Genomic DNA, 52194 nt, shown 5'->3' on the forward strand with positions numbered 1-52194 from the left:
TTTTTAAAAATTGTTAAAAAAAAAGAAGCTGCTCTTAACTTCAAAGCAACTTCAAGTCTTTTAAAATAATTTCAACACTATCACGGTTTGATTTATTATTCTTTATCGTCACCGAAAATTTTTTTCTTCAATCTTAAGGCTGTGGGTGAAACTGCAAGTCCACCTTCAGCTGTCTCTTTGAACATTGATGGTAACTGTTGACCGACACGATGCATTGTTTCAACAACTTCATCAACTGGAATTACATTCTTCACCCCAGCCAATGCCATATCAGCTGAGATCATTGCTTGTGAAGATCCCATCGCATTACGTTTAACACAAGGAACTTCTACTAGTCCCGCAACTGGATCGCAGATTAGACCCATTAAGTTTTGGAGCGTCATAGCGATGGCATAGCCAGCTTGTTCAGCCGTTCCACCTTTGGCAATAACTAATGAAGCGGCTGCCATAGCACTAGCAGAACCGACCTCAGCCTGGCATCCACCTTCGGCTCCAGCAATTGAAGAGTTATTAGCAATCGCCAATCCAAAGGCACCAGCTGTGAATAAGAAGTTAACTTGGTCTTCGTGGGACATGTCCAATCTATCTCTAACTGCCATCAATACCCCAGCTAGAACACCGGCACTACCAGCAGTTGGTGTGGCACAGATCAAGCCCATCTTGGCATTGACTTCATTAACCGCTACAGCATTTCTAGCGGCTTCTAGAATTGGTAAGCCACTCAAGAAATCACCCTTCTTGATATATTCATCCATTCGCTTAGCATCTCCACCAGTCAAGCCTGTAACCGACTTAACTCCGGCAATCCCTTCTTTAACAGATCCTTCCATTGCCTCCAGATTACGTTCCATTAAGGCAAAAATCTGCTCACGTGTTCGACCAGTATTTTCCATTTCAGTGGCAATCATTAATTCCGCAACTGATGGATAATCCTGACTCTGTTTGATTAAATCACTAACTGTATAGAACATAAGCTTCTCCTATTCAAAGAAAGTAACATTGTCCATGTATTTCAATGAACGTAATTCTTCTAAAATTTCTTTTTGATCTTGCTTGTCGTCAACTTCAATAATCATAATGGCTTTTTCACCTTTTGATTCACGAGTAACTGTCATCGTACCAATATTAATACCTCGCTTAGTAAATGCTTGAGTTACCTTAGTGATCATCCCGGCGACATCTTGATGAACTGTAATATAAGTAGGTGTTCCCATGCTTAGTGATATCTTAAAACCATTGATCTCAGAAATTTGAATATTTCCGCCACCAATCGAAACACCAGTAACAGTCAGCTTGTGGTCACCCTTGATCATCGTGATTTTAGTAGTATTGGGATGGTCAACTTTGTCACTCTTAGGAACGAATGCTACCTTAATGCCATCCTCATAAGCAAGTTTCAACGAGTCAGCCAAACGTGGGTCATCTGGCGTCATCCCCAACAAACCAGCAACTATCGCAACATCAGTTCCATGACCACGATAAGTTTTTGCGAATGACTCATACAAGTCAATTGTGATTTTTTCTGGCTTCTCACCGAAGATATCATGTACGACCTTACCGATTCTGGCAGCTCCAGCTGTATGTGAACTGCTGGGACCAACCATGACTGGTCCAATTATGTCAAAAACACTGTTAAAACGTAAGTCTCCCATAATGTGTACCCCTTATTAATTATCTAATTTGAATACTACACGACTTCAGTAAACAAATCATTTAATTATCAAAAATAATTTCAATTGTATTTTAGAACAACAGCTCCCACCAAATGGCGAGAGCTGCTTTAACTAATCTAATTGTTTAATAAGTCCAACGTTGCGGCACCAACAGCTTTTGCGGTTAATCCCAACGCCTTTTCGTTAGCAATAAACTTAGGACTATGGTGTGGATAGAAGACACCATCATCTGGCATTTCTCCAACAAACATATATGTTCCAGGAATGTTCTGTGTGAAGTAAGCAAAGTCCTCAGAAGCAGACTCTCTACCTTCAAAATCCAAGTGTTTGATTTCCTTAATACCACTATTTTCCAAACTCTTTTGGATTTTTTCAGTTAGTTCTTTGTCATTATTCAAAACCGGATAATCGTTGTTATAGAAAAGATCGATCTTAACATCAAACATGATCTCCATACCTTTAACAAGATTCTTAAAGTTCTTCTCAACCACTGCACATGTTTCATCCTTCATGAATCTAACGTCACCTTCAAGAAATACAGAATCCTTAATAACGTTGAATGAACCGCGACCGTCGAAGTTACCAATTGTTAAAGTAGCCATGTCGAATGGATTAACACGACGTGAAACGATTGTTTGAGCAGCTGTAACAAAGAATGAAGCTGCCACGTTCGCATCATTAGCTAAGTGTGGAGCTGATCCATGTCCACCCTTACCGTGAATCGTCATCTTGAAGCTTGAACGTCCTGCCATCACTGGTCCAGTTGTACATTCCACGGTACCGTAAGGAATCGGTGCCCACATATGGACGCCAAGAATAGCATCGACACCATCAAGCACACCAGCTTCGATCATTCCTTGAGCACCACCAGGAGGAGTCTCCTCAGCAGGTTGATGGACAATTTTGATTTTTCCCGTTAAGTCTGAACGCATTTCGTATAATGATTCAGCCAATATCAACATGTAAGCTGTATGTCCATCATGTCCACAAGCATGCATTGCACCATCATTAACTGATGCATATGGTAAGCCGGTCTCTTCTTGAACTGGTAAAGCATCAAAGTCAGCACGCAAAGCAATGGTCTTCCCAGGGTTACCAGTATCGATCGTAACTACTACACCATAACCATCGCCGTAATTGTCTTCCACTTTGACATCCATATCTTTGTAGAAGTCAGCAATATACTTACCTGTTTCTTTTTCTTCAAAAGAAACCTCTGGATGTTGATGTAAATAGTGTCTGATCTCGATCATCTTATCGTGTTTTTCATTCAATTAATTTATAAAGTTTATCTTTTACCGCTTGGTCTTCTAATGTGTATTCTGTCATAGATATCTCTCCTTTTTAATCCTTAACTAGTAAGGTTCCAAATCCACCTATCAAAATAGATATTGCTAGAAAAATAAATCCAATCGAAAAACTTCCGCTGGCAGCTTCAACTAGAGCACCGATAATCATTGGCGCTAAGAATCCGCCTAGAGTTCCACCAGTGTTGATAATTCCGACTGATGAACCAATAATTTCCTTAGGAAAAATATACTGTGGCCATGTAAAAGTGGCTGTAAAAGCTGAGATAGTAAACATCCCAATCAAAGCAACTAATACCAATGAGATACTTACACTATTTACATGAACCAAAGTATAGATTGAAGCAGCCGAAACAATCGAACAAATAATAATAAACGCCTTTTGCTTACCAACAAACCACTTCGACAAGATCACCCCAGTCAAGAAGCTACCAATAACTTGTGAAACTGAATTAACTGCCAAAATAGCTCCAGCGGCCCCTAGTGACAGTGAATAAGTTCTAGTCAAATAACTAGGAAGCCAAGACATCGAACCATAGTATGTAATGTTCAGTAACAACATAATTACAAATAACTTCAAAACATTAACGTTCTTAATAACTTCGACAAATGATATCTTCTTAGTTTCTTGCTTTATTAGCTTGGTATCCTTAGGTAATAAGAACAAGATGCAGAAGAATGCCACCAAGAACAGCGTTCCCAACATGAAATAACCATAGCGCCAATTCATTGCAATAATATTGGCTCCAAGTGTAAAAGCTAGGATTCCACCGATCCCTGAAGTTGTCAAAATTCCAGATTGAACCATGACACGTTTTTTCTTATCAAAATTTTCCGCAACTGCTTTAGAACAAGATGACGGATAACCGCCATGCCTAATCCCGCCACCAAACCGAATCATCACAAACAACATCAAACTACTAACGAAGCCAAACATATACGAGAAGAATGAAATAATTGCTAAAGATATCAGTAAAACCTTTTTGGCACCGATTTTATCTGCTAACTAACCTCCAGGAATCTGTAAGCACGAATATGCCAAGAAAAAGGCACTCATGATCAGTCCTGTCTGTGAAGTTGAGAAGTCAAACTGCTTTGCAATTGGAATAATTGCCGTGGATACCATGTTCTTATCCATGTAAACCATGGAGTAACCAGCCATTAGGGCAACTATTACTTTAAAGTCTTTTGCGGAAAAACTATTAGTTTTTTCCTCCATAACATCACCTACACTTATTATTTTTGAAGCGCTTACAAAAATTATGCTATCACAAATATTTTTAAATAAATACAAATAGTTCATCAATTCACAATAAATTGGTAAAATCCCTATATTTTAAAAAGTTTGTTGCCTTATACCTGTTGGTATGATTAGTTTTTTGACACTATCGACTATTTTCTTATTTACCATTTGTCTACTAAAAAATTAAATGTCATATCATATGTTTTTCAATACTCGCATCAGCACTTTTTAATGCTAAAATAAATATATTAATAACTTTGGAAAGTAAGTAAATGTATGGCAAATTTTGTTAAAAATTATTTAACTTCGACTGATCTTGTGGTTATTCTAATAACTGTTGGTCTAATAACAGTCATTACCTTAGTTGCATATACACTAGAGAAGAAAGTCAGCAAGGCTTCACCATTTTTTATTCGTTTAGGTGAACATATTATCGAAAGTGCTCTTTTAGTTGTCAGTATTTTAGTACTGCGGCAGGTTTTTACTACAATTAACAATGGTCATTTTATGACAGATGCTTGGCTGTACGCCAACGCACAAATTGCAGTATCTTTCTTCGGAATATTGATATTAAACAACCGCCTGGTCGAATTATTGACCTTAGCCTTTCCATTTTTATACAATCCAGCCTTCAATGTAACTAGATTTAGCGGCCCATATTTGACATATTTCTTTGCACTTTATATCGTGCTGCTGATAACTGTTGATTATGCCTACAGTCACAAAGATGAAATGCTGATATCTAACTATAAATATACAATTGCGCAGACGGTTTATGCTTTATGCTGGTGGTCAATCCTTTGGATCGATTATCACTTCAATCCCTACAAAATTATAATTTCAATGATTTTCTTCGAAGTATTCATGCTAATAATTCGAATAACTGAGAAAAGGCTTCGTCTATCGTTCGCCGACTTCAAGGATCTGGAGATCAAAGCCAATTACGATGCACTTACCGGTGTCAGAAATCGTTCTTCACTGAATACTACTTCTAAGGAATTATTCGAAGAACATGCTCATACCGACGCAACCATAGCTGTAGCAATGTTTGATATTGACCATTTCAAGAAGTTCAACGATACTTATGGACACGAAATTGGCGATGAAGTACTTCGTCACGTGGCCCATCTGGCTGAACGAGAGTTAATGACCACCTGTAATGAAAAGGGCGCTGGTCAGTTATTCCGTTATGGTGGTGAAGAATTTATCATCATATTCAAGGGTGCAACTGCTCAAGAAGCTGCCGAGGTAGTCTATGACATCCGTAAAACTTTGAAAGACATCCCTCTATTCATCAATGGAGCTAAGCTCAATGTTACCTTGTGCTTCGGAATCACTTCATTAAAAGAATCTGATAAAACTACTAAAGAGATTTTTGAACGTGTTGATAAATACCTTTATCAATCGAAGAATAATGGACGTTAATCGTGTCACTATTGAGGGTGACACTTACACTTATGATAATTTGAAAGTTGCCTTCGAGGCATAGTAAAAGCCACCTGATTGTTTGAATCAGGTGGCTTTTTTTGTTTTGGTTTGCTCTATTTTTTATAGCCGAAACGAGTTCCGGAAAACAACTCCCTCCACTCTCTATCCAAAACGAGCTACGAAAACCAGATGCCTGCGCCTGCTACAGATAACAAATGCACCAACTGCGTTGGTACCTTCGTTATCTTAAGCAGTGCTCAGAATCTACCGGTTTTCTCCGCTCTCTATAAATTTGGATCCATCTTAAATGTCAACTTGGACAATTCTGCACCTTGTGTAACTAACTCGGCGAGTAATGTCTTTGTGGCATCATTATAATGTGCAGCTATTTCATGATTTTGTTCTGTTAAGTAGTCCGTTAATTCTGAACCAGACATTGTGACAGCTTTTTTATCGACTGCTTCAATTTTTCTACGTGCCCAGGCTGATAATTCTTTTTGATAGTCAATATCAGCTTGAATGAAGTCAGCGTAGTGTGATTCCACGATCATTGCTAAGGCTTCATACATCCAATATGCACTCTTTAAGTTCATCTTTTCTGGTAATTCACGATATGATTCATCGGTATCATTGGCATTAGTAAAGAATGGTACGTGTGGACAGAACGTTGGAATCCCAAATCCTAACCATTGAACTCCGGCAGCACCATTTTTATCTGAATCACGCATTTGTAAAATATGGGAATTGGCAGTACGTGATAGCGAGATTGCACGGTAAGTCTTCTTGTCGTGTTCGCTACCGCTGCCTAGTGGATCGTATTTGGTTTCATTATAATGTGACTTCAAAATATATTGAATATCTTCAACTGAAATCTTACGTTCAGCCTTACGAATAAATGGTAACTCTGGCGATTCTGGATCTTGTTCAATGCTTGGGTTCAAATATCTTTGAGCAAACCAGACACGTGGTGTGTTGTAATGGTGATCTTTTTCAGTATCTGTACCGAAGATATGTCTGAAGTCCCAGCGACCTTCATCAGGGTTCAATCCATTTTCTTCGACAAATTCTTGAATTCCATCAGCCCACATGTAATTTTCAGGATCATTGAAATCAATATCCTCAATCGCAATTTGGTTAGCCGCAACAGCATAACAGTCATCTGGAATACGAACGGCTACCCATTGATGTCCAGTAACGATTTCCATATACCAAACTTCATTGTGGTCATTGAATTGAATTCCGTTACCTTCAGCTGAACCGTATTTTTTAACCAACTCACCTAAGTAACGTACACCATCACGAGCTGACTTAATAAATGGCAAAACTAAAGTCGTTAGAGAATCTTCAGCCAAGCCGTTCTCGATATATGGATCATATGCTAGAACACGTTCGTTGGCATAAACACTCTCAGTGGCACTTTCTCCAACGTTCAATTCATTGAAGCCATCCTCTTCATTAGGTCCTTCACTCTGATCAGCGTTAGGTGTTGAAGTATAGCGATATCCACTCTCTGGTAGTGGCACAGTTAATTTGTTATAGGCTGATACGTAAGTTTCTTTGCGACCCGAAACAGCTGGCTGAACAAAGAAGCGCTTTGGATGAATAGCAACTACACGATCTTCATTTCTGGAAATATAAGTTGCTCCATCCATTGAAGCCTTCTTTCCAACCAAAATCGAAGTACATGCTGATAGTTCAATACGATCTGTCATTTTTCTCCCCCTAATTTTTGTTTATTAATATAATTATACTCTTTGATATTTTATATCTGAAACGAGTTGCGAAAACCAGATTTCTCCACTCTCTACAGATTTGGATCCATCTTAAACGTCAACTTAGAAAGTTCAGCACCTTCAGTTACTAACTTACCCAACAATGCTTTGGCCTTGTCATTATAATATGTAGCAATCTCATGGTTTTGTTTTGTTAGGTATCCAATCAATTCAGTCCCAGACAATGACTTTGATTCGTCTTCAACGGTATCGACTTTTTCTCTAGCCCATTGTGATAATTCTTTTTGATAGTCTAAGTCTTCTTCAATGAACTCAGCATAATGTGTTTCAACAACCATTGATAATGCCTCATAGATCCAGTAAGCATCTTTCAAGTTCATCGAATCCGAGATATCACGGTAAGTTTCATCAGTATCATTAGCATTAGTAAAGAATGGAACAAATGGTGTAAAACTAGGAATACCAAAGCATTTCCATTCAACGCTCAACTTATCATTCTTCAATTGTAAGATGTGCGAATTAGCAGTTCTTGATAGTGAGATCGAACGATAGCGCTTCTTGTCATCTTCACTACCACTACCAAGTGGATCAAATTGTGTTTCATTATAGTGTGACTTCAAAACATACTGGATATCTTCAACTGATATCTTGTGTTCAGGCTTACGTAAGAATGGTAACTCAGGTGATTCTGGATCTTGTTTGGTACTTGGATTCAAGTACTTCTGAGCAAACCAAACACGTGGTGTATTGTAATGATGATCTGTCTTAGTATCTGTTCCAAAGATGTGTCTAAAATTAAATTTGCCTTCATCAGGATTCAAATCATGCTCTTCAACAAACTCTCGAATCCCATCAGACCACATATAATTATCTGAATTGCTAAAATCAATTTCTTCAATTCCAATTTGATTAGCTGCAAAAGCGTAGCAATCATCAGGAATTCTAATTGCTACCCATTGATGTCCGGTAGCAATTTCCATATACCAAATTTCATCATGATCACTGAACTGTACACCGTTACTTTCAGCTGATCCGTATTTGGCAATCAACTCTCCCAGGCGTTTGACTCCAGCACGAGCTGAATCAACATATGGCAAAACTAAGGTCGTGATCGAATCCTCAGCTACACCTTCAGGAACTAATGGATCATATCCTAGGACTTTTTCATTCCCATAGACACTCTCAGTTGCACTCATAGCAACGTCTTTTTCGTTAATACCATCTTCCTCATACAAGCCTTCAATTGTATTGGCATCAGGTGAAGTTGTGTATCGATAGCCATTTGCTGGTAATTTCTCAGTCAAATCATTATAAAAAGACTTGTATGTCTTATCCTGTCCAGACACAGCTGGCTCTACATAGAACTTCTTTGGGTAAATTGCGACATAATTATCTTCGTTTCTGGCGATATAAGTGCTGCCATCCATTGCAGCCTTCTTACCTACCATAATTGATGAACATGCTGAATGTTTTTGCATAATCCAATCCCTCCAGATCAATACTTAATACTATCCTCAATATAGATGAATCGCTTACAAAAAGAAACCCCACAAACGTGAGGTTTCAGTCATTTTATACGAAAGTAAGAAATCTTTTATCCCAAATGTTCTCATAAAACTCAATTGTGTTTTCGGCAGACATGTAATTATTGTCATATGTCGACGTCATGTCGTGCCTCATAATGACCTTATATCCTAAGCCATGTGCCATCTTGATCGTCGCATCACAACAAATTTCAGTTTGAACTCCACAGAACTCAATCGTGCTCAAGCTATTTTCTTGTAATAAGTTATTTAAGTTCGTTCTGTAGAAGGCATTAGCGTGCGTCTTTTCAACGACCATATCATCATCTTTGATATCCAAACCCTTAGAGAATTGCCATAGATCGGTACCTCTGACAACATCTTGATCATTATGTTGAATAAATATAATTGGCAAATTGGCAAATCGATAAGTATCGATTCTCTTATTCACAGACTTCAATAGTCCATCGTAATTGTAGCTATATTTCAAGGCATTTTGCATATCAATAACAACTAATACTTGTGCTAATTTTGGCATAATCTCATCCCCTTATTTACCTATATCATAACAAAAATTCGAACAAAAAAACTCCAAAGCAATTGGAGTTTTTTAGGAACTAAACGCTCATCTTTAGAGGTAAGAACTTGATAATATATTTGTTAGGGTCTACTCGTGAATCAGATAGAGCTCTAACTAGGTCTCCCTCTTTATAGTCGTTGAGATGTTTGGCATTTAATGTCAAAGTATTTTTGATCTTATCGTGAGTCCATTTACCCATTTCTTCCAATTGTGGATAGTCAATCGGATTAAAATTAGTTGGTTCAGAAAAGATCACCTTGACCTCCAACGCATCGACGTAGTCCCTAATACTTCTAATTACGTTTTTGTTTGTCAAAAGATCATCTCCCCATAAAATAATTTCTGCAAACGTTTTCACATCTCACCTATATAATATCACTCTTGTGAAATAGAGATAACCCCCATTTGTGACAAAAGTAACAAAATTTCTTAAATTAATTGACTATAATATGGGAATTCTCACTAAAGCTAATGATTTTTTGTTCTATTTGGTTACGAACTTCACGAAATACACGCATAATCCCTTCTTCACTACCAGTTGCTTGAGCAGGATCCGGTAAGCCCCAGTGTAAGTGAGTCACTCCTTGCGGTACCATTGGACATTTGTCTTTGGCATCCCCACAGAGAGTCACAACGAAGTCGCAACTATTGAAATAATCTGTATCGATCAGATTCGAAGTATTATGTGAAATATCAATATCAATTTCCTTCATGCTCTCAACGGCACGTGGATTCAATCCATGGACTTCGACCCCCGCACTACGAACTTCCCAGTTGGGTAAATACTTCTTGGCCAAACCTTCAGCCATCTGTGAACGACAAGAATTACCGGTACAAATAAAATAAATCTTTTTCAAAATCTGCACCTCCTATATTAAATTTAAATCTATCATACCTGACCTTTAAGCAACAGTCATTATATTTGTATTTTACAAATAAAGATGGAATAATTCAGGCGATGGTAAGGCACTGTTTTTATTTCTTCCAGATAATTACTTTACATTATTAAGTACTTATGATTAAAATAGATACATCGCAAATGCATCTTTTGGAGAAAACAATGAAAATTTTTAAACGTATCATAATCGGACTAATTGTAGTTTTAGTAATAATCGGAATTGCCCTTGGTGTCTACGTATATCAAGGTAAAAAAGCTCTAGATTCAATTGATAATAACCAAACTAGCGTCTCCCAAAAAATCAATGAAGGTAAACCTATCTCAGTACTGTTATTAGGTGCCGATACCGGTGCGGATGGCCGAGTTGATCGTGGTAATTCTGATACGATGATGATCGTAACTTTGAATCCCAAGACCAATTCTTCAGTCATGTACTCGATTCCTCGTGATACCATGGCCGAAATGGTTGGTGCTGGCAAGAACAAAAAAGACGTTCAAAAAATCAACGCTGCCTATAACATTGGCAAGGCAAAAATGGCCAAGAATACTGTTGGTGAATTACTCGGTATCAACGTCGATTACAGTGTTGCTATCAACATGGCAGCATTGAAAAAGACCGTTGATTTTGTGGACGGAGTTACGGTAACTACACCAATCAAAGTTAGCTTTGATGGAATCACTATTCCTAAGGGAACTCATCATTTGAATGGTAAGCAGGCTTTGACCTATGTTCGGATGCGTTATGAGGATCCCCGTGGTGATTATGGACGTCAGCTTCGCCAGCAACAAGTTCTCAAAGCTGTGGTCAAAAAGCTGCAACAACCTCAGTACTTAGTTAAGTTACCGAGCTTGATCACTACATTGGGACCAGATATTAATACCGACTTAACTGATAAGCAAATGGAAACTTTCCCAGTTAAATATCACGGTGCTGGTAAAAAGATGACTTCTAAGCAGCTTCAAGGACAAAGCGCATGGATTAACGGTAGTTCATATCAGATTTTATCCAATAGCACTATGCAGCGAGCATCTGATAAGTTAAGAGACAACTTAGGATTGAAACAACAAAAACTCAACAATACCGAAACTCGGCTGAACAAGTTGAATGCCGAATTCTTCAATAATCCTGACAGTACCGATTACGATACCCACGGACTTGATACTACTTACTATACGGACAATACATACTAAAAAAGACAGATGCTTGAATTTGATCAAGTATCTGTCTTTTGATTTACGTTCTATCTACATATATTGCTCTAAAGCAGCACGGAACTTAGCTTCTGGTTGGTAACCGACCATACGACCAACAACATTTCCGTCCTTCTTGATAATAAAGGTTGGAATACCTTGGATACCAAAGTTGTTTGGTGTCTCTGGGTTGTGGTCAACGTTCATCGACGTGAACTTGATCTTGTCGCCTAGTTCATCATTTGATGACAACTTCTCAAGAATTGGATTCATCATCTTACATGGAGGACACCAGTCAGCGTTAAAATCCGTAATTACTAGTCCCGTATTTGTCTCATCATTATAAGTCTTGTCAGAAATTTCTGTGATATTACTCATATTAAATACCCCTTATGATTGATTTACTTTAACTTCAATAAATAATATACCCCCTAGGGTAAAACATATCAATTAATTTGCTCTCACTATTTACAACTTGCCACAGCATATAATTTGAAGTACACTACCCGACTGGGTATAATTACTTTGATATTAAATAACTAGGAGGCCTGATATGTCTCAAACTGATGAAGAACAAATTGCTAGTAAAAAAATCACTAGCCAGATAAAAAGGTCCCGTGGGCAACTCGATGGTATCTTACATATGATGGAAGAAGAAAGACCCTGTGACGACGTCTTAGTTCAATTATCGGCTGTCAAATCCGGTGTCGACAAGGCTATGAAATTGGTCATCGCTCAGAATATTCGTAAGAATGTCAATTGTGTCGATGAACAAGAACTCAAAAATTTACAAGGTTCACTGGACTTAATGCTAAAGACAAAATAAAGCAGCTCTCAAAAAATGAGAACTGCTTTTAGTTTGCTTGTTTTGATTCTGTGTCTTCTTCATCGACTTCTTCTTGTTCAGAATGTTCGATAGTTTTGGTTGGCAAAGCTTGTAAGAAGGTCGTTGACAAGATCAATATTCCACCGATAAGTTGAACGATCGTAAATGGTGTACTGAGTAATGTCACTGACAGAATCGTTGCGGTCAAAGGTTCAAATGAACTCAACATACTAGTTGTGCTTGGTGACAGATCTCGTAAACTGCTGAGATAGAACAGATAAGCGAACATCGTACCGAAGATAATTATGAAGAGAATACATAAGACACCCATCAAATTTAGTTTTGGTAATGGTTTAGTCGTAACTTCACCAATGAACGAGAAGCTACTGATCAACATTGCCCAGCCCACGACCGAACGAGCATCATACTTTCTTAATAACCCTCGTGGCAATAACGTGTATGTCGCTGAAGCAACCCCTGACATAACACCCCAGAACAGTGCCAATGGTGATAAGACCAATCCATTCAAATTACCGTTGGTTACTAATAGGAAGGTTCCTATCAGAGCTAATATCACCGAGATAACATCCGTTCGCCGTGGCAACTCTCGATTAGCAACCGTCAGATACATAATAATAAATAACGGCCCCAAGAACTACAAGACGGTCGCGGTTGGTGCATTACCATAATTGATTGCTAAAAAGTAAGTCCATTGTGAGGGCAGTACTCCTAAGAAAGCAAATAATATCAACGTGATCCAAGAAGATTTTTTCTTCCAAATATCAAATACCGACTTACCGGATGTCACTCCATACCAGACTAACAATAGTAGTCCAGCACTGAATAGACGTATTCCGACTAACCAGTTTGGTGAAACGTGTAATCCTGAGAATAAATATTCTGCACTAGTTCCGGAAGCTCCCCAAAGTATCCCGCCTGAGATGACAAAGAAGAGTCCCCTTTTTCTATTTTTCATTCATAATCCCTCACTAACAACCCTAACTATTATGAACCTTATTAACTGGTTTTTTCAACGTTGTTAGGCTTTGCCGATCAAAATCTTAGAATCAACAGTAATGTTATTAACATCACTCCAATCGATTTTTTCAGTATCGACATTGAACAATAGTGGTGTCATTTGAATGAAAGCATCACGTACTTCTTGGGAAACCTGATAAGTCTTCGTAGCGTTGATCTCATCGACAACGGTGAAATGTCCTTCAAAATAATCAAGCACCTTTTTGTTTGAATAACTATCACTGCGCAAGTACTCACTAGCCTTTTGGCGCAATTCGATAACATGATTCTCACCAGGGATAACTTTGATCAAATAGCCATCCTCAGTTAAGATACGATGAAATTCATTGTAGTTTGCTGGTGAAAAAATATCCAAAATACAATCAATACTGTTATCCTGCATCGGCAGTTGGGCGAGATCACCCACAAACCACTTCACAGCATTGTCAATATCATGACGGGCTGCCTGTTGAACAGAGTCCTTGGAAATATCAAAAGCCAAAACTTGCTTCTGCAATGCTTGATATATTTCACGAGAATAATATCCCTCGCCACAACCTGCATCTAAGACATTATTTACTGGTAAGTTCTTGATGATATCCACTAGGTTATTCAGGATATGGTCATACAAACCATCCTTCAGGATCAAACCGCGATTCTCAAAGTTTGCTTTGTCATAATTTTTTTGTTGCTTCATATTTAATAGGAAGTTAACGTAACCGTACTTGGAAATATCAAAGTTATGATTGTTGTCACAAACTAAGCTAGTACCTTGCAATGACAGTTTTTCTTTACAGATGGGACAGCTGAAAAAGATGTCACTATTTTCAAATCGTTTAATTTTTTCTTTATTCATTATATGTTTACCATTTCTAATCAGTCTTATTTCAGTCTATCACATAGGGGACAACAAAAAGGATTCCGATTTCTCGAAATCCTTTTTGTTCCACTCTCTATTGAAACGAGTTGCACAAAACAACTTCCTCCGCTTACTACGATTAGTGGACTCATCACTCCGTGATAATCCTACTAATCTAGGTAATGCTCAGAAGTAACCCGTTTTGCTTCACTCTCTATAACATTAATCCAACCGAATAGTGAATAATCATCGTAATAATACCAACAATAACATTTCTTATAATAGCGGTCTTAACCAAACCATCACCCAACTTAGCACTTAAGAATCCTGTTAGTGCTACAGATAATGTAACAGCGATAATTGTTCCTGGCCACTGGATTGATACTGGTAATAATGTCATAGCAAACAATGGGAAGATACCACCTGAAGATGCGGCGACTAGTGAAGAAAAGGCCGCATCCCAAGGGTTCATATAGTGTCCCAGATCAAGGTCATATTTAACTTTGACAACTGTTCCCAAAGCATCTTTTTTCATTAGTTCTTCGGCAATTTCCAAAGCAGTTTGAGCAGTAACACCACGTTCTACATAAAAGTCCGCAACCACTTGAACTTCATCTTGATAGTTTGTCTTGATCAATTCACGTTCTTTTTCAATAGCTGCTTTTTCGGTATCCTTTTGGGAGCTGACTGAAGCATATTCGCCAGAAGCCATTGAAAAAGCACATGCGATAAGATCTGACAAACCGGCGATAAAAATTGTAAATTGATTAGTTGTTGCGACAGCGACAGAGAACAAAACTCCGACAACTGTTAAAATTCCATCATTAGATCCAAGAACACCGGCACGAAGTGTATTAGAACGCTCTGCCATGGTCTTCTTTTGCTTTTTTGGTTTTGGAACGTTGATAGCTTTCATCAAATTTGTCACTTCCTTAATGTGCGAATAATGAACCTATGAGATAAGTTACGATCATAGTTAATAATCCTGAAATAACGTTTCTAAAGACCGCTTTGACTCTGTTAGCATTCCCCAAAGCTGCGGCGGTATAGCCGGTAATCGTCAGAGCAATGACAACGGCAATAACGGTGGCAATCAACTTAATATTAGCGGGGAATAAAGTGATTGAAACTAATGGCAAAATCGAACCCGTAGGGAATGAAATCATTGAAGCCATAGCTGCAGCAATGGCACTTGTTTTTTCTTTGGGATTAAATCCAAACCGTTCACGAACCGCTACATCCAATGGATCATCACTCATCATTTCTTTAGTTGCCTTAGCCGCTAATTCTTCAGAAATACCAGTTGAATGATACTTATTTTTGATAAAATCAAATTCTTGATCGTAATGTCCATCAAGTGTGGCTGATTCTCTCTCAATTGCGCGACGTTCACTATCACGTTGCGTACTTACTGACACCCACTCGCCCATCGCCATAGAAATTGTTCCAGCGAGCATTCCAGCAATACCAGCCAAGAAGATCGCATAATTGCTACTCTTCGCACCGGCAACACCGATAACGATACCAGCAACTGAAACGATACCGTCATTGGCACCCATAACACTGGCACGCATGATATTTATCTTCTCAGCTAAGCTTCTATTCTTTTTAATTTTTTGTGCTTTTTGCATGTTCCTCGCCCCTTATTTCGATTACTCTATCTTGTAACCATTTCTAGTTTGGAATGATTCTCATTTACTAACGAATACATCATAATACTTTTTAAAAAAGTAAAATCATAACCTAGTCACCATACAATCCATCCAAGTGGAAAATAATTGATATTTTTATACCATGGGGTTTATAATTAATCTGTAATGATTCCAAGATAGGAACATATACAGAAAGGAAGATTGCTTATGGCTAATAATTCTGTCATGGAGGATACACTGAAAGTTCTCAAAGATCACAAGTTACGTGTTACTCCCCAGCGTCATATTATTTTGGCATACCTTGCCAGTCATCATAACCATCCTACGGTCGAAACAATCCGTGATGGTCTAAGCAAAGAACTTCCAAACATGGGCTCATCTACTATCTACAATACCCTCAACACCTTCGTAGAACATCGTTTGGTTGTGGAACTGCAGAACGGTGATGGCAGTACCCACTACGATTACTTTGGTACACCACATTATCATGCAATTTGTACTAATTGCGGTAAGATCGTAGACGTTACGTACCCTGGGTTTAGTAAAGATGAACAAGCATTAGAAGAAAAAACTGCTGATATTTCTGGATATATGATTTCTGGTAATCATATGGAGGTCTATGGTTTATGTCCTGAATGTCAGGTTAAGCTAGGGATTAAATAGTTTTTTGTGTTTGTTGGTGCCTACGGATGTCAGATGCTTTTCCAAATATGATTTATAAATTAATTTAAAATAAGTTCCTTCTCGGATTGACTGAGAGGGAACTTTTTATTTCCTATTCAAATGATATTTTTAAGGTTTTACCAACCGCATTACCAATTTCATATAGTGTTTTGACCGTCGGATTGGCATTACCATTCTCAATTCTGGCAACGGTGGATTGAGGCTTGTTTATTTTTTCAGCAAACTGTTCTTGAGTTAATCCCAAAGATTCACGGAGTTTCATTATCGAAAATGCATATTCCATCCTTAGTCCTTCTTCTTTAACACCCTTAGAAAGTTCAGCATCATTTTTCAACATTCTATCAATATATTCATCTGTGTTAATCAAATTTACTTTGTTAGTCATTATTATTCTCCTCATACTTTTTCATCAAATCAACTGCATGACGCATTTCTCTTCTTGGCGTTTTATCAGTCTTTTTTGTAAAACCATGGGTTATTACATAAACATTATTTACTTTATGAAAATATAAACATCGCTGAATGTTAGAAGCAAAACGAGATCTAATCTCATATATATTCCAATCTAACTTTTTTACCCATTTCATTTTTGCCGAATTACTAATACCATACTTTTCAACTTTTTTTATTGTGGCTATCAATTTCTTTTTATCATCAGTCGGCAAGTTACTGATAAATTCCATTATTTCACTTTTCCCATCTAATTCTAAAAACACAAATTCAACTTTATTCATCGCATATTATATCATATATGATATAACCTCACTCCTTCAAAGACTTATTTCAAATTCTGTCTTATAGAAGAAAGTACGTAAATAAATTCAAATAGTTTTATATAAATATCTTAATAAAGAATTCATAGCACAAAAGGAGCCTGACAAAATAACTGCCAAGCTCCTTTTATTAGTTTATCTATGATTCCATCCATCTAAAAATCCAGCAACTAACTCATAAATATCCGGTATCATTAAAATCGTTATCCAAATAATTGCTAAAGGAACCGTCCATTTAGAAATCTCCACTTGATACTCCAAACCAGGCCAATAAAAGAAGGAATAAGTGGTAACATAATCCAACTGGATACGGTATCTTCCGATAAATGAAATACCGTTGTCGACATGATATATGCCACAATACCTAACGCAATTCCGATAATAACAGCAAATGCTGCCTTGTTAATTTTTGGTCCTTTTTCCAATTCCTTCATAAGATTCTCGTCTCCCTTGATCAGTTCATCTAAAGAGATATCAAATAGTTCACTGATAGCAACAACATTGGCGAAGCTCGGTAATGAAGTTCCATTCTCCCATTTGGAAATAGATTGGCGTGAGATATGTAATTTATCTGCCAAAGCTTCTTGTGACATATTGTGTTCTTTTCGACGTTGTTGTAACTGTGTTCCTATTTGCATTTTTCTCTCCTCGATTCAATTTCAGGATAAAACTGGGATTGGATATTGCCTAGCACCTATTGGTTGCAGTGTGGTGTATTAAGGTTGCACCGTTATAACGGTGCCGAAAATAACAAAAGCACCCAAGTGCTGGATGCTTTAGATTCTAATTATACTTATACCACGATGTATCATACTTAGATGAATGCAATTCTGTACCATCAAAGCTGTACGACTCAGTAACTGAACCGCCACCGTTTTGATTATATCTGATTTGAACATGATCACCACTTCTATTAACAATATCGTAAGTACCAGACTTATCTCCCAAGTCATAAGTACCATCTGAATAGAGCGATAAATCAGGATCTCCCGTATAATCACCAACTAACGAATCACTCGAATTACTTGAATCATCTGTGTCGTTATCAGTTGATTCATCATGATCATCAGAATCATAAGGTTCATCACTATCTTCATCGGAATCAGTATCTGTATCTTCCTTAACAGTCGTCTTCTTAATCTTCGTAACGTTCATAGTAACCTCACTGTCATCATCATCGATTGCAATCATCACTTGCTTAGACTTCTCCTGATCAGACTTATTGCGACTCTTAACCGTAATGTCATATACACCTGGAGTCATTTCAGATAACTTATATTCATCGCCATCTGCTCTAGCGGCAACATCTTCATCGTCCACGGTGAAAGTCGGATTATCAATATTAGTTTCAATCGATAACTCTTGATTACGAACTTGAACCTTATACTTCTTGAAGATGCCTAATTGCTTGCCAGTTTCTTTGACTACAAAATTACCATCCGAGTGACTACTGTTGATTTGATCTCTAACTTCTTGGATAGCTGAACTATCCTTGACGTAGAGTCTCTTCAGAGCACCAATCTTCTTAGCCGAAAGTGCATTACCATCCTCGTCAACTAACGCCATCTTCATTTCACCAGTTTTACCACTAGTTACTTCATCTTGAAGATTCTGGACCTGACGATTCTCACCATAGTACCAGTTACCAAACAAATAACCGCCTAGTAGAATAACGGCGATTCCAATAATCCACCATACTGTACTATTTTTCTTCTTTGGTGCTGGATTACTGGTATTCTCTGGTTGAGGTTGAGATACATTTTTATTCTCAACTGGTTTTTGAACGGTTTGGACTGGTGCTTTCTTTTCCTCTGTCACTTCATCTTCCGCAACAAACTTCTTGATGTTAAATCCACAATTGGGGCAAAATTCATCGGTTGGTTCAATTTTGTGACCACAATTAGGACAATAATCTAATTTCCCCATAATATCCCCCTATTTAACTTCTTGATTCTTTACAGTTTCATACAATAACTTAGCAATCTTATCGTGACCCAATTGGTTTGGGTGGAAATTATCCTTTTGGATATTATAGACCTTACTGTAACCCAAATCATTCTCCGTAACACTAGGATTATTTCTCCAAATCATCGACAGATCAACTACCGGCACACCATACTTATTCCCGATTCGTTTGATTTCTCGATCATAGACCGCATCATTGGAAATATATTTACCATCACTAGGCGACCAAGTCGTCATCAATAGTATTTTGGCGTTTGTTTGAGACTTAACTTGTCTGACCACACTGTCCATATTAGTAACGAAATCACCGAGATTCTTAGCATCGACCCCATACGCTGAATCGTTAGTCCCGAACTCGATCGTTACGATATCAGGATTTGCCGTAATTAGATTCTGAACGTTTGGTAATCCAAAATTAGTAACAGTCTTACCAACAGATGAATTGTTATCCTCGGTTACTTTTTTTCCTGTACCTTTGCGTAGATCATTCGCAAACAAACTAGTGAATCTGGTTTGTTCAGTATTCGAAAATAATCCGACTGACAGAGAATCTCCTAATGCATAATACGTTAATGACTTTTGGTTAGAATTTTTCAGCTCTGACAAAATTGTCTTACTGGCATTTTTCTTAACAGAAGGTTTTTTATTATTACTTTTACTCTGCTTCTTCTCTATTTTTGTATCTGTATTGTTTGAGTTATTCTTTTGTTGCGTGCAAGCTGCGGCCGACATCGCTAAGAGAATCATCAAGACGGAAAGAAGTACTTTTTTCTTCCACATTATATTAGTCCTTGGACTACACTAGTGCCGATACTTGAATAATTAGCCGCAACAGAGCTGTAGACACCTTTCAAAACAATGAATAGAACAATACCAACAATAATTTGCGCTAATGCCGCTACATATATTTTATCCATCTTAGATTTACCGTCTGAAATCAAAATAGATCCAATAAAAGCAATTGACCAGATTAATGTTAATACTGATAATGCAAAAATAAATATATAAATGAAACCATAATGATTCTCAATTGCCGAAAGGTCCGTTGGCAACGTCACCCATAGAAGAATGATACTTATAATATCAACGATCAACATGGCATTACTATAGCTGCCTAATTGATTCAAATACCCAGATAAACTTATATTGTCGCCTACCAAATATTTTCTTGAGGAAAAACCTACTAGTGCAAAAATAGCGTTATAAATTAGAACTATCAATAATAATCTGATATACAACGAAAATCCTGTTGGAATCGCCGAAACTGAACTGGAACTTCGACCAAATGTATTGATCAATTCATTCGCAGCCTCAACGAAGGTAACTAAGATCTTATTCCCCAAAATATGAAAGATATATGCTACCAACGCCGAATTCAATAGTAAAGTTACTAATCCAAAATACTTATTGTCGTTGACTACCATTGATGGGCCCTTCAAAGACTTAGTAAACCACTGAAAATAGTTCCGTGAATGTTTCTTTAAAACTTGGATTCGTTCACTTGCTTGTTGTGAAGCTTGAGTGGCGTTATTTGTAGTTGTAGCGGACGCATCCCCAGATAATTGCGTACCACATTTCGTACAAAACTTAACCCCTGCCTTGTTCTCTGCCCCACAGTTTGGACATTTAATCATAAAATCCCCTCCTATAACTATGTTTTTAGTATAACAAACATTAAGTTATATCTATGATTTATAGAAGATAATTGCCACATTTATGGCAACGGTGCATTGAGAAAGGTAAATATGAAAAAAATGCATTTCAAATTAATGAAATGCATTTTTATTTTGGTAATATATTAAATTTTTCAAGTTTGAAATCGTCATTAGTTAAATCAGTTACGGTAATACTGCCATTATCTGGGAAGGCTCCACTATCATCGAACTTTTCACCAAAGTACTTCAGAATTAGTGTTTCCAAAAAAGCTCCATGTGAAACGACTAAAATAGTAGAATCAATCTTATTTTCATTAAGTAACTGTTGAATGACTGCCTCAATCCGAACAGATAGATCTTCAACATTCTCTGCCATTCCAGTGGGATCAGATTTTTTCAAAAAGCCCTTAGCACTTATTGACGTAAATGGATCATCAGTTTTACTTTTAGTCACTTTGCCATATTTATTTACAACATACTTCAAGACATCTGAACCCTTATCGCCTTCGAATGCCCCAAAACACATTTCGCGCAAATTCTTCGTCAAATGGATCTCAGTATTACTAACCAAGTTCTCATTCTTAATAATATTCGCCGTATCAACTGCACGTTTTAAGTCAGAACTATAAATAGAATCGAAATGAGTATTCTTCAAGAATTCTCCGGTTTTTTCCAGCACTGACACACCTTCGTCAGTTAATGGCGTATCCGACCATCCCTGCATTTTACCCATCATGTTAAACATAGTTAAACCGTGTCTCACAAAGTATACTTTCACATTTTACCTCCGTAATTAGAACACATTACTTCTATTATATTCCATATAGATAACCAATCGGAACATAAAAAAAGTATTGATGCTTTCCGCCATCAATACTTTAATGTTAGGTATTAAAACATATTACGATTTTTTAGGTGTATTTTTTTTATCATACTTATGCTCGCCTAAGAAGTATAAGAATACAATTGCCATTTCAATGGTTGGTAACAAGAATGAAAATTGCATGTTAGTGAAATCTGATAGTAATCCTTGGAACATTGGTAATATGGCACCACCAACAATTGCCATTACGATAAATGCACTAGCAGTTTCAGTATGACGTTTATCATCAACAATTTCCAAAGTTCTAGCAAAAATTGTAGGCCAACATGGACCAAATACCAAACTTACCCCAACTGCTGCATAAATTGCAGTGATATTAGGTATGAATGTAATGTATAGAATCATTAACGTACCAATAAATGAATATATGGTAAGAACTGTAGTTTCTGAATATCGTGATAATAAATAACTAGCTAAAAAGCGTCCAATGAAGAAACAAATATAACTGTAAAGCATAAAGTTTGCTACAAATCGTTCATTGAAATTGGGAAACATATCCAATGCTAAACGCATTGTAAATGACCAGACACCGGTTTGAACTCCCATGTACAAAAACTGTGCTCCAACACCCTTCCAATAACGTTTGCGATGAAGAAGATATTGAATCGTTTCTCCAAAAGTAGCTGTTTTTTCATTTTCTTTGATCTTAGGTTTACCAGAAGGAAATTTAGTTATTGCAAACAGAACAATCATAACAATAAGAACAATTAATACATACTTATAAGGTGCCAACGTTCTAGACAAAGCTTGTTGTCCATATTGTTCGGCAGCTTGTTTACTCATATGTGCCATTTCTTCTTTTAAATTTCCATCGGTAAAAATTAAATACTTACCAAGTAAAATACCAATAATATCACCAACGGCATTCATTGTTTGACTAATATTCAATCTAACAGTGGCTGATTCTCTTGGTCCTAACAATGAACTATAGGCATTAGCAGATGTTTCCAAGAAACTTAAGCCTATTGCTTCAACAAATATAGCAAATAAAAATATTTGATAAGTGACTAACCGTGATGCGGGGAAAAACAGGAAACATCCCAGGGAGAATGCTGCTAATCCAGCAATAATACCAAGTTTATAACTATTCTTTTTAATGAAAATTGAAGCTGGAATTGCAATTATGAAATACCCTCCATAAAAGGCACTCTGTACAAAAGCTGTAGCAAAATCACTAAGAGAAAACACGGCTTTAAACTGTGTAATAAGAACATCATTTAAACTGGCAGCAACTGCCCAAAGAGCAAATAGTATTGTAACTAAGATAAATTGAATAATTGGGGTCTTATCCAAATATCCATCAGGTTGCTCTACCCACTTTGCTTTATTCATCTTAATGCCTCCTATTCGCTAATTTTTTCTTCAGAGGATAAGAAATCATCAACTTCTTTTTTAGATGGCAACGACGGTTGAGCCCCCATCTTAGTAACTGCAATAGCAGAAACCGCGGATGCATATGATAATGAACTCTTAACGTCCTTATCATTTGCAAGCCCATATGCAAATGCTCCAATAAATGAATCTCCCGCTGCAGTGGTATCAACCGCAGAAACTTTGTATGACGAGATATCAAATTCATCTTTTTCATTCTTGAAATAACTGCCCTTATCACCAAGTGTAATCAAAACATTTTGATAGCCTTGATCCAATAATGCTTGAGCAGCATCTTTAATACCTGATTTATTACTTGTATCTATTCCAGTAAGAAGTTCCGCTTCATGTTCATTCGGGGTCATATATGAAACCATAGAAGCATATTTCAAATCTAGTTTTGCAGCCGGAGCTGGATTCAAAATAACTATCTTATTGTACTTATTTCCCAGTTCAATGGCTTTGTATACCGTTTCCAACGGAATTTCTAGTTGAAGAACAATGATATCTGAACTTTGAATGACATCATCCATATTTTCCAAATCTGATGGTTTTAATTCCATATTAGCCCCAGGTATTACAACTATTCTATTTTTTCCTGAAGCATCTAATTGTGGGTTTCCAATACCAGACTTTGCCTTATCAGTAAATAAAACGTGCTCATGCTGAACATTATTTTTATTAAGAGAATCAATTTGATCATCGCCAAAGGAATCCTTACCCAGCTCACCAATCATTTCGACATTTGCACCCAATCGTGCTGCTGCAACAGCCTGATTAGCACCTTTTCCACCCGTAAATTGATTAAAAGATTGACCAATTATTGTTTCTCCTTCTTTACAAAATCGTTCAGATTGAACAACCAAATCAGTCATAAAGCTACCAATAACTAATATTTTCTTCATTGTCCTTCGCCCTCCATAGCTCCTTCATCCAAAAGTCGTTTGCCTAGAGCACCACCTGGATGAAACATACCAAAATCTCTTTCAGAAAAGCCTTTTAATTCTGATACTGTTATTGCTAAAGAATCTCCAGCAACTAAAACAGCCGTCGAACTTTTTGTAGGAGCCAAATTAAATTTATCAGCTTCGCCATCAACATGAACCTCAAACAAGTAATCCGACTTCTTAGCTAAAGTTGAATGTCTATTACCTGTTAAAGCTACAATTTTCGCACCAATTCTGTGAATAGGTACTATCGGTGCCAAAGATTCCTTAGTTTCACCGGAATTAGAAATATCTATCACTAAATCATCCTTAGTAATCATTCCCAAATCCCCGTGCATGGATTCAGTAGCATGTACAAAAAACGATGGTGTCCCTGTACTTGCAAAGGTAGCAGCAAGTTTTTCGCCGATGTGACCTGATTTACCAACACCAGTAAAAATCAAACGACCTTTTAAATTAACAATTAGATCAATTATTTTGGAATAGTCATTTGAATTGTCATCTACTCTTTTCAAAACATCTTCAACGGCCGTTAACTCATCATTCATTACTCGTTTAAATATAGATAATTTTTCCATTTTTACCCTTTCAAAGACAGACTATCTAACACCAACAGTAAGTAGAATATTTGCAAATACTCTTGTTTCACCAGTATTAATTCCTAATTTAAGATTAGTAGACTTTTTACATGCATCGTAAAATTCTTGACGTCCTAATTTTGATAATTCTTTCATATCTAAAATTTCTTTAAAATCATCGTAAATGGCTGGTTGTTCACCTTCACCTGGAGTCATAACTTCAGCTTTTTCAAAATTGATTTGTGTATTTAACGTTTCAAGGACATCTGTTACTGTAGGTAGATCTGGTTTCAAAGCTAAATAAATTTTTTCGGTAGATTCATTAACATCTGAGTCCAATGGATAATTACCATCAGTGATTAAAATCTTGTCTCCGTGACCACAGTTGGCAATGGCACGTAAAATAGCTGGATGTAATAATTTTGATGTAAGCATATTGAAAATCTCCTTAATTTTTTATAGAAAACGTTTTCTATTACGAAACTAACTATATAACGATAAGTAAGCGCTGTCAACAATATTTTTATAAAATATAGTGGATAAATACTAACTATTTCAAAATTAATATGTTTGATCTGTAATTTTTCTCAATTGGCAGTCAAATTTAACAGATAACGTTTTCTATAAACGATAAAAAATTGGCTAGGTTTTATATTTTCATTTGTGATAACATTTTATATAACTATAACGTTTATATAAAAAGGAATAACCATGCAAAAAGCAACTATAAAAGATGTTTCTGAGAGATCTGGTTTCTCAATAACTACTATTTCCAGAGTATTAAATGGAAACTATCCAGTAAAAAAAGAAACCCGTGAAAAAATAATGAAAGCAATTGATGAACTAAATTTTAGCAGAAACTCATCTGCCAGAAACTTGAGGACAAAAAAATCAAACTTAATTGGATTAGTTGTGGCTGATATAAATAATCCTTACTACTCCAAAATCGCAAAAAAAAATTGATGACGGTTTATTTGAAAAAGGATACAACTTATTGGTGTGTAACACTGATGAATCGGAGGAGAAAGAAAAAAGAATACTATCCACTCTTCAGGATAAAGATGTTGATGCAATAGTCATATCACCTGCTGCTAAAAACATTGAATTATTACGACAATTAACTGATGCAGGGACAAGAATAGTATTGATAGATAGAAATATGGGGATACTGGATATTCCCTTCGTAGGTAGTGATAATTTTTCTGAATCAAAAATTTTAACAGAATATCTTATTCAACAAGGACATCAAAAGATAATGTTTGTATCTGGTACTGATAAAGCAATAACTGCACAGGATAGATTATTCGGATACAAGGCTGCATTAGAAGAAAATAACCTACAGTTTGATGAAAAAAATGTCGTAAAAGGGTATTACAAGCAAGAAGACGCTTATAAAAATACTTACACCTTTTTGACCAATAATTTAAAAAGTGATGAACCATGTACTGCAATTTTTAGCTCAAACAACCTGATGACAATTGGTATTATCCAGGCAATACATGAATTAAATCTACGAATACCTCAGGATATATCCTTAGTGTCTTTTGGACAATTAGATTCTCAAGAAATTATTGAGCCAAAAGTCACTTGTATAAAGCAAAACATAGAGCAATTAGCAAAAAGCACATTAGAAAAAACTATAGAGGCTCTTGATGATAATAAAAGTAATATCGATAGCAATATAATTCGAGATTCATTAGAAATTGGAACATCAGTAAAAAACTTAAATAAATAAAAAAAGTTACCTACTGGTAACTTTTTTTACATTTCAATCAATTTTTTTGCGGTATTCTCATCAATAATTAATACATTTGCGTAATGGCCTAGTAAAGCAGCATGAATAGAATTTAACTTTCTTTCACCACCAGCAACTAAAATGGAATAATCTTTATCTTTCAAACTCTCCAAATCTATACCAATAGTACGACTGTTCAACTCCTGATCCGCTATTTTCCCATCAGCATTTATAAACCTAGAACTTATATCACCAACGGCTTCTTTTTTCAACTCAGCTATCTCATTATCATTTAAATACCCTAAATTGAATAACATCGCATCATCTCTGACAGTCCCAACTGTATACAATGCAATACTTGATTTTTTCCCTTGCTTAATAATATATTCAATATGTCGATCTTCTTGAACCAAACGACAAGTTTCTGGATTATCAAAAATAACTGGTAATGGTAAACTTTCTGAATCAGCATGAAATGCCGTCGAAAAATCATTAATAACTTCATTAGCAAAGTTATTGGTCATTGAATGGGTGACACTACCCTTCAACTGCACAACCTGTACACCCTGCTGATTGTTATCCTCTGGTAATAAATTATTAGCTATTTCTCGCATAGTTTGCCCCCAAGTAACACCAACAATATCATTATCCTTTACTATTCTCTCCAGATATTCGGCTCCAACCTTTCCTATACTTTTAATAATTGTCCTATAATCATTAGACGGAGAATATACAACGATAACCTTTGACAATGAATACTTACTTTCTAATGCATTCTCTATATTTGAAGTATCATCAAACGGATCTTTAATATTTATTTCAACATAACCATTATCGCGAGCATACTGAAGCAATCGAGAAACCGTAGGTCTAGATAACCCCATTTCTTTAGCAATCTTACTCTGATCAAAATTACTTTGGTAATAAAATCGCGCAACTCTAAGTGATTGCTTTATTCGCTTCATCTCTGTGCTTTCCATAATAAAAGCTCCTTAATTACTTATATAACATACATTATCATACATAATATAAAAAATAACATGTTGGGTTTCCAACATGTTATTTTTTATCTAAGCCTTAATCTTTAATATTTCATCTAATTCAGCTTTAGTTGGATATGACTTCTGTGTCCCTTTTCTGGTAACAGTAACAGCAGCATATTGATTAGCATCTCTTAATGCTTCTGGAACACTTTCACCCTCTGTAAAGTAATGTGCAAATGAACCAATAAATGAATCACCTGCACCTGTAGTATCCACCGCAGCGACTTTCTTTCCGGGTACAATTTCACTATGTTCTTTATTAACCCATAAGACACCTTTAGAACCAATCGTCACGATAACATTTCCAACCCCCTTTTCAATAAGGGCATTGGCGGCAACTTTAATTTCATCAAGATTATTAGTTGGTAATCCAGTTAAGGTTGCTAACTCCGTCTCGTTAGGGGAGAAAAATTCAACTTTAGAAACATATTCCATATTTAAATCCTTATTAGCTGGAGCCGGGTTTAACAGCACAGGAACATTATTTTTAACAGCCAAATCAATTGCATGATAATTAGTTTCTAATGGTATTTCTTGTTGCAATACAACTAGCTTAGAGTTCTTAATCTTATCCTCATATTCATCTAAAACTTCAGGAGTTAATTCATTATTAGCACCTTTGATAACAATAATTCTATTATCGGATGAAGGGTCAACGAAAATAGGAGCAACACCACTATTGCAATCTCCAACACCAATTCCAGTCGTATCAATACCTGATTTCTTAAAGTTATCTAATTGTTCCTTACCAAAATTATCATGACCAACCATAGAAATGAAACTTACATCTGATCCTAATCTAGAAGCAGCAACTGCTTGGTTAGCTCCTTTTCCACCGAATCCCATTTCAAACTCTGGTGCAGATACAGTTTCACCTTCAACTGGCATTCTATCCAAATACGTCATTAAATCTATCATGTTTGATCCGATTACAGTAATATCACTCATATTTTTGTATACCTCCTAGTGTTCTAATCCAGTAGTTACACTGAATTTACGTTCTTCCAATGGATTCAAGAAAATCAAAGTACCAGCCTTTTCTGCAGCATGGTATCCTTCTGGACGACTTGTTCCAGGTAATGCAAATGCTGCAACTTGTTGATCCTTATTATATAGAATCCAACGAGTAACAATTGGAAATTGTGCAGTAGTTATCTTAGTCACAAAATTCTTTCCATCTGCCAAATTCATTCTAAATTCAGCTTTATCAGCAAACTTAGTCAAATCACTTGTAAAGAATACAATTTCTGGATCATAACGACTTGAATCATCTAGTTTATTAATAATCTTGCCGCTAGCTTTCAATTCATCATTATATGCAAGCCATTCTTTCGTTGGGTGAACGTGACTTGGAACACTCTCACGTAACTTGAAGGCATTGTCGGGAACTGATTGTGTCATAGTTGCATTTTCTGGATATGCATAGTTCATATGGCACATATATTGTAGAGGCATTTTTTGATCTTTCAATAAGTTTGTAACACTCATCTTAATATCAAACAATCCACTACCACTGTGCATAGTTACACTTGGCTTTGCTAGATAGTGATATCCAAATCCCTTAACATATTCATGACTACTACCAACTTTTAATGAATCTCCATCAAGCTCTATGTAAGCATCAACCATCTTTGATGTTGGAAATTCACCGTGCAATTGATAATTATCTTCTGGACCTGGGGTACCATTGGCTAATAAACCTGATGAGAATTGGAAGCATCCATATGTATCGGCAATTCCCTTACCAGGAAGAGGTTGTGAAAACATATCTTTCATTTTCAATGACTGACCGTCAAAGATTGCATCCCAAATGATCATTCCCATGTATGGAAGCAATGTTAGATGTCCACGCGAATTACTTACTTTTAATCCTTCGACACCGGAAGGATAAACAAATGATTCAACTGTGAAATCATCATTTTCTAAAATTTTAAATGGTTTCTCATTAAATAGACTATGTGTTAAATGAATTGTACTTGTCATTTTAAAGTCTCCTAATTAAATTTTATAATCAAACTACTAATTACCTTGTTTAACTTGATTACGTGAATAGAACAAAACAATAACGAAACATACTAATGAAACAATAAATGAATATGACATTGATTTCGTCCAATCAGCAACTAATCCCTGAACTAAAGGAATAAATGCACCACCAATAATTGACATAACAATAATGGCACCAGCTGTTTCTGTATGACGCTTATCTTTAACTGTACTCAATGTCTTAGCATAGATTGTTGCCCAACAAGGACCAAACAAGCCACTTACTAAGATTGCTGCATATACAGCGGTCATATTATGTACCAAAATAATGTATATCAATGCAATCGATCCAATAATACTGAACCAAAGTAAGATTTTTGATGAACCAAATTTGTTCATTAAGAAGTTAGCTGCAACTTTACCCAAGAAGAACGCAATATAACTAAAAATCATAAATGTAGAAGCATCACGTTCATTAATACTAGTATTTAAACTCATAGCTAAACGAATTGTAAATGACCATACGGCCGTCTGCATTCCGATATACATGAATTGTGTGAAGATACCCTTTTTGAAGGGTTTATTATGTAGCAAATATTTCAAAGTTTCAGTAATTTTAGCACCCTTAGCAGATGCATCACTCTTAACTTTACTTGCTGGAAATTCAGTCAATGCAAAAATAATAATTGCCGCAATTAACACAACGATAATATATTTATATGGCAGTAAAGTCTTTTGTAAAGCCTGTTCACCAAAAGCAATTCTGGCAGAACCAGATAAACCACTCATTTGCTTTTCTAGACTTGCTCCAGATCCAAAAATTAAGTACTTACCAAGTAAAATACCCGTTACAGCACCAACAGGATAGAATGTTTGAGAAATATTCAATCTCAATGTTGATGAACTCTCAGGTCCTAATAGAGAACTATAAGTATTTGCTGATGTTTCCAAAAAACTTAATCCAATCGCAATGGCGAATAAAGCTACTAAAAAGACACTATATGTAGCCATTGTGGATGCTGGAAAGAATAACATACATCCCGCAGTATAGAAAAACAGTCCAATCAAAATTGCAATTTTATAAGATGTCTTCTTAATTACAATAGAAGCCGGAATAGCAATTACAAAGTATCCTCCGTAGAATGCACTTTGAACAAAAGCACTAGCAAAATTACTTAAAGTAAAAATAGTTTTAAACTGTGTGATTAAAATATCATTTAAACTTGCGGCAGCCGCCCACATAGGAAAAAGGCATGATAATAAAATGAATTGGAAAATAGGAATCTTATTTAAATATCCATCGTCCATTTGCTTTGCATGGAGTTTAAAAAGATGAAACCCATGGCCACCTGTTTTATGTACTGATGTATTATCCATTATTTATTCCTTTCTTATCTAGCCGTTAATAATTTTAATACTTGCACTAGTTCCAAGTCTTGTAGCACCAGCATCAATCATTGCTTGAGCTTCTTCTTTAGAGTGGATACCACCTGAAGCTTTAACTTGAGTATGATCTCCGACAGTATCTTTTAATAACTTAACATCTTCAACTTTTGCACCACTAGTTGAGAACCCTGTTGAAGTCTTAACAAACTCTGCCCCAGCATTCATAACTAATTGAGCAGCTTTAACTTTCTCATCGTCCGTTAACAATGCCGTTTCAATAATTACTTTAACTAGCTTCTTATTTGAATGTCCTTCTTCGACAACAGCCTTAATATCTTGTTCAACCTTGTCATAATTCTTTCCTTTTAGTTCACCAATATTAAGAACCATATCTAATTCATCAACACCATCGTCAATTGCTTGTTTTGCTTCAGCAACTTTGATAGCTGTTGTATTTGCTCCTAGAGGAAATCCTATTACAGTAGCAGTATTTACATCTGAACCCTCAAGTGCTTCATGAACATGTTTAACCCAATATGGATTTACCATAACTGAAGCGAAGTCATATTCTTTTGCTTCAGCAATAACTTTATCTATTTGTGATTCTGTAGCTTCTGGTTTTAGTAATGTGTGATCAATGTATTTATTTAGTTTCATAGTTGAAACCCCTTTCATATCTGATGACAATAGAATAGCATCATTTTTTACATATGTAAACGTTATCAATGAAATTATGTTCACTTTTTTTGTTTTATGTTCGTTCAAAAATTACAACAAAAAAAGAGATAATCATTGATTATCTCTTTAATATCTTGCTATTCAGCAATCTCGGGAACAAAATTGAACTTTAAAAGTTTAAAATCGTCATTAGTTAAATTAGTAATAGTAATACTACCATTATCGGGAAATGCCCTTGAACTACCAAAATTTGACTTAAAATACTTCAATAACAATGTTTCTATATATGCTCCATGAGTTACTACTAAAATTCTGGAATCCATACAGTTCTCCAATAATAATTGGTCCACAGCCTTTTCTATTCTAACCCCTAAATCATTAACATCTTCAGCCATTGTTTGGGATCTGCCCTTTTTAAAACTTCTCTAGCAAACTCAATCGAGTATTTTGCTGAGACCTCATTTTGAGTAGAACAACCATATGGCTTTGCTAACATCTTCCAAGTTTTTGCCGCTTCTGAGCCTTCAAAAAAGCCAAAAAATATTTCTCTAAAGTTACTACTGATTTTTATTTCTGGAGGGTTCTTCAAATTTTCATCTTTTATTATCTCAGCTGTATCCATGGCTCTTTTTAAATCCGAACTGTATATTGCATCAAATTTTGTATTTTGTAAATATTTTCCAGTCAGCCTTAGGTCTTCAATTCCCTGCTTTGTAAGTGGTGTATCTGACCATCCCTGCATCCTATTTATTAAATTAAAGATTGTCTGTCCATGCCTTACAAAATATACTTCCATCATATGCCTCCTCATCATTTTGGTTAATGATCGAAAAAACGTAATTATGAACCCTTGAATATTAAATTCCAATATTTTTATACCATCATTACTCAAATTGGCTTTCAATACACTACCGTTTTCAGGATAGGCATCAGCAGGATCCATATCTTTATCATAAAATTTTAACATCATAGTTTTTATAAAAGTACCATGCGTAACAACAAGTATTCGTGAATCGATTTCATTCTCTCTGAGTAATTGCCTAAATCCATCGTTCATTCTTGTATTCAATTCATCTGCATTTTCAGCATAGTGAAATGGGTCAGCATCCTTCATCGCATTTCTCGCAAAATCAATTGAATATTTTTTAATTATATTGTTTTGATTATTTATTCCGTAATTTCGTCCAATATCTTTCCAAGTGTCAATATTATTTAGACCCTCAAAGGAACCGAAAAAAATCTCTCGAAAGTTCCTACTTGTTTTAAGATTTAATTTGCTTACTTCATTTTTACTCTCTAATATCTTTGCCGTATCCATAGCTCGTTTTAAATCTGAACTATAAAGTGCATCAAAATGGGTATTTTTAAGATATTCTCCTGTCTTTTTAAGATCTTCAACGCCTTTATCAGTAAGAGGTGTATCTGACCATCCTTGCATTTTACTCATTAGATTGAAAATGGTCTGTCCATGTCTAACAAAATATATCTCCATAAAATTCCCCTTATTAAAGACAATTTAATTATAAGCTTAACCTATAAAAGCATTTAATCATTCAATTGCTGATAAATGAAATTCATTACATCATCGACCGTAGTTTCCGGATTATCTAGCAGATGCAAAAAGCTTTCCATATTTAATAAGAACATTAGGTCCTGTAAAGCACTCAAATGATCGGTTGAATTGATCGCGCTTAAAATAAATATGTATTTGATTCTTTTGTTGCTCTTTAAAATTAATGGCTTTCTCAAAGTAGCAAGCCCAACCCCAATTTTCTCTGCACCATAATGTGGATTAGTGTGAGGTAATGCTATATCTGGAGCAATAATGAATGTAGAATCGCCTTTTTTAATTTGCTCAACTATTTCACTTACATATCCATTATTAATTATTCTTTCATCCAAAAGCGGTTGTGCTGCAGTTAACACGGCATCAGCAAAGTTTGTACTTTCTATTTTTAATTTAACAAATTCTGGCTTTAAAACATCTAGTAGAGAAATCTTACGCTTGTTGAATACTGCTTTTGGTTTGAAAACATTGTCTGCCAATTCTTTTCTAATTCTGCCTAATACATCTGCATTATCAACGCTATGACTAATAATTCTCATAACTGAATCCAATGTCGGTACAACAAAATCAGTCGTAGAAAACTCACTATTTACTTTCTGCATAACAGAATATTTATCATTTGTTGTCATAATAGGATTAATGACAAAACAGGGTTTACCTTTGGCAAACAGTTCACTTCGATAAAATGTCGAAAAGATCATATCTATCTCATCCATGTGCTTATCTAAATCTGCATAGGGGAATGGTACCAAAAACTTAATATTGGGAAACAAACTAGTTAACTGTAAATAAGCAAGTGCTGAACTTCCAATGCCATTGGGACATACTATTGCAGCAGATAAAAAATGTTTCTTTTGACTGTTGGAATTGTAAATAAAACCAATCAAATGAATCGTTAAAAATGCTATTTCTTCATCTGGAACTTTACCCAATTCATCCTTAAATGGAATAACAGCTTGAGCAACCAATGAAAAAATTTCTCCATATTCATGTACAACCTGTTTAGTTAATGGATTTGTAATAGGAAATTTAAATTGAAGTCTAAAATACATAGATCTGAAATGAGTAAATAATTGATGAACAACTTTGTCATTATCAACAAAACTAATACCGGATATATCTGAAAACTTTGTCACAATTGAACTAGTAATGTCATAGATATGTTTATCCTCAATTAAATTATCGTAACCACCGATACTTAAACACAAAACAATTGTTGTCATATACTTAACTGTATTTACATTTGTTATTCCGAGTTTTTCTAGTATTTCTTTTGAAAATGTGTATTCGTTAGTCTTATTTATTTCATAATACTTTGCTTTAGCAGGAATATAATTTGGTTTCATCAATAATCTATTTAAAATAATTACTAAGATATAACAAAATTCCCTCAATCTATTTTCTACAAAATCAATATCATATTTATTGGACTCACTAGAAACTAAATCGAACATGTCTTTTATTTTATAATCACTATTTAATTTTATAAAGTTATCCAGTAAATCAGCCCTATTTTCAACCAATTCATTGGCAACCGATTTTATCAAATAACCTCTAACTGCATTCTCATTTCCGATAATTTTATAACCATTTTTTCTATCATAACTTATTTTTAATTGCTCATCTAATAACTCTACTTCAAGTTGTTTTAAATCTTTTGATACTGTCGATTGACTAACTTGTAAAAGCTCTTGTAAATGAACCAAAGACAAATAATCATTATTTGTAGATAACAGAAGAATCAAAAAGAGTTTACGCTCTTCTGTGCTAAGAATATAACCTTTCAATGAAGTTAAATTATCGGACACTCTTATACTTAAAAGAAATTTATAGGTATCACTGGGTATTGTTATATATACACCTTCAGAATCTATTTTCTTTTTACCCTGGTCTGATAAATACTGATTAAGTTTATCAATCGAATATTCTATTTGTCGATCAGTCAATGAAAGATTTTTAATTAACTCATCCTTTGTCAAAATTGGATTTTGAATCAGTTTATCAATAATTTGTAATTGCTTTTGATCTAGCATCAAAGTCCCCCTCTTAGATTCACAAAAAGCTGACAGTCCCATTATAAGACTGACAGCTTTTTAAAACTATTTTTGACGGAACTCGTCAATTTTCTTTCTGAAGATTGCAGCTGATTTTGCAATATCATCTACAGAACCCTTTGATAAGGCTCCTCCAATTCCTACAACGTCCACTCCAGCTTCAAACCAATCTGTAACATTATCCACATTTACCCCACCTGACTCTATTAATGGTAAGTATGGAATCGGTGTTTTCATGGTCTTAATTAAGACTGGTCCTACAATTCCTCCGTATGGGAATATCTTTACAAATGTTGCTCCAGCTCTCAACGCCTCAATTGCTTCTGTAACTGAAGTACATCCAGGAGCATAAGGAATTTGATATTGGTTACATAACACAGCAACATCTTTATCAAATATTGGTGAATATATAAAATCAGCACCATTAGAAATTGCATCTTTAGCAGTTGGTCCGTCTAGGATTGTTCCAGCTCCAACTAATAGCTTATCTCCAAACTTCTTTTGAAGAGTTCTAATAGATTCAGGAGCACTAGCCATTGTGTAGCTAACCTCCATAACATCTACTCCACCTTTAACAATTCCTTCAGCAATTTCAACCACTCTATCAGGTTCAGCACGAACGACTGCAAGAGCACCTGAATTAATGATTCTATTCATTCGATCTAGTTTCTTCATAAAATACACCTCTAAATAATCTTGTTATCCTTATAATACTTGACCATTTCTTTAATCTTATCTTCTTGTTCCGAAGTTGGCATGCTTGCGGGATAACGTGCGGGCCCAACGTCAACGCCAGAAGCGGTCACTGATGCTTTAAGAGCCGTTGGTGTAGTACGCATATGTAATATTTCCCTCAAAGGTTCAATTTGTTTTTGACATCTTTCTGCATTTTCCAAATCTCCATCTTTGAAGTACTTATAAATATCAACGTTATTTTGTGTTAATAAATTAGCTGTAGCTGAAATGGCCCCATCGCCACCAGCTTCAAGTAATGCCAATATTTTAGAGTCAGATCCTGCTAAAACTGCAAAGCTACTGTCATTACGAAGTTTCAAATAGCCTTTCATATTATCGATTTTTCCAGAACTGTCTTTAACACCAATGATATTTTTATTCTTTGACAAGACTGCAACAGTCTCTGGATCCACGTTTACCCCTGTTTTACCGGGCATATTATAAATTAAGATTGGTACTGAAACAGCATTTGTGAGCTTTTCAAAATGATCAATCAATTCTTCCTGTGTTGGTGCTACAAAATATGGTGTAACAACAGACAAGGCATCAGGATTCAAAGTTGCAATTCTCTTACTAAATGCAATTGTTTCTCTTGTACTATTTAAGCCTGTTCCAACATATACATTTGTTCTGCCTTTAACATAATCAATAACATATTTAGCAAAATCGTATTTCTCATCTTGTGTGAGAGCATATGCCTCTCCATTTGTACCCAATATGAAAATACCATTAATTTTATGTTCCAATAGGCGATCCAAAAGTTTGGATGTCTTTTCGTAACTAATATTTTGCTCATCATCAAGCGGTGTAACCATCGCAACTATGATTCCTGAAACATCAACCATAACTTAAAATTCCTCCTAAAGTATTAAATAACTAGTGAATTAAACCTAAGAACCAATTTAGCAATGAACCGATAACGTTGTAATCAACGTTAGGGAATGTTGATCCTGTAATACCCATTCCAGCAAATGTTGGATATAGAAGTAATGGTAAGAAGGCTAGTAATAGTCCAACAACAAATGAACCTAATACGGCGCCTCTCCAACCACCAGTTGAATTACCGAATACTCCGGCTGTACCACCTGAGAAGAAGCAAATGTGGGCGGCGGGAATAATAACGATAGGGAACTTCATGAAGACCATTACAACGATTGCCAATAGTCCAGCAACATATGAGCTTAAGAAACCAACCAAAACAGCTGTTGGTGCAAATGGGAAAATTGTTGGAACATCCAAAGCTGGACGTGATCCAGGAATGAATTTTTCTGAAATAGCAACGAAAGCTGCTGTGATTTCAGCCAAGAACATACGAACACCAGTCATCAAGATTGAAATTCCGGCTGTAAATGTTAGTGCTTGGATCATTGGGAATACTAACCAGTCAGTTGTACCAGCTAATTTTTGAACAACTGTCTTACCTGCAGCGATTGCAGCTACATAGAAGATAATTAACATAACAACAGCGACACCCATTAAGAAATCTTTGAAGAAAGATAACCATTGTGGGAAGTTAATATTTTCTGTTGTTTCATCTTTGTGTTTCTTGAAAACTCCACCAAGTAAACCAGATAGAGCATAACCAATCATATTAAAATGACCAATAGCTTGAAAATCTCCGCCAGTGATCTTTCTCATAAATGGTTGACATAATTGTGGTAATGCTGCGGAAACAAATCCTAATAATGTACCACCAATAATAATGGCGATTGTATTACTGTATCCATATGATTTCAGAATTAATGCTAGAACACAGGCGAAGAATAAACTGTGACCACCTGTGAAGAACACGTTCTTAAATGGTGTGATTCTGGCAAATACCAAGTTCATGATAAATCCCATAATCAATGTAACTGAAACTACAAATCCATATTTACCTTGAGCCAATGCGGTTGCGGCTTCAGGTGAGGCAATAACACCTGTCAAATGGAAGCCCTTTTGAAACATAACGTTAAAATTTTGTAATGTTCCTGTCATTGTTGTGGCACCAACACCAAAGATTAAGAAACCAATGGCTGTTCTGAAAGTACCAGTTAATACTTCAGTTCCCTTTTTATGTTGGGCAACCAAACCAATACAAGAAACAATAGCTAATAGAATTGCCGGATTAGATAGTAAACTTACTAAGAAATTCATATATCCGTCCCCCTCGGAATTTTTAATTTAAAAGATTATTCTTCACCAATATTTTTCAGTGCGGCAGATAGCTTAGTGTAAATTTCATCTTTATCAAGGATATTCTTAATACCAACTACTTCTTTTTTAATTCCTTGTTCTTTCAATTCATCTGCAACATCACTCAATGAGACAACAATGGGACCATCAAAACTTGGTAATCCATCCAATGATGAGTGCTCTACTTGAACTGGAAGATCATGCTCACTAATAACCTCATTCAACTTGATTTTCAACATCAAACTTGATCCAACTCCTGCACGACATGCTACTAAAGCTTTAACCATAATAAATACTTCCTTCCGTTATCCTCTTAGGATACTTTATTGTTTAATACTGAATCTTTTATGAACTGTAAAATTTCTCCTGAGCTTTGTGCTTCGTCTAAAACCTTATAAAATTCACTGCCTGACAATAATCCTACTAATTCTTGCATTGCTTTTAAATGTGAATCACTATCTGGTGCACTTAAAGTAAATACATATGAAACAGGATCATTATCAGCATTGTTGAATTTTATTGCTGGTTCTAAAGTAGAAATGCCCATGGCGAGTTTCTCCGCTCCAGATTCACTAGGTGCATGTGCCAATGCTACATGAGGTGCAATGACAAAATAAGGTCCATATTCATTAACAGAATTAATAATTTCAGAAACATAGTTTTCTGTAATGTAATTATCATCCACCAACGGCTGTGCAGATTTTCTAACTGCATCTTTCCAATCATTGGCTTTAATATTTAGTTTTATCAAATCCTCTTGTACAATCTTTTCAATCATTAACAACACCGCCTAATTTCTTTTACGAGTTCATTATAATTTCGGTTTAGTATCCAAAACAACTGTAATCGCTTTCAGCTTTTGCTTGATAGTCTACATAAATTACAATCACAACAATTATCAAATCTCTATATGCCTTGATATCAAACGATTTATGTAACTTAGTGAATCCTTTAACATTGTACTTAGAATCCTCTCTACAAACATAATGTGGAACTAACTTCAATTGACCGAATATAGGTAAATGTTAAAGAATAAAGGTAGAAAGTTAGTATGGAGGTAGTTCAAATGTCAAAAGATTATTCAGCATTAGTACATGGATTCATGCAGAGTGAAATTGATGCTCTACAAGAAATAGATAGTAGTGTTACAGATAACAATTACAATGATGTGATTGATACACTACTCAATATAGATGGAAAATTAATTTTTATGGGTGTTGGTAAGTCAGGCCTAATTGGTAGAAAACTTGCAGCAACATTTTCTAGTACCGGAACTCCATCATTTTTTGTTCATGCAACGGAAAGTGTCCACGGAGATTTGGGAATGATTCAAAAAAATGATACAGTTGTTCTCATCTCAAACAGTGGTGAAACAAAGGAAATCTTGGCCCCAATACCATCTCTTAAGAGAATTGGAACAAAATTAATTGCATTTACTGGTAAAGATACATCATCACTAGCTAAACAGTGCGATTTAACTTTAGTTATTCCAATAGATCACGAAGCGGACAAGCTAAATCTTGCTCCTACAAATAGTTCAACTGGTGTTTTAGTTGTTGGTGATTCAATTGCTTGTACAGTTTCTGAATTAAAGGGTTTCACCAAAGAAAACTTTGCAACATTCCATCCAGGTGGTGCACTTGGTAAAAAGCTTCTTAAATCTCAATCAGTTTAAAATTCTAAGTAAATATACAAAGGTGCTGAAAATCGTCAGCATCTTTTTTTGTACAAAAAAGGTCAACATTTATGAATACTTCCACGTACTTACTATAATTAGTAGAAATATACAACCTACAGAAACCCCATAAAAACAAAACCATGACAATCATTCAAAGTCAAAACACGAATCCACCATATCCAACCCAAAAGCATCCCAACTTGTAAATGATAATAATTACTATTTACAAATCACCATCAATCAGATATCCTTAATTAGTAATAATTACTATTTAAGGGAGAGAAACATATATGCACTTCAAAGGTTTAAAAGCTCTAATTGCTACTATTGGAATCATTCTATTAGGTATTATATTGACCGCCTGCGGTAATTCCAATAAGTCGTCAGCAAACGATAGTAAAATCAAAATCGTTGCAACAACTGATTTCTACGGTGAAGTAGCCAAGGCAGTCGTTGGTAATAAGGGATCAGTTGAATCGATCATCAATAAGCCTGGTGTCGACCCTCACGATTACGAACCCACCACTGCCATTGCCAAAGACGTATCTGGTGCTGATCTAGTGATCGCCAACGGTCTTGGTTACGATTCATGGATGAACAAGCTGGGTAAAAGGTCCGATAGTTCTTTCATCAAAGTTGGTGAAAACATCCTCAACAAAAAAACTGGCGCTAATCCTCACCTCTGGTATAATCCAGCAACTATGCCAGCACTTGCCAATCGCTTGGCAAAGGAACTCAGCAAGAAACAACCTGATAACAAAAAGTATTTTGAAGCTAATACAAAAAAATACATTGCTTCACTAAAGCCGGTCCAAAATGAATTAACTGAATTAACTAACAAAGCTAAAGCAACCACTAATAAAAATGTTTACGTCAGTGAACCAGTCTTCGACTATGCAATCAACGCCATGGGATTCAAAGTTGGTAACAAGGATTTCGAGAAAGCTGTTGAAAATGGGACTGATCCATCCCCTACTGTGGTCAAGAATATGCGTCAAGGTATTTTAGAAGGAAAAATCGCCTTCTTAGTGTATAATTCACAGTCCGACAGCAAAACTGTCGACAATATGATCAAGTTGGCCAAAGAAAATAACATCCCGATCCTAAAGGTCACCGAGACATTACCTGCAGGTAAGACTTATAAGGATTGGATGTTATCACAATACCAACAACTAAATAAGATATTAGAAAAGGAAGACAAATAATGGCAGAAAAAATCGACCGGTCTAGTGCAATGCGACGTCTTAATTCAAAAAGCAAGAAGACTCAACGCCGCGCCAAAAAAATATTAAATCAGCTCAAACGTACGAAAGCCTAGCGATTATCGCCAGGCTTTTTTTATTGGTATAGGTAAAACTTTAGAAACCGCTTGCAATTATTTACAACATCATATATATTCTAATTATTATTTAGTACGTCATATTAATAATTAAGGAGTTATATATAATGAGACAAATTTATTTCTTTTCTGAAGGTAACAAAGACATGCGTGATCTCTTAGGAGGCAAGGGTGCTAATCTAGCTGAAATGACTCGGCTGAATCTCCCCGTACCACATGGATTCACAATTACAACTGAAGCTTGTCATTCATATCAACAAAATAGCCATCAATTGAGTGAAGCTTTGAAATTAGAGATCGACCATGCATTAGATAGATTGAGTGCTTCAACTGGTAAGAAATTTGAAGACGAATCTAATCCACTCCTTATCTCAGTTCGTTCCGGCGCCGCCATTTCAATGCCCGGCATGATGGATACGATCTTGAACATTGGACTAAATGACCGCTCGGTGATTGCTCTAGCCAAAGTCACAGACAACGAACGCTTTGCTTATGACAGTTATCGTCGCCTACTGGCTATGTTTGGTAACGTTGTTTATGGAATCAACGAAGATACCTTCGACAACGTTCTAACAGAAACAAAAAAAGCCCACAATTATCAATCCGATCTCGAATTAACAACTGCCGACTTAAAGAACATCGTAACTAGATTCAAAGAAATTTATCAAAATGAAGCTAACAAAGTCTTCCCACAGGACCCAAAGGAGCAATTATTATCTGCCGTTGATTCAGTCTTTTCATCATGGGACAACAACCGTGCCCGTGTCTATCGCCGTCAAAATGACATTCCTGAAACACTGGGAACAGCTGTCAACGTGCAGACAATGGTCTTCGGTAATGCCGGTGAAGACTCTGGTACTGGCGTTGCCTTCACTAGAAATCCTGCCACTGGTGAGAAGAAGCTCTTCGGTGAATACTTATTGAATGCTCAAGGAGAAGATGTTGTATCAGGTGTCCGGACCCCTGAATCAATTGAAACCTTACGTGCATCAATGCCTGAGATTTATGATCAGTTCGCTAAAATTGCTGAAAAGTTGGAAACACATTATCGTGATATGCAGGATCTCGAATTTACTATTGAACATGGCAAACTCTATCTACTACAAGCACGTGCCGGTAAACGTACCCCTGCCGCAGCTGTCAAAGTGGCAGTCGATTTAGTCAATGAGAATTTGATCAACAAAGAAACGGCTATCAAACGAATCAAACCAGAATCAATTTCGGCGATGCTCCATTCAGAGTTCGCCCACAAAGCCTTAGAAAGACAACATATTCTCGCTACTGGCTTACCTGCATCCCCTGGTGCAGCGAGTGGACAGGTTTATTTCACTGCCGAAACAGCCAAGAATGCTCACGACGAACAACATCAAAAAGTCGTCCTCTTACGACAAGATACTTCACCAGAAGATATCGAAGGTATGGTCGTCAGTGAGGCTATCGTAACCTCACGTGGCGGTATGACTTCTCACGCAGCCGTTGTCGCTCGTGGAATGGGTTCAACTGGTGTCGTTGGTGCACATGCATTGCAAGTTAGTTACGCCAACAAAACTGCGACAGTTGATGATACCGTGATCCATGAAGGCGACTGGATCTCAGTTGACGGAACTAGCGGCCACTTATATCTTGGCCAACTAGATACGACTGAAGCCAACATCAATGATGACCTGTCAACTCTACTTGAATGGGCCAAAGAGATCAGTCGTATGGGTGTTTACACTAACGCTGACACACCGGCTGATTTCCAACGTGCTTTGGACTTCGACGCCGACGGTATCGGCTTAACTCGAACTGAGCACATGTTCTTCAAACCCGAACGACTATTGCAAATGCGCCGCTTGATCCTCGCCAAAGATGCTGATGGCCGTAAAGATCCTTTAGCAAAAATCCTGGCTCTGCAACAACAAGACTTCTATGAGATCTATAAATTATCTGCCGGCAAGTCCGTGACGGTTCGACTACTTGACCCACCATTACATGAATTCTTGCCACACGATGACAAAGAGATCAAATTGGTTGCTGAAGAAATCAATACCACTGTTGATGCTTTAAAGGCTCGGATCGATTCATTAAAGGAGCTCAATCCCATGCTCGGACATCGTGGTGATCGACTAGCCGTTACATATCCGGATATTTACCAAATGCAGGTAACAGCTATCACTAATGCTGCCATCAAGCTAAATCAAGAAGCTACGACATTAAGCCACACATCATGATTCCTCTGACTAACTCAAAGACAGAAATGAAGTGGGTCCGTGATGTTGTCGAACAAACGATCAGAAAAATTCTAATCGACAATGATGCCACGCTTGAATACAAAATCGGTACAATGATGGAAATGCCTCGTGCCTGTGTCACAGCTGACAAAATCGCTGAAGTTTCTGATTTCTTCAGTTTTGGTACCAACGACTTAACTCAATTAACATTTGGATACTCACGTGATGACGTTGGTTCATTCATGCCCGAATATATTGCTCAAGGTATTTTGCCAAATGATCCTTTCCAAACTGTCGATACCGAAGGTGTCGGTGAACTCATGCGTATGGCAGTCGATCGTGGTCGCCAAACCAACTCGAAGCTTCCAATCGGTGTCTGTGGTGAAGTCGGTGGAGATCCTAAGTCGATTCGATTTTTCGAAAAAATCGGTATTTCATATGTATCTTGTTCACCATTCAGAATACCTGTTGCCCGAATTGCGGCCGCTCAAGCAACATTAGCTAATAATTAGCTTTCAAAAAATACTACGTGATATTATAATTAATGTAACAACATATACTCTAGGGAGATATATATCATGTATTTAACTGACCGCCAAAAACAAATTATCGATATGACCAGAAAAAAGAGTCCGATGACCAGTGAACAAATTGCTGAAAGATTGCAGCTAAGTGTGCCTACGATCCGTGGGGACTTGCGCCTGCTTACAGCAACGGAGATTCTCAAGTCACGACCAAAAGTAGGATATGAATTCTCACAACTGCCAAAGTCCAGCTTAGACTTTGACGAATTATTCGGAGAATCAATCGCCCATATCCTCATCCAACCTATCTTCGTTCAACCTAATACAACTTTGCCTGAGTGCGTCAACAAGCTATTCATCAACGATGTCGGGTCATTGTATGTGACGAATAATGACAATAAGCTATTGGGACTGATCTCGCGTAAGGACTTATTGGCTGTAACTGTTAATAACGCCGATGCTGATTCAATGATCGCCAGTATGGTCATGACTCGTATGCCTAACTTAGTAACGGTTGATGCTGACATGTCGATAATCTCAGTCGGGAAATTGCTCTATCAACATCAAGTCGACTCACTTCCAGTCACAAAAAAAGACGACCCTACTCAGGTCGTCGGCAAGATTACAAAGAACCGTATCTTTCAGTATTTCATTGAAGTCGGTTTGAAATATACAGATTAAAGGAATCGGCCAAAATTATTGGCTGATTTTTTTCGTAATTTAGTATATGGATAATAAACTTACATATGATGAAATGATTCTGAAAATGAAAAGTGAAAATATAAGATTTGATTTATGTACCGAAAAAGGTGCAAAAAGATTTCTCCAAAACTACAATGATTATTACAAACTTACTTTATATTTAAACAACTTTTCCAAAACAAATAAAAAATACGACAACTTGGATTTTCAATATTTAGTAACACTAATAAACGTGGATAAAAGTCTAAAAATGATACTATTCAAAATGTCATTAGATATCGAACGAGCTGTTAAAACAAAAATTATGGATTTAATCACAAATGATAATCGTGAAAACGGATATAGAATAGTTACAGATTTCAAAAAATATAATCCACTTGGTTATGAGCAAACGATAGGATACATATCCAAAACTCAAATCAATGGCATAAATATACCAACAGATACTGATACTGTCATACCAATTTGGATTTTATTAGAATCAATGTCATTTGGAACTCTGTGTAGATTTGTTATTTTTTACTATAAACGTTCAAAATTATCAAAATTAAAAGATATAAGAAACACACTTCTATATTGTAAGAATATAAGAAATCTAACCGCGCACGATAATTGTTTCATAAATAATTTGTTTAACTCGAAAAATTCTAAAAACAAAATCACAAGATACATAGACGATTTGAATAAAAAAACATACAAGCTGGATAACAACCTGTTATATAATTCAAAAATCAATGACATTATGTGTTTATTTTATATATACTCGGTATATGTGCAGCCACTAAACAAAAATCACTTTATCTATGACCATATTCTTGATTTAACAGCTACCAGAATGAATGATCCTCAATTTGTAAGTTGTCTCGGTATAAAAAAGATGCAATTTGTGCTAAATAAATTGATTGATTTTAATCTAAAAATAGATTAGAATATAGTTACTTTCATAAGGTGCGATTAATTCGTTAAATGCCCTTACCTTGTCGAGCCTCTGGTAACGATGACGTAAACCACATCAAAAAAAAGCCAATCGAAATCGCGATTCGATTGGCTTTTTGTGTTGCTCTATTTTTTTGCTGCACACTCAGGACAAAGTCCATAGATCTCCATAGCATGTGATTCAACAACACATCCTGGTAACTGATCGGTAAAGAAGCTCAAAGGACAAGCCTTCAGCTCAATTACTTTGCCACAATTAGAACAAATAAAATGATGATGATGCATCTGATCAAAGTCACACTGAAACTTGATCATTGTCTTGTTCTTCTCTTGATATTCAACTAATCCAATATCAGAGAACTCTTTTAGATTCCGATAAACTGTATTATTACTGATACCAGGGTAAATTGACTTCATATAATCATCAACAGAACTTATGGGAACGTAATTCTCTGTATAATTACTGAGAAAATCAATCAGATCCATACGCTGTTTAGTTACCTTATAGTGGTTATCTCGTAAAATTTTAATTGCTTCTTCCAAAGACCCTCACCTATGCTTTATATTCTTAAATCAGTGTAACATATTTGAACAGATTTCCATGCATAGCTGTTTTGGAGTAGTCGTTTACTTCATTATTTTGGATATCAAAAACTTATAAGAATTGGGCATCGTTCTAGCAAAAGTAACAATTGCATGATCGGTCCAAGCATTAAAGTAGCGACGCTTTGGACGAACATCAGTGGCTGCCTTATAGAATACTTTGGCTAAATCCTCAGAAGTTGCTCCAGAAAATGAACTAGATAAAAGTCCATCTAATTTATCAACTAGTGGCTCATATGGTGAATTATCAGATAGATTCTTTCTGATATTATCAACCGCCACATGGCTCCATTCTGACTTTGTTCCACCTGGTTGCACAACTACTGAGCGAATTCCGAATTGACGAACTTCTTGATCTAGAACATCACTCCACATGTTCAATCCTGCTTTAGTAGCGTGATACCAGCCACCTAATGGTGTGTACATGTCTCCACCAATAGACGAGATATTAACAATTCGGCCAAAACCTTGTCGACGCATAACCGGAAGTACCAATTGAGTTAGACGGTCAACGCCAAACAGGTTAACATCAAATTGTTTCTGGGCATTTTCAATTGGTATCTCTTCTAGTGGACCATATTCACCATAGCCAGCATTATTGACTAATACATCAATTTTCCCTTGTTCAGCAACCACGCGGTCCACCAATTCACGCAATGACAACTTATCCGTTACATCCAATCGTTGTGTATGAATGCCAGCATCTTTCAAATCTTCTAATTTCTCTACTCGACGTGCCCCACCATAGACTTCGAATCCATTCTCATGAAAATATAGTGCTGCTGCATGTCCCATTCCTGATGAAATACCTGTAATTATCGCTATTTTTGCCATATTCATTCCTCTTCCTACTAGTATTAATATTATTGTAATTGTTTTACCGATTATATTCTATAATTGAGTTACATATACGGGAGGTTTGATAATTATGAAAAATGGACTTTTATTAGTCAACTTAGGTTCACCCGCATCACCCAATTCTGAGGACGTTAAATCATACTTGAAAGAATTCCTTAGCGATACAAATGTTATAGAAATGCCTAAAGCAGTTTGGCAACCAATCCTAAACGGCATAATCCTACCAACAAGAACTTGGCGTTCATCGACCTTCTACAAACACATTTGGACTAAGGCCGGCTCGCCACTGATTGCATATACCAAAATAATCCGTGACAATATCCGACAATTATTGCCCAATTGGAACGTTCAAATGGCAATGACCTACGGACAACCCGATATTGTTGAGACTCTAAAACTTATGGCTCAAAAATGTGACAAAGTAGTCGTCCTGCCGCTATTTCCACAATATACTCAGAGCTCCAGTCAATCGATCATTGACCAGGCAGAAGCTGCCAACGTACCAATTAAAATTATCAAGCACTTCTACGATCAACCGGAATACATCAAGACACTTGCCGAAACGATTCAGCCATACTTAGATGCCAACGACTATGACGAGTTGATCTTCAGTTACCACAGCATCCCGACAGCTATGGTCAAGCACGGTGATCCTTATCAAGAACAATGTGTTGAGACCACAGCTCAAACTATCAAATTATTGAATTTTCCGTCTGAAAAAATCAAAACAGCTTATCAATCAAAATTCGGACCAATGCCTTGGCTCAAACCATATTTGAAAAATGAACTCAATCAATTGGTAGCCATGGGCAAGCGTAATGTCTTGATAGTGACACCATCATTTGTCGTCGATTGTTTGGAAACACTTGAAGAAGATAACGTCCAAAACTATCAATCTTTCAAGGCTAGTGGTGGAGACAACTTCAAATTGGTACCACCAATGAATGATAATCCCGACTTTAGTCAATTTTTAGCTGATTTGGCACAATCAAGAATGAATGAGGCTGACTAATGGAGAAGAAAAGTCTCGAAGAGATTCACGAAAGTGTTGAAGTTCCCAGTGTTTACGAAACATCATTTCTACAAAAGTTCTTAGCATACAGTGGTCCTGGTGCGTTAGTTGCGGTTGGATACATGGATCCTGGTAATTGGCTGACATCTTTGTCTGGCGGTAGTGAATATCGTTATGAGTTATTATCGGTACTACTAATGTCGATTATAGTAGCCATGTTTATGCAAACATTGTCGATCAAACTAGGAGTCGTTGCTAGACAAGATCTAGCTCAGGCAATATCGGCCAAAATCCCCAAATCTGGACGTTATATTTTGTGGATCATTAACGAATTGGCTATGGTTGCGACTGACATGACTGGTGTTATCGGCACAGCTGTAGCTTTGCGATTACTATTCGGACTACCTCTACTTTATGGTATTTTACTAACTATATTAGATGTCTTAATCGTTTTATTATTCCTCAGATTCGGAATACGTCGTATTGAATTTATTGTTTTAGCCGCCATCTTGACTGTAGGGATCATTTTCGGCATCGAAGTATTTAGAGCTCACCCTAATCTGGCCACTATCTCTACTGGCCTGTTACCAACTAATGACCTGTGGCAGAATCATAAGAAACTTATTATCAGCTTAGGTATCATGGGAGCTACTATCATGCCACACAATATTTATCTCCATTCATCACTAGCTCAAAGTCGAAGATATGATCACAATGATCCGGCTCAAGTTGATGAGGCCTTGCGCTTTGCAAAATGGGATTCCAATGTTCACCTCGTTGCGGCCTTCTTGATCAACGCCTTATTGCTAGTACTTGGAGGAACACTATTCTTCCACACCAATAGTAATCTGGCTGATTTCGAAGATGTCTTCAATGGATTGAAGAGTATTAATATTGCTGGAACTCTAGCCAGTCCCATCATGAGTGAATTATTTGCCTTTGCATTACTTCTGACCGGATTGATTTCCTCCATTACCAGCACCTTATCCGGACAAATAGTTATGGAAGGATATCTCAATATTCGGCTACCATTATGGCAAAGACGCCTGTTAACCAGATTAGTAACTCTGATTCCCATTCTATTTATGGGTTTTGCCGTTGGATTCAAAGAACAGGACTTTGAGAATCTAATCGTGTATGCCCAAATTGCCTTGAGTGTCGCCTTGCCGTTCACACTCTATCCGATGATAATTCTAACCAGCAATAAGAAGCTCATGGGAAGACACGTTAACAACAAACTAACAATGATACTCGGATTGACTTTAACTACAATTATTACCCTGTTGAACTTAAGATTGATTTTTTCAATCCTTTAAAATCTATAAATTGGAACCATAAAAGGAGTCATACCTTACTTGATATTTAATAATACAAGTAAGATATGACCCCTTTTTCAAACAATAAAAAGTTCATATAATTATTTTTTCAACTCTAAAATATCTACCATCAACCCTTTTGATACTTCTTTATTCCCACTTTCAAACGATTCAGTCCATCGCGAACAGTTCCAATATTTAACCTCAAGAAGTCACACGACGAACAGCTTATGAAATAGCTGGAACAACTCCTGTGACAAACATCCTATTTTACAGAGTCTGTCTTGCGGCGATCTATCGTCGTCTCAAAATCATACTTAGACATTGGCTGATGCCTCAGTATCACACTTGATCTCAGTCTTACTTGCATCGATATCGTCATCATCAAAAATAATTTCACCAATTGATTCAGCAGAAATCTTACCATTGATAGGATTCTTAACGCTGACAATACTTGAAGTAATTTCAGCATCAATATCTGAACAATATTCAAAAGCCAGATCTGTCTCTAATAACTTACAGTTCTTCATAACGAGATGATCAACGTAGCAAAGGCCTTGGTCACTCTCAATCGTACAATTGATCAAGGTTAGATTCTTAGTGTTCCAGCCCAAATATTCACCATTGATAGTTGAATCATAAACTGTCACATTCTCACAATTCCAAAAGCATCCTTGGAAACAAAAGTAGAATTATGCACTTCAACATTCTTGGCACCGTCAAAAATATAATTACCGATGAAACTAGAATCATCGACACGAATATTTTCACTGTTCATACCAAAGTAATTACCATTAGCTTGTACATGGTCCAATTTGATATTTTGACAGCTCCACAAAGTTTCCTCGGCGTCAGAAAAGTGTACATTAGTTAGTTCGATATCCTTACCACGACGGAATAACTTAGGTGCCTGCAAAGCACTGTCAGTTATTTTGATGTCATCAGTATACCAAATACCAGAACGTGACATTGTCTCAAAAATTGAATGGTCAACGTTGATGTGCTTGCTATACCAAAGTGGGTACTTCCACTTAAAAATCGTATTGTCGATATCAATATTACGACTCTCTTTGAGTGGTGATTCACCTTCACCAAAAGTCGTATCAGAAATTACTGCGTTGTGCTCACCAAACAATGAACGCTCACCAGTAAATAATTTATTTTTATAATTAGTCATCCATGTACCTCCATTTGTACCACAAGTACCATTTAACACCCTGAAGTTAACTTTAAGGCAAGTACTATTTTGATTTTTGTATTACTACTTTTATTTTTCCATGCTGTTTTTGAATATATCTAGAAGCTTTTTGTGGTTGATCGAATTTTCCAATTAAGTGAATTCCATCAAAATAATCCACATCACTATAATAAAAAACAATTCTTGGTTGCGGTGACCAATAAGCAATCTGACCTGGCTTAGGATTTCCACCGTCTGCCATTCCTTTAGTATTCAAGTGTCCTGAAATATCAGCAATTTTCTCCTCAGATGCATAATCTCTAAACTTCAATTTCATCGGTAATCGTTTTTTAAAACTTTTAGTAGCGCTATTATTATACAATTTTGCCTTAAAAGATTTATTGTTAATTGTAACCCGTATCTTGTCAGTAGCTGCAGAGACACTTTGTACAGATGTCAATGATAACAGTACTAGGACAAACATTATTGAAGTAACCATTATTACTATATGTTTTTCATTACTTATCTCCTTGTAATACTATATTAACTAAAGATTCCATATATTTAAAATACCTATAACTTATAAGGGTATATAGTAATTAGCTATACTAAAAAGGCCGCTCAAAATAAAGTTCAACACAAAAGCTTATGTTTTCGAACCAGAAATGTGCTAGGAAGGAGAAGTAACAATGAATGATTCCAAAGATAAAATGATTTTCCTGACAGGTGCTGTTCGTAGAAATGATTACTACTGACGTTACCAAAAAAGAAGACGTCGACAAGATTGTAAAACAAGCTATGAAGAGATTTAATCAAATCGACCTAATGATCAATGACGCCGGAATTACTTTGCCAGGAAGAGTCTAGGAGCTTCCTAGTCGTGACTGGGAATGGATCATGCATGTTAACTTGATGAGTCAAGTCTATGCAATGCAACGTATTATTCCTATCATGCTAGAGCAAAAGACACACTGTGCAATCTTGAACGTGGCATAATCAATCTAAAAGCTAATGCATTTATCATTTAAACGTCAAAAAGATTGTTATCTCGAATGAGACAACAATCTTTTTTATTTGTTACTGATACTATTTTTTAACTTTGTTAATGAACCGTCATTTGATAAATCCTTGTATTGTTTAAAAACCGAATACCAGTTACCCTTGCTGACAGATTGTCTTAAGCCATTGTACTTACTATTTGAAAAGATTGTCTTCGTAGCGGCATTAGCCTGTGATGAGGTTAACGCAGAGTTCTTCTGTAATAGCGAAGCAGCCTTCTTTTGATTATTAGCAGCTTGGATAATATCTGACATTTTGGTTTTCCTTAAAGCTTTAGTAGCTTTATCAATCTTTTGATCATGCTTTAAATCACCATTTCTAGTTGAATCAACTTTTTTAATCAATTCATTTTTGACGATCTTGTCGGATGGTGTATCTCCACCACCACTGATAGTTCTTACCGTATTATTTAATGGAAAGAAAAAGACTATTCCCAATACTATTAATACCACAATTGTAGCTAAGGTTATCCAAATTGCTTTTTTGTGTGATTTCTTATGATATCTTTCTTGACGCAATAGTCTCACCTCTTAGGTTTGTTTAAGTTAATACGCCAATGGTAACACGTATTGATAGTAAGATACCATCTCAAGTTGATATACAAAGTATAAGTAAATTAATAAAAAAGCGAC

At 36.1% G+C, this 52194-nt stretch carries 55 protein-coding genes and 4 pseudogenes; 15 read left to right on the forward strand and 44 right to left on the reverse strand.

Annotation, left to right across the window (positions count from 1 at the left end; genetic code table 11):
* Positions 1–95: 95 nt before the first annotated feature.
* The 5 genes from sdaAA to JCM14932_RS17215 form a co-directional block, all read right to left on the reverse strand.
* A complete protein-coding gene (gene sdaAA / locus JCM14932_RS09315; RefSeq protein ID WP_025024640.1) occupies positions 96–971 on the reverse strand; it encodes an L-serine ammonia-lyase, iron-sulfur-dependent, subunit alpha in 876 nt (291 codons plus the stop codon).
* A 9-nt stretch (positions 972–980) separates the two neighbouring features.
* Positions 981–1652 carry an L-serine ammonia-lyase, iron-sulfur-dependent subunit beta gene (sdaAB, locus tag JCM14932_RS09320; protein WP_025024641.1) on the reverse strand — a complete coding sequence of 224 codons (672 nt, stop codon included), beginning with the start codon at positions 1650–1652 and terminating at the stop codon, positions 981–983.
* A gap of 137 nt (positions 1653–1789) precedes the next feature.
* Positions 1790–2926 carry an amidohydrolase gene (locus tag JCM14932_RS15175; protein ID WP_051528109.1) on the reverse strand — a complete coding sequence of 379 codons (1137 nt, stop codon included), beginning with the start codon at positions 2924–2926 and terminating at the stop codon, positions 1790–1792.
* A gap of 91 nt (positions 2927–3017) precedes the next feature.
* Positions 3018–3974, reverse strand: a complete 957-nt coding sequence (locus JCM14932_RS15180; RefSeq protein ID WP_268870369.1) for an MFS transporter — start codon at positions 3972–3974, stop codon at positions 3018–3020.
* A gap of 12 nt (positions 3975–3986) precedes the next feature.
* Complete coding sequence (locus JCM14932_RS17215; protein WP_235700577.1) at positions 3987–4199, reverse strand: hypothetical protein; 213 nt, start codon at positions 4197–4199, stop codon at positions 3987–3989.
* A gap of 300 nt (positions 4200–4499) precedes the next feature.
* Between JCM14932_RS17215 and JCM14932_RS09335 the strand changes: the two genes are divergently transcribed.
* The gene (locus JCM14932_RS09335) at positions 4500–5648 is read left to right on the forward strand and encodes a GGDEF domain-containing protein (RefSeq protein ID WP_025024642.1); all 1149 of its coding nucleotides are present in this window, start codon (positions 4500–4502) and stop codon (positions 5646–5648) included.
* Between the two features lie 287 nt (positions 5649–5935).
* Here JCM14932_RS09335 and JCM14932_RS09340 read toward each other — a convergent pair whose 3' ends face one another.
* The 5 genes from JCM14932_RS09340 to arsC all read right to left on the reverse strand — a co-directional run bounded on the left by JCM14932_RS09340 (position 5936) and on the right by arsC (position 10344).
* Entirely contained in the window at positions 5936–7363 is a 1428-nt protein-coding gene (locus JCM14932_RS09340) for a C69 family dipeptidase (RefSeq protein WP_025024643.1), read from the reverse strand.
* Positions 7364–7455: 92 nt separating this feature from the next.
* The gene (locus JCM14932_RS09345) at positions 7456–8862 is read right to left on the reverse strand and encodes a C69 family dipeptidase (RefSeq protein ID WP_025024644.1); all 1407 of its coding nucleotides are present in this window, start codon (positions 8860–8862) and stop codon (positions 7456–7458) included.
* 94 nt (positions 8863–8956) lie between these two features.
* A complete protein-coding gene (locus tag JCM14932_RS09350) occupies positions 8957–9445 on the reverse strand; it encodes a cysteine hydrolase family protein (protein ID WP_025024645.1) in 489 nt (162 codons plus the stop codon).
* A 79-nt stretch (positions 9446–9524) separates the two neighbouring features.
* Positions 9525–9803, reverse strand: coding sequence for a hypothetical protein (locus tag JCM14932_RS09355; RefSeq protein WP_155832112.1), 279 nt, complete (start codon positions 9801–9803; stop codon positions 9525–9527).
* Between the two features lie 118 nt (positions 9804–9921).
* A complete protein-coding gene (arsC, locus tag JCM14932_RS09360) occupies positions 9922–10344 on the reverse strand; it encodes an arsenate reductase (thioredoxin) (protein ID WP_025024647.1) in 423 nt (140 codons plus the stop codon).
* A 203-nt stretch (positions 10345–10547) separates the two neighbouring features.
* Between arsC and JCM14932_RS09365 the strand changes: the two genes are divergently transcribed.
* The gene (locus JCM14932_RS09365; RefSeq protein ID WP_034543097.1) at positions 10548–11576 is read left to right on the forward strand and encodes an LCP family protein; all 1029 of its coding nucleotides are present in this window, start codon (positions 10548–10550) and stop codon (positions 11574–11576) included.
* 54 nt (positions 11577–11630) lie between these two features.
* Here JCM14932_RS09365 and JCM14932_RS09370 read toward each other — a convergent pair whose 3' ends face one another.
* Entirely contained in the window at positions 11631–11954 is a 324-nt protein-coding gene (locus JCM14932_RS09370; protein WP_034543098.1) for a thioredoxin family protein, read from the reverse strand.
* Positions 11955–12129: 175 nt separating this feature from the next.
* On the opposite strand from JCM14932_RS09370, the gene JCM14932_RS09375 reads away from it, so the two are divergent.
* Positions 12130–12402 (forward strand): metal-sensing transcriptional repressor, encoded by a 273-nt coding sequence (locus tag JCM14932_RS09375; protein ID WP_025024650.1) that lies wholly within the window; start codon positions 12130–12132, stop codon positions 12400–12402.
* Positions 12403–12430: 28 nt separating this feature from the next.
* On the opposite strand, the pseudogene JCM14932_RS17730 reads toward JCM14932_RS09375, so the two are convergent.
* The 4 genes and pseudogenes from JCM14932_RS17730 to JCM14932_RS09395 all read right to left on the reverse strand — a co-directional run bounded on the left by JCM14932_RS17730 (position 12431) and on the right by JCM14932_RS09395 (position 15909).
* Positions 12431–13378, reverse strand: a pseudogene (locus tag JCM14932_RS17730) (DMT family transporter).
* A gap of 63 nt (positions 13379–13441) precedes the next feature.
* Complete coding sequence (locus JCM14932_RS15190) at positions 13442–14275, reverse strand: methyltransferase domain-containing protein (protein ID WP_034543099.1); 834 nt, start codon at positions 14273–14275, stop codon at positions 13442–13444.
* A 217-nt stretch (positions 14276–14492) separates the two neighbouring features.
* Complete coding sequence (locus JCM14932_RS09390) at positions 14493–15194, reverse strand: VIT1/CCC1 transporter family protein (RefSeq protein ID WP_025024651.1); 702 nt, start codon at positions 15192–15194, stop codon at positions 14493–14495.
* Between the two features lie 16 nt (positions 15195–15210).
* Positions 15211–15909, reverse strand: coding sequence for a VIT1/CCC1 transporter family protein (locus JCM14932_RS09395; RefSeq protein WP_034543100.1), 699 nt, complete (start codon positions 15907–15909; stop codon positions 15211–15213).
* 228 nt (positions 15910–16137) lie between these two features.
* Between JCM14932_RS09395 and JCM14932_RS09400 the strand changes: the two genes are divergently transcribed.
* On the forward strand, positions 16138–16593 hold the full coding sequence (locus JCM14932_RS09400; protein ID WP_025024653.1) for a Fur family transcriptional regulator: 456 nt from the start codon (positions 16138–16140) through the stop codon (positions 16591–16593).
* Between the two features lie 112 nt (positions 16594–16705).
* Here JCM14932_RS09400 and JCM14932_RS09405 read toward each other — a convergent pair whose 3' ends face one another.
* From JCM14932_RS09405 to JCM14932_RS09455, 11 genes are all read right to left on the reverse strand, one after another.
* Entirely contained in the window at positions 16706–16999 is a 294-nt protein-coding gene (locus JCM14932_RS09405; protein ID WP_034543104.1) for a helix-turn-helix domain-containing protein, read from the reverse strand.
* The gene (locus JCM14932_RS09410; protein ID WP_025024655.1) at positions 16992–17348 is read right to left on the reverse strand and encodes a type II toxin-antitoxin system RelE/ParE family toxin; all 357 of its coding nucleotides are present in this window, start codon (positions 17346–17348) and stop codon (positions 16992–16994) included. Before JCM14932_RS09410 ends, JCM14932_RS09405 begins: the two co-directional genes overlap by 8 nt.
* A gap of 257 nt (positions 17349–17605) precedes the next feature.
* Complete coding sequence (locus tag JCM14932_RS09415) at positions 17606–18025, reverse strand: helix-turn-helix domain-containing protein (protein ID WP_025024656.1); 420 nt, start codon at positions 18023–18025, stop codon at positions 17606–17608.
* Positions 18026–18170: 145 nt separating this feature from the next.
* Positions 18171–19313, reverse strand: coding sequence for a zinc-ribbon domain-containing protein (locus JCM14932_RS16010; protein WP_025024657.1), 1143 nt, complete (start codon positions 19311–19313; stop codon positions 18171–18173).
* Positions 19314–19322: 9 nt separating this feature from the next.
* Positions 19323–20132: an SGNH/GDSL hydrolase family protein gene (locus tag JCM14932_RS09425; RefSeq protein ID WP_025024658.1), complete on the reverse strand. Its 810-nt coding sequence runs from the start codon at positions 20130–20132 to the stop codon at positions 19323–19325.
* Positions 20132–20986, reverse strand: coding sequence for a zinc ribbon domain-containing protein (locus tag JCM14932_RS09430; protein ID WP_025024659.1), 855 nt, complete (start codon positions 20984–20986; stop codon positions 20132–20134). The genes JCM14932_RS09425 and JCM14932_RS09430 overlap by 1 nt, the downstream gene beginning before the upstream one ends.
* 148 nt (positions 20987–21134) lie before the next feature.
* Complete coding sequence (locus tag JCM14932_RS09435) at positions 21135–21785, reverse strand: histidine phosphatase family protein (RefSeq protein ID WP_025024660.1); 651 nt, start codon at positions 21783–21785, stop codon at positions 21135–21137.
* Between the two features lie 123 nt (positions 21786–21908).
* Positions 21909–23222 carry an L-fucose:H+ symporter permease gene (gene fucP / locus JCM14932_RS09440; RefSeq protein ID WP_025024661.1) on the reverse strand — a complete coding sequence of 438 codons (1314 nt, stop codon included), beginning with the start codon at positions 23220–23222 and terminating at the stop codon, positions 21909–21911.
* A gap of 11 nt (positions 23223–23233) precedes the next feature.
* A complete protein-coding gene (rbsK, locus tag JCM14932_RS09445) occupies positions 23234–24166 on the reverse strand; it encodes a ribokinase (RefSeq protein ID WP_025024662.1) in 933 nt (310 codons plus the stop codon).
* The gene (locus JCM14932_RS09450; RefSeq protein WP_025024663.1) at positions 24163–24786 is read right to left on the reverse strand and encodes a KpsF/GutQ family sugar-phosphate isomerase; all 624 of its coding nucleotides are present in this window, start codon (positions 24784–24786) and stop codon (positions 24163–24165) included. The genes rbsK (JCM14932_RS09445) and JCM14932_RS09450 overlap by 4 nt, the downstream gene beginning before the upstream one ends.
* 21 nt (positions 24787–24807) lie before the next feature.
* A complete protein-coding gene (locus JCM14932_RS09455) occupies positions 24808–25221 on the reverse strand; it encodes an RbsD/FucU family protein (protein WP_025024664.1) in 414 nt (137 codons plus the stop codon).
* Between the two features lie 276 nt (positions 25222–25497).
* Here JCM14932_RS09455 and JCM14932_RS16015 point away from each other — a divergent pair, with 276 nt between their 5' ends.
* Together JCM14932_RS16015 and JCM14932_RS15200 are read left to right on the forward strand one after the other, a co-directional pair.
* On the forward strand, positions 25498–25749 hold the full coding sequence (locus JCM14932_RS16015) for a LacI family DNA-binding transcriptional regulator (protein ID WP_025024665.1): 252 nt from the start codon (positions 25498–25500) through the stop codon (positions 25747–25749).
* The gene (locus JCM14932_RS15200) at positions 25745–26521 is read left to right on the forward strand and encodes a substrate-binding domain-containing protein (RefSeq protein WP_369342899.1); all 777 of its coding nucleotides are present in this window, start codon (positions 25745–25747) and stop codon (positions 26519–26521) included. The genes JCM14932_RS16015 and JCM14932_RS15200 overlap by 5 nt, the downstream gene beginning before the upstream one ends.
* A gap of 26 nt (positions 26522–26547) precedes the next feature.
* On the opposite strand, the gene deoR is transcribed toward JCM14932_RS15200, so the two are convergent.
* From deoR to JCM14932_RS09530, 13 genes are all read right to left on the reverse strand, one after another.
* Positions 26548–27501 carry a DNA-binding transcriptional repressor DeoR gene (deoR, locus tag JCM14932_RS09470; RefSeq protein WP_268870368.1) on the reverse strand — a complete coding sequence of 318 codons (954 nt, stop codon included), beginning with the start codon at positions 27499–27501 and terminating at the stop codon, positions 26548–26550.
* A gap of 90 nt (positions 27502–27591) precedes the next feature.
* A complete protein-coding gene (rbsK, locus tag JCM14932_RS09475) occupies positions 27592–28512 on the reverse strand; it encodes a ribokinase (RefSeq protein ID WP_025024668.1) in 921 nt (306 codons plus the stop codon).
* Between the two features lie 15 nt (positions 28513–28527).
* On the reverse strand, positions 28528–29547 hold the full coding sequence (locus JCM14932_RS09480) for an aldose 1-epimerase family protein (protein ID WP_025024669.1): 1020 nt from the start codon (positions 29545–29547) through the stop codon (positions 28528–28530).
* Positions 29548–29583: 36 nt separating this feature from the next.
* On the reverse strand, positions 29584–30927 hold the full coding sequence (gene fucP / locus JCM14932_RS09485) for an L-fucose:H+ symporter permease (RefSeq protein ID WP_025024670.1): 1344 nt from the start codon (positions 30925–30927) through the stop codon (positions 29584–29586).
* Between the two features lie 18 nt (positions 30928–30945).
* Positions 30946–31593, reverse strand: coding sequence for a deoxyribose-phosphate aldolase (gene deoC / locus JCM14932_RS09490; RefSeq protein ID WP_025024671.1), 648 nt, complete (start codon positions 31591–31593; stop codon positions 30946–30948).
* A gap of 158 nt (positions 31594–31751) precedes the next feature.
* Positions 31752–32009 carry a histidine phosphatase family protein gene (locus JCM14932_RS16020; RefSeq protein ID WP_025024672.1) on the reverse strand — a complete coding sequence of 86 codons (258 nt, stop codon included), beginning with the start codon at positions 32007–32009 and terminating at the stop codon, positions 31752–31754.
* Positions 31985–33106: a histidine phosphatase family protein gene (locus JCM14932_RS16025; protein ID WP_025024673.1), complete on the reverse strand. Its 1122-nt coding sequence runs from the start codon at positions 33104–33106 to the stop codon at positions 31985–31987. Before JCM14932_RS16025 ends, JCM14932_RS16020 begins: the two co-directional genes overlap by 25 nt.
* 53 nt (positions 33107–33159) lie before the next feature.
* Complete coding sequence (locus tag JCM14932_RS09505) at positions 33160–35214, reverse strand: BglG family transcription antiterminator (protein ID WP_025024674.1); 2055 nt, start codon at positions 35212–35214, stop codon at positions 33160–33162.
* Positions 35215–35280: 66 nt separating this feature from the next.
* The gene (locus JCM14932_RS09510; protein ID WP_025024675.1) at positions 35281–35910 is read right to left on the reverse strand and encodes a beta/alpha barrel domain-containing protein; all 630 of its coding nucleotides are present in this window, start codon (positions 35908–35910) and stop codon (positions 35281–35283) included.
* Between the two features lie 11 nt (positions 35911–35921).
* Positions 35922–36815, reverse strand: a complete 894-nt coding sequence (gene dapA, locus JCM14932_RS09515; protein ID WP_025024676.1) for a 4-hydroxy-tetrahydrodipicolinate synthase — start codon at positions 36813–36815, stop codon at positions 35922–35924.
* Between the two features lie 31 nt (positions 36816–36846).
* On the reverse strand, positions 36847–38106 hold the full coding sequence (gene ulaA / locus JCM14932_RS09520) for a PTS ascorbate transporter subunit IIC (RefSeq protein ID WP_025024677.1): 1260 nt from the start codon (positions 38104–38106) through the stop codon (positions 36847–36849).
* A gap of 35 nt (positions 38107–38141) precedes the next feature.
* A complete protein-coding gene (locus JCM14932_RS09525; RefSeq protein WP_025024678.1) occupies positions 38142–38432 on the reverse strand; it encodes a PTS sugar transporter subunit IIB in 291 nt (96 codons plus the stop codon).
* Positions 38433–38458: 26 nt separating this feature from the next.
* Positions 38459–38923 (reverse strand): PTS sugar transporter subunit IIA, encoded by a 465-nt coding sequence (locus JCM14932_RS09530; RefSeq protein WP_025024679.1) that lies wholly within the window; start codon positions 38921–38923, stop codon positions 38459–38461.
* 288 nt (positions 38924–39211) lie between these two features.
* Between JCM14932_RS09530 and JCM14932_RS09535 the strand changes: the two genes are divergently transcribed.
* The 6 genes and pseudogenes from JCM14932_RS09535 to JCM14932_RS09560 all read left to right on the forward strand — a co-directional run bounded on the left by JCM14932_RS09535 (position 39212) and on the right by JCM14932_RS09560 (position 45529).
* Entirely contained in the window at positions 39212–39820 is a 609-nt protein-coding gene (locus JCM14932_RS09535; RefSeq protein ID WP_025024680.1) for a KpsF/GutQ family sugar-phosphate isomerase, read from the forward strand.
* A gap of 293 nt (positions 39821–40113) precedes the next feature.
* Positions 40114–41028 (forward strand): metal ABC transporter solute-binding protein, encoded by a 915-nt coding sequence (locus JCM14932_RS09540; protein WP_025024681.1) that lies wholly within the window; start codon positions 40114–40116, stop codon positions 41026–41028.
* Positions 41028–41141 carry a putative metal homeostasis protein gene (locus tag JCM14932_RS16705; protein ID WP_162149795.1) on the forward strand — a complete coding sequence of 38 codons (114 nt, stop codon included), beginning with the start codon at positions 41028–41030 and terminating at the stop codon, positions 41139–41141. Before JCM14932_RS09540 ends, JCM14932_RS16705 begins: the two co-directional genes overlap by 1 nt.
* A gap of 128 nt (positions 41142–41269) precedes the next feature.
* Positions 41270–43887 (forward strand): annotated as a pseudogene (gene ppdK / locus JCM14932_RS15215) (pyruvate, phosphate dikinase).
* Positions 43888–43953: 66 nt separating this feature from the next.
* Positions 43954–44580, forward strand: coding sequence for a CBS domain-containing protein (locus JCM14932_RS09555; protein WP_025024682.1), 627 nt, complete (start codon positions 43954–43956; stop codon positions 44578–44580).
* A gap of 46 nt (positions 44581–44626) precedes the next feature.
* Positions 44627–45529, forward strand: coding sequence for an Abi family protein (locus tag JCM14932_RS09560; protein WP_025024683.1), 903 nt, complete (start codon positions 44627–44629; stop codon positions 45527–45529).
* A 134-nt stretch (positions 45530–45663) separates the two neighbouring features.
* On the opposite strand, the gene JCM14932_RS09565 is transcribed toward JCM14932_RS09560, so the two are convergent.
* Together JCM14932_RS09565 and JCM14932_RS09570 are read right to left on the reverse strand one after the other, a co-directional pair.
* Positions 45664–46080 carry a Fur family transcriptional regulator gene (locus JCM14932_RS09565; RefSeq protein ID WP_025024684.1) on the reverse strand — a complete coding sequence of 139 codons (417 nt, stop codon included), beginning with the start codon at positions 46078–46080 and terminating at the stop codon, positions 45664–45666.
* A gap of 84 nt (positions 46081–46164) precedes the next feature.
* A complete protein-coding gene (locus JCM14932_RS09570; protein WP_025024685.1) occupies positions 46165–46974 on the reverse strand; it encodes an SDR family NAD(P)-dependent oxidoreductase in 810 nt (269 codons plus the stop codon).
* A gap of 94 nt (positions 46975–47068) precedes the next feature.
* On the opposite strand from JCM14932_RS09570, the gene hemH reads away from it, so the two are divergent.
* A complete protein-coding gene (gene hemH, locus JCM14932_RS09575; RefSeq protein WP_025024686.1) occupies positions 47069–48010 on the forward strand; it encodes a ferrochelatase in 942 nt (313 codons plus the stop codon).
* Entirely contained in the window at positions 48010–49326 is a 1317-nt protein-coding gene (locus tag JCM14932_RS09580) for an Nramp family divalent metal transporter (RefSeq protein WP_025024687.1), read from the forward strand. The genes hemH and JCM14932_RS09580 overlap by 1 nt, the downstream gene beginning before the upstream one ends.
* A gap of 317 nt (positions 49327–49643) precedes the next feature.
* On the opposite strand, the pseudogene JCM14932_RS15220 reads toward JCM14932_RS09580, so the two are convergent.
* Together JCM14932_RS15220 and JCM14932_RS16030 are read right to left on the reverse strand one after the other, a co-directional pair.
* Positions 49644–50503, reverse strand: a pseudogene (locus JCM14932_RS15220) (DUF3737 family protein).
* Between the two features lie 64 nt (positions 50504–50567).
* Entirely contained in the window at positions 50568–50963 is a 396-nt protein-coding gene (locus JCM14932_RS16030) for a cyclophilin-like fold protein (protein WP_235700578.1), read from the reverse strand.
* A 281-nt stretch (positions 50964–51244) separates the two neighbouring features.
* Here JCM14932_RS16030 and JCM14932_RS16370 point away from each other — a divergent pair.
* A pseudogene (locus JCM14932_RS16370) lies at positions 51245–51496 on the forward strand (SDR family oxidoreductase); the annotation flags it as partial.
* A 77-nt stretch (positions 51497–51573) separates the two neighbouring features.
* Here JCM14932_RS16370 and JCM14932_RS09600 read toward each other — a convergent pair.
* Positions 51574–52080, reverse strand: a complete 507-nt coding sequence (locus tag JCM14932_RS09600; protein WP_025024689.1) for a hypothetical protein — start codon at positions 52078–52080, stop codon at positions 51574–51576.
* Positions 52081–52194: the final 114 nt, after the last annotated feature.

This window comes from Companilactobacillus nodensis DSM 19682 = JCM 14932 = NBRC 107160 (assembly GCF_000615905.1).
Classification (GTDB): domain Bacteria; phylum Bacillota; class Bacilli; order Lactobacillales; family Lactobacillaceae; genus Companilactobacillus; species Companilactobacillus nodensis.

Bases quoted from the DNA above. Each gene is read 5' to 3' on its own strand.
- sdaAA (WP_025024640.1), bottom strand. From the start codon at position 971: ATGTTCTATACAGTTAGTGATTTAATCAAACAGAGTCAGGATTATCCA.
- sdaAB (WP_025024641.1), bottom strand. From the start codon at position 1,652: ATGGGAGACTTACGTTTTAACAGTGTTTTTGACATAATTGGACCAGTC.
- JCM14932_RS15175 (WP_051528109.1), bottom strand. From the start codon at position 2,926: ATGATCGAGATCAGACACTATTTACATCAACATCCAGAGGTTTCTTTT.
- JCM14932_RS17215 (WP_235700577.1), bottom strand. From the start codon at position 4,199: ATGGAGGAAAAAACTAATAGTTTTTCCGCAAAAGACTTTAAAGTAATA.
- JCM14932_RS09335 (WP_025024642.1), top strand. From the start codon at position 4,500: ATGGCAAATTTTGTTAAAAATTATTTAACTTCGACTGATCTTGTGGTT.
- JCM14932_RS09340 (WP_025024643.1), bottom strand. From the start codon at position 7,363: ATGACAGATCGTATTGAACTATCAGCATGTACTTCGATTTTGGTTGGA.
- JCM14932_RS09345 (WP_025024644.1), bottom strand. From the start codon at position 8,862: ATGCAAAAACATTCAGCATGTTCATCAATTATGGTAGGTAAGAAGGCT.
- JCM14932_RS09350 (WP_025024645.1), bottom strand. From the start codon at position 9,445: ATGCCAAAATTAGCACAAGTATTAGTTGTTATTGATATGCAAAATGCC.
- JCM14932_RS09365 (WP_034543097.1), top strand. From the start codon at position 10,548: ATGAAAATTTTTAAACGTATCATAATCGGACTAATTGTAGTTTTAGTA.
- JCM14932_RS09370 (WP_034543098.1), bottom strand. From the start codon at position 11,954: ATGAGTAATATCACAGAAATTTCTGACAAGACTTATAATGATGAGACA.
- JCM14932_RS09375 (WP_025024650.1), top strand. From the start codon at position 12,130: ATGTCTCAAACTGATGAAGAACAAATTGCTAGTAAAAAAATCACTAGC.
- JCM14932_RS15190 (WP_034543099.1), bottom strand. From the start codon at position 14,275: ATGAATAAAGAAAAAATTAAACGATTTGAAAATAGTGACATCTTTTTC.
- JCM14932_RS09390 (WP_025024651.1), bottom strand. From the start codon at position 15,194: ATGAAAGCTATCAACGTTCCAAAACCAAAAAAGCAAAAGAAGACCATG.
- JCM14932_RS09395 (WP_034543100.1), bottom strand. From the start codon at position 15,909: ATGCAAAAAGCACAAAAAATTAAAAAGAATAGAAGCTTAGCTGAGAAG.
- JCM14932_RS09400 (WP_025024653.1), top strand. From the start codon at position 16,138: ATGGCTAATAATTCTGTCATGGAGGATACACTGAAAGTTCTCAAAGAT.
- JCM14932_RS09405 (WP_034543104.1), bottom strand. From the start codon at position 16,999: ATGACTAACAAAGTAAATTTGATTAACACAGATGAATATATTGATAGA.
- JCM14932_RS09410 (WP_025024655.1), bottom strand. From the start codon at position 17,348: ATGAATAAAGTTGAATTTGTGTTTTTAGAATTAGATGGGAAAAGTGAA.
- JCM14932_RS09415 (WP_025024656.1), bottom strand. From the start codon at position 18,025: ATGCAAATAGGAACACAGTTACAACAACGTCGAAAAGAACACAATATG.
- JCM14932_RS16010 (WP_025024657.1), bottom strand. From the start codon at position 19,313: ATGGGGAAATTAGATTATTGTCCTAATTGTGGTCACAAAATTGAACCA.
- JCM14932_RS09425 (WP_025024658.1), bottom strand. From the start codon at position 20,132: ATGTGGAAGAAAAAAGTACTTCTTTCCGTCTTGATGATTCTCTTAGCG.
- JCM14932_RS09430 (WP_025024659.1), bottom strand. From the start codon at position 20,986: ATGATTAAATGTCCAAACTGTGGGGCAGAGAACAAGGCAGGGGTTAAG.
- fucP (WP_025024661.1), bottom strand. From the start codon at position 23,222: ATGAATAAAGCAAAGTGGGTAGAGCAACCTGATGGATATTTGGATAAG.
- rbsK (WP_025024662.1), bottom strand. From the start codon at position 24,166: ATGAAGAAAATATTAGTTATTGGTAGCTTTATGACTGATTTGGTTGTT.
- JCM14932_RS09450 (WP_025024663.1), bottom strand. From the start codon at position 24,786: ATGGAAAAATTATCTATATTTAAACGAGTAATGAATGATGAGTTAACG.
- JCM14932_RS09455 (WP_025024664.1), bottom strand. From the start codon at position 25,221: ATGCTTACATCAAAATTATTACATCCAGCTATTTTACGTGCCATTGCC.
- JCM14932_RS16015 (WP_025024665.1), top strand. From the start codon at position 25,498: ATGCAAAAAGCAACTATAAAAGATGTTTCTGAGAGATCTGGTTTCTCA.
- deoR (WP_268870368.1), bottom strand. From the start codon at position 27,501: ATGGAAAGCACAGAGATGAAGCGAATAAAGCAATCACTTAGAGTTGCG.
- rbsK (WP_025024668.1), bottom strand. From the start codon at position 28,512: ATGAGTGATATTACTGTAATCGGATCAAACATGATAGATTTAATGACG.
- JCM14932_RS09480 (WP_025024669.1), bottom strand. From the start codon at position 29,547: ATGACAAGTACAATTCATTTAACACATAGTCTATTTAATGAGAAACCA.
- fucP (WP_025024670.1), bottom strand. From the start codon at position 30,927: ATGGATAATACATCAGTACATAAAACAGGTGGCCATGGGTTTCATCTT.
- deoC (WP_025024671.1), bottom strand. From the start codon at position 31,593: ATGAAACTAAATAAATACATTGATCACACATTACTAAAACCAGAAGCT.
- JCM14932_RS16020 (WP_025024672.1), bottom strand. From the start codon at position 32,009: ATGGCTGAAGATGTTAATGATTTAGGGGTTAGAATAGAAAAGGCTGTG.
- JCM14932_RS16025 (WP_025024673.1), bottom strand. From the start codon at position 33,106: ATGGAGATATATTTTGTTAGACATGGACAGACCATTTTCAATCTAATG.
- JCM14932_RS09505 (WP_025024674.1), bottom strand. From the start codon at position 35,214: ATGCTAGATCAAAAGCAATTACAAATTATTGATAAACTGATTCAAAAT.
- JCM14932_RS09510 (WP_025024675.1), bottom strand. From the start codon at position 35,910: ATGAAGAAACTAGATCGAATGAATAGAATCATTAATTCAGGTGCTCTT.
- dapA (WP_025024676.1), bottom strand. From the start codon at position 36,815: ATGGTTGATGTTTCAGGAATCATAGTTGCGATGGTTACACCGCTTGAT.
- ulaA (WP_025024677.1), bottom strand. From the start codon at position 38,106: ATGAATTTCTTAGTAAGTTTACTATCTAATCCGGCAATTCTATTAGCT.
- JCM14932_RS09525 (WP_025024678.1), bottom strand. From the start codon at position 38,432: ATGGTTAAAGCTTTAGTAGCATGTCGTGCAGGAGTTGGATCAAGTTTG.
- JCM14932_RS09530 (WP_025024679.1), bottom strand. From the start codon at position 38,923: ATGATTGAAAAGATTGTACAAGAGGATTTGATAAAACTAAATATTAAA.
- JCM14932_RS09535 (WP_025024680.1), top strand. From the start codon at position 39,212: ATGTCAAAAGATTATTCAGCATTAGTACATGGATTCATGCAGAGTGAA.
- JCM14932_RS09540 (WP_025024681.1), top strand. From the start codon at position 40,114: ATGCACTTCAAAGGTTTAAAAGCTCTAATTGCTACTATTGGAATCATT.
- JCM14932_RS16705 (WP_162149795.1), top strand. From the start codon at position 41,028: ATGGCAGAAAAAATCGACCGGTCTAGTGCAATGCGACGTCTTAATTCA.
- JCM14932_RS09555 (WP_025024682.1), top strand. From the start codon at position 43,954: ATGTATTTAACTGACCGCCAAAAACAAATTATCGATATGACCAGAAAA.
- JCM14932_RS09560 (WP_025024683.1), top strand. From the start codon at position 44,627: ATGGATAATAAACTTACATATGATGAAATGATTCTGAAAATGAAAAGT.
- JCM14932_RS09570 (WP_025024685.1), bottom strand. From the start codon at position 46,974: ATGGCAAAAATAGCGATAATTACAGGTATTTCATCAGGAATGGGACAT.
- hemH (WP_025024686.1), top strand. From the start codon at position 47,069: ATGAAAAATGGACTTTTATTAGTCAACTTAGGTTCACCCGCATCACCC.
- JCM14932_RS09580 (WP_025024687.1), top strand. From the start codon at position 48,010: ATGGAGAAGAAAAGTCTCGAAGAGATTCACGAAAGTGTTGAAGTTCCC.